Below are 54,078 nucleotides of genomic sequence, written 5' to 3' on the forward strand. Positions count from 1 at the left end.
TTCCAACAGCAGTGAGCGCAGCACCGATGCGCACCGAGATCATCTATCCCTCTTCTCTTTTCAAATCCTTGCGTTCGCAAAAAATATCTTAGCCTCGGCAATCGCCCACCACACACCCACGCCCGGTCGGCATCTGCACGTACGCAACGGATTCGCACTCCGGGTAGCCGCGACCCACGTGCCTCAGTAGGGCGGATCGCTGTTGCTTTCGGCTTCCCGGCGGGCGCGTAGTTCGCGGTTGCGGGCGCGTTCGGCGGTGACGCGGTGCGCACGCTCCTGCGCCCGGGTGCGACGCCTTTTGGGCAGCACCGCGACGCGATTGTCGCCATCGAGCAGTGTGATGTTCCGTTTTCGTGGGACCGGAACGTCAAAGCTCCTGTCGGGGAACAGCATTGACGTACCGGGCGTCTTGCGATACACATGGCCCGTCGGCGCCGTCCAACAGATCGTGCCATCGGGTTCCATGACCGGTGCCCACCCATAGTGGGTCTTCAAAACGTGGTGTTCACGGCACGTTGGGTGCAGGTTGCCCGGATGGGTCGGCCCGGCCGGCCAGGGCTCCACATGATCCAGGTCGCAACGATGCGCGGGCCGGTTACAGCCCGGGAATCCACACCGCAGGTAGCGCATCCGCACGAACGCGGTCAGCACAGCCGAGGGCCGGTACTGCCGCTCGGTGCCCAGATCGGCAACCCCGGCCAGCGGTTTCACCTTGGCGCCGGTGGCCACCAGTTCGGCCAGCATCGCCGCCGGGATGATCCCACCGCCGAGCATCACCCCCGGGCTCGCGGGCCTGGCGAGCTGCGGGCAGAACGCCGAGTCGGGCTCCGGGCTGGGCGACGGCGCGGGGCCCGCGGCAGGGGTGGATGCCGGACCGGGCTCAGCGTCGGGTTCGGGCTCATTCTCAGATTCCGGTGCAGCGTCAGGCGGGGGCTCAGAGCCCGGACCCGGCGGGGTGTCGGGACCTGCAGCAGGCCCGGACTCCGGGCCCGGCTGCGGCGTGGCCCCAGGGCCCGCGTCAGCCCCCGGTATCTGATCCGAGAGCACAAAGATCGCCACCGCAGCCGAGCGTGGATCCTTCACACTGCCGGCACACTCCGGATCTCCACATCGACATGCCAGGCGCTCCAGCTGCGGACCCACCATCCCCAGTGAGGCCAACGCATCGGCCCGACGCTCCCGCACCGGCCGCGGATCCCCACTGCACACCGTGGCCGCCAACGCATCCAGACGTTGCTCCAGGATCTTCTTGTCGGTGACCCGCAACCGCCCCCAGAACGAGGCCACCCCATTCGGATCGTCCTTGTCGTCGAACTCCACAAAGGTGTCCTTGGCGACCGGATCACTGCGGATCACCGCATCCGGATCAAACTTCTCCACCCAGAGATCGACCGCATCCACCAAACCCTTCTCCGACTTGGTGCCGAACCCCGCCGCCTCCGCAGCGATCGCGGTATCGATCAGCACCAACACGTCGGGGTCCTCCACCAACCGGGTGCGCCAGGTGATCGCCTCGATCACCGTCGTCGACACTGCCCCCGACGCGAACACCTCTGCGGTCCGCGGCAAACGGGTGCGCAACGCCATCGCCACCCGCATCTGCTTGGCCGCAGCCATCGGGCCCAGATTGCACGCCGCCGACACCTGCGCCTTGGCGTACACCCACCCGTCGATCAGCTGCAGCGCCGAATCGTCATCCTCATCGACGCACTGGCGCGCGGTCACCTCGCCCACCAGCATCAACCGGTACGCCGCATCCCGCGCCTCGGCCTGAACCGCCGCAGTCACCTCTGAGATGAGCGCCTCGTCACTCAACTTGGCGACCGCGTCGCTATCGAGATGTTCGAACATGTGTTCGATACTACTCACGACCCCCGACATTGATTCTGATAACGCGGGCCGGGGTGAAGATGGACCTGCCCGTTCGCCGCTGGTGATGACTCACAGTCCGACTGACGCCCTGCTGGGTTGTCTTCCACTTGATATGTCTCACCAGCGCCGTGCGGGCAGGCACCACAACAGCCCTGGTAGGGCGGACATGACTTAATCAGGAGCCTGGCAGTTCCCTCTTCAATGTCTTGTCTGCCCGCCCTACCGGGTTGTCATCCACCGCACGAGTCAGTTGCACGGAGAGGACACCACCATCGTGACATCCCCACGTCGAGTCGTCATCGGCGTCGATACCCACCTCGACACCATTCACCTGGCCGCACTCACCGATACCGGTCAACCACTCGGTGATGCCGAGTTTCCCACCACCCCGACCGGCTACTACGTCGCGATCGGATGGGCGCGAAGCTTCGGCGAGGTGTTCACCGCCGGCGTGGAAGGCACCGCCAGCTACGGTGCAGGATTCACACAAGCATTGCACGCCAACGGAATTCACGTTGTCGAGGTCAATCGGCCCGACCGGTCCGCTCGGCGCCGCCAAGGAAAATCCGATCCACTGGATGCCTACAGCGCCGCCCGCGCGGTGCTGGCCGGACACGGCCTGGCCGTCCCCAAAGATCCGAACACCGGTGCCCTCAAAGCACTGCTGGCCGCCCGCCGTGGCGCCATCAAAGCCCGCACCGCAGCCATCCAACAAATCAAGAGTCTGCTCATCACGGCTCCAGTCGAGTTGCGCGAGCACTACCGCCGCTACACCACCAACCTGCGACTGATCGAGGCGCTGGCCCGCAGCCGACCCGTGTCCCATGACGATCCGACCGCCATCGCGGTGCTGACCGCCTGCAAGGCCCTCGCGCACCGCGTCGAATTCCTCGAACGCCAAGACCGAGAACTGACCTCCGCGATCGACACGCTGACCAGCCAGCTCAATCCCGCTCTGCGCGCTGCCTACGGCGTCGGCCCCGATACCGCGGCGCAGCTGCTGATCAGCGCCGGCCTCAACGCACACCGATTGCGTTCTGAAGCCGCATTCGCCCGACTGGCTGGTGCCGCTCCGATCCCGGCGTCCTCCGGGAAAACCACCCGCCATCGGCTCTCCCGCGGCGGCGACCGCGCCGCCAACAACGCCCTGCACCGCATCGCCTTGGTGCGCTGGTCGCACGACCCACGCACCCGCGAATACGTCGCCCGCCAACTCGCCGTCGGCCGATCCAAGAAAGACATCCTGCGACTACTCAAACGTGCCATCGCCCGAGAGATGTTCAAACACCTCACCGCTCCATGCCCCATCGACGACTACAGCGACCTACGGCCCACCCGACAAGCCCACAACATCACCCTGACCGCAGCCGCCGCCCACTTCGGCGTATGGCCCAACACCATCTCCCGCCTCGAACGCGGCCTCAAACGCGACGACACCCTCGCAAACAACTACCGCCAATGGCTAAACACCCAGCTCATCGACGTCGCTTGACCCTTAACGGAAATAGGAGCATCAAGCCCGGAAACATCTCCTGAGCTGCGTAGAAACCCGCCCGTGCACGCGTAGAGCCCGTGCACGCGTAGAGAACGTCGTTGCCTCACCAGAAATGCGCGCCAAGCTCCTTGCCAGGCCTGAACCAAAAAAGGAAGGCCCACCGGCCTTCCCTCTCTCACTTTACAGCCGACCCCGGGGCTTGCGGCAAGACCCGGGTGATGCTGCAGAATCGCTCGCCTGACACATCTCAGGGGGAACGAATGCGCTTTCTGCTCTACACATTTGGCTCGCGCGGCGACATCGAGCCGCTGCTGGCGCTGGCCATCGGACTACGCAAACAGGGCGCAGATGCTGTCTTCTGCGCACCACCGGACTTTGCGGATCTGCTGGCACAGCACGACCTGCCACTGATCCCTACCGGGCCTTCGGTGCACGACCTGGTCCACGTCCGGAAGGCCACACCGAAGGACGCACCCGCGCTGGCCGCGCACTTGGTGGAAACCCAGTTCGGCACCCTGGACACCGCGCGGAACTGCGATGCCATCGTGGCCACCGGTCTGATGCCGGCCGGGATGCGATCGGTCGCCGAACTCGCCGGAATTCCGTACCGGTGCGTGATGTTCACACCACACGTGCTGCCCTCACCACACCACCACCCGCTGCCGAGGCCGGGCAAACCGTTCCCCGAGGGCCTGACCGACAACACGAAACTGTGGGAACTCGACGCCGAAAAGGTGCAGGTCCTCTACGGCCCCGCCCTCAATCAGCACCGACACGACAAAGGCCTCGACCCCGTCGACAACGTCCGCGACCACACCTTCACCACCACCCCGTGGCTGGCCGTCGACCCGGTCATCAGCCCCTGGCCACCCGCGCCCGACATCCACCCCGTCCAGACCGGCGCCTGGATCGTGCCCGACGACCGACCGCTGCCCGACGACCTGGAAGCCTTCCTGCAGGACGGCCCGGAACCGGTATACGCCGGCTTCGGCAGTGTCACCGCACCCGAGGACGCCGCCCGCACAGTCGTCGACGCCATCCGGCAGCACGGCCGACGCATCGTGCTCGGCAGCGGCTGGGCGGGTCTGACCACCGATGCCGACGACTGCTTCGTCGTCGGCGAGGTCAACCAACAGGCGCTGTTTCCGCGGACCGCTGCCGTCATCCACCACGGCGGCGCCGGCACCACGACCACCGCCGCGGCGGCCGGAGTCCCGCAGGTGGTCGTCCCGCAGATCGTCGACCAACCGCATTTCGCGCGCCGCGTCGCCGAGCTCGGGATCGGCGCCGGCCATGACGGCCCCACGCCGACAGCGAAAACACTCTCGGAAGCGCTTAGGCTGGTACTACTCCCGCAGACGCAAGACCGTGCGAGCGAAGTGGCCACCACCATCCGCACCGATGGGGCGCACACCGCCGCAAGAATGCTGCTTAACGCGTGACAGATCAAGATCGAATCAACAAGGGGCACATGACAACCCAGGAGCACCACGCGGAACTGCTCGCCGAACGCGAGTACGTCGCCGCGCTGTATGACCGGCTGGACACCGAGCGCAACCGTGCCGACGAACGCTACCGGGCCGCGTTGCGCGGGGATATCGACAAGCAGGACGGTGCGACGCTGGTGCAACGCGACGCCGACGTGCGCGCGCTCGCCGGCGAGGTCAGCCGACTCGATATCGCCGACAGTGGACTGTGCTTCGGACAACTCGAGAGCACCGAGGGTGAACGGTCCTACATCGGCCGGATCGGCCTGTTCGACAACGAGAACGACTACGAACCGCTGCTGCTGGACTGGCGGGCCCCGGCGGCACGCGCGTTCTACGTCGCCACCGGTGCCAGCCCGGAGGGCATGCGTCGGCGACGTCAGTTCCACACCCGCGGACGCGATGTACTGGATTTCACCGACGAGGTTCTCGGCCGCCCGGGCTCCGATGACGTCCGAGGATCGAGTGACGCCGCCCTGCTGGCGGCGGTGAACGCACCCCGCACCGAGGGCATGAATGACATCGTCGCCACCATCCAGGCCGGTCAGGACGAGATCATCCGACTCGACCACCCCGGCGTGCTGGTGATCGAGGGCGGTCCGGGCACCGGCAAGACGGTCGTCGCACTGCACCGTGTCGCCTACCTGCTCTACACACAGCGCGAACGGATGGAACGGCACGGCGTCCTGGTGATCGGGCCCAGCCCCGCGTTCCTGAATCACGTGGGCCGGGTGCTGCCGTCGCTCGGCGAGACCAACGTGGTGTTCATGACCACCGGCGAACTGTTCCCCGGTGTGCGCACCACGGCCGAGGACACCCCCGAGGCCGCCCGGATCAAGGGATCCCTGGACATCCTCGACACGCTCGAGGCCGCGATCGCGGACCGGCAGCGCACACCCGAGGAACCACTGGAGATCCGGCTCGCCGACGTCACCGTGGCGATCAACGCCGAGACCGCCGAATGGGCCATCCAGGAGGCCCGCGATACCGGTCTGCCGCACAACGACGCGCGCACGACGTTCACCGATGTCATCACCTGGGTGCTCACCGAACGGGCGATCGCCCGGATCGGCAAGGGCTGGTTGACCCGTGACGACAAGCAGGCCTGGGAGCATCTGCGCTCGGAACTGCTCGACGAACTCGACGATCACGAGGGGCTGGCCAAGGCCCTGGACCAGCTGTGGCCGGAGTTGACTCCGCAATCGCTGCTGTCGGGGCTGTACGAGTCGCCTGAGCGGCTGACGGCTGCGGGCGCCGATCAGGCGCTGTACCGGGCCGACGGGGACGCCTGGACCGTCGCCGATGTGCCGCTGCTCGATGAGCTGGTGGATCTGCTGGGCGGGGTGAAGGTCGACCCGAAGGCCGAACGGGAGCGCCAGGAGGAGCAGGCGTACGCGGCCGGTGTGCTGGACCTGATGGTGGCGCGTGAGGACCTGATGGACGACGAGGACCATCTGATCGCCAGTGACCTGATCGACGCGCAGGAACTCGCCGACCGCTTCATCGAACGGGACACCCGCGATCTGGCCGAACGTGCTGCGGCGGACCGGGAGTGGACGTACCGGCATGTGGTGGTCGACGAGGCGCAGGAGCTCTCGGAGATGGACTGGCGGGTGCTGATGCGGCGTTGTCCGGGCCGGTCGTTCACGATCGTCGGCGATCTGGCGCAGCGGCGCAGCGAGGCCGGCGCACAATCCTGGGCGCGGATGCTCAAGCCCTATGCCGCCGACCGCTGGGTCTACCGGCCGTTGACGGTCAACTACCGCACACCCGCCGAGATCATGGCGGTGGCCGCAGCCGTGCTCGCCGAGTTCGATCCCGCTGTGCGGCCGCCGGACTCGGTGCGTTCGTGCGGTGTGCGACCGTGGTCGACAAAGGTAGCCGAGGACCAGATATCCACCGCTATTGCGCAATTCGTCAAAGACGAAGCCGCGCACGAGGGCACCAGCGTGGTGATCGGCCCGCCCGGGATGCCGGGTACGGTGACGGCCGCGCACACCAAGGGTCTGGAATTCGACGCGGTGTTGGTGGTCGAGCCGGAGCGGATCATCGCCGACGGTCCACGCGGGGCGGCCGAACTCTATGTCGCGCTGACCCGCGCCACCCAGCGCCTGGGTATCGTGCACACCGGCGATCTGCCGGCGGCACTGGAAGGACTTGACCTCAAGAACCATTGAGGTTTTACGGTCGGATTCATGACGAAGACGATCGGTTTGGCCAGCAGTCTGCCGTACACCGACGACGCCGACGCGGTGGCCGGCGAGGCCCGCCAGGTCGAACAACTGGGCTACGCGACACTGTGGCGGTCCGGGGTGCTGCCAATGGTGGCGGCAGCGGTCCGGGCCACGACGTCGATTCCCGTCGCCACCGGGATCATCCCGATCGCGCGGGTGCCGGCCGCCGAGGTGATCGCGCTGCACACCGATCTGCAGCGCGACCATCCCGGCCGGTTCCGGGTCGGACTGGGTGGCGCGCCGGGGCCGTCACCGCTGACCGCGATGACCCGCTACCTCGACGAGATCGGCTTCGCGGGGATCGGTGCCGAGACGCTGGCCGCGTTGGGGCCGAACATGTTGGCGCTGGCGCGTGATCGCACCGGCGGCGCGTACGCGTACCTGGTCACCCCGCAACATGTCGCACACGCCCGCAGCATCCTCGGCCACGGAAAACAACTCGCGGTGCTGGTCATGGTCATCCCGTCCACCGACCGCGACACCGTGCGCCGCGCGGCGGCCGGACCGCTGGAATTCCTGGCCGGCGCGCCGGGCGGATACCGGCGAAACCTGTTGCGGCAGGGCTTCTCCGAAGCCGATATCGATTCCGTCAGCGAACGCCTGCTCGACGGCATCACCGTGTGGGGCGACCCGCATCGCATCGCCGACCGGATCGCGCGGTACCACGCTGCCGGCGCCGATCAGGTGGTGTTACGCATCGCCGGCGTCGACGATATCGCCGCCTGGCGCACCGAACTCGCCGAGCTACTGTTGAGCTAGGACAATCCGATCGACAGCAGGGCGATCCAGCCGACCGCGACCCCGACACCGGATCCCAGCACGAACCAGCGTCGCACCGGCACCCGCCGCCAACCCCACACCGTCGGCGCGAGACCGCCGACGGCCACCAGGTTCAGCCCGACCGCCAACAACGGGTGGATGCGGATCAGACCCAGACCGAGTACCACGATGAGCGCACCGACGACGGCCGCGACGAAGGCGGCCACCGTCAGCCCCGTCCCCCACGGAGTGGCGTCGCTCATGGCGCCAATCTAGCGCGCTCGTAGAAGGCGAGCGCGGCGGCGGTCGCGACGTTCAGCGAGTCGGTGCCGCGCGACATCGGGATGCGCACGCGCACATCGGCGGCCCGCATGGTGTGCTCCTTGAGGCCGGGCCCTTCGGCGCCGACCATGATTGCCACCTTCTCCTCGGCCAGATCCGCCATCGCCGACGCCAGCGTCGGAGCCGCCGGGTCCGGCGTCATCGCCAAGATGCGGAACCCGTTGTCGCGCAGTTCTTGTAGATCCTCCGGCCAGAACGGCGCCCACGCGTAGGGCACCAGCAGCGCGTGGCCCATCGACACCCGTACCGCGCGCCGGTACAGCGGGTCGGCGCAGCCGGTACCGAACAGCACACCGTCGACCGCCAGACCCGCGGCATTACGGAAGATCGACCCCAGGTTCTCGTGATCGTTGACGCCCTCCAACACCGCGATGGTGCGGGCACCGGTGATCACGTCATCGGTCCACAGTTCGGTCGGGCGAGGCGCCGCGGCCAGCACGCCGCGGTTGAGGTGAAATCCGATGGCCTCGGCCATCACCTCGGCACTGACCCGGTAGTACGGCGCATCCACCCTGTCCAGATCCGCACCGAGTTCGGTCAGCCGCCGCTCGGTGCCCAACATGGACCGCGGCCGGAAGCGGGAGGCGATCATCCGCCTCACCACCAGCACACCCTCGGCGATCACCAGCCCCTTGCCGGTGGGCAGGTCGGGCCGGCGGTCCACACTGTTCAGATCGCGGAAGTCGTCCAGACGTGGGTCGGCCGGATCTGCGATATCGATGATCTCGGCCAGTTCAGGCACCCTCGTCCACGATTGCGAGCATCAGGTCCGCGGCGGCCAGCAGGATGGCCCGCTCGTCGGCCGTCAGCTCGGCGAGCCGCTGCTGCAACCATTCCCGGCTCGCGCGACGCTCGGCCTCGATCAGATCGGCACCGGACCGTGACACCGAGACCAGCACCTGGCGGCCGTCGTCGGGGTGGGCGGTGCGGTCGACGAAGCCGAGATCGACCAGCGAGGCGATCACCCGCGTCATCGACGGCGGACGGACACGTTCCCGGGCGGCCAGTGCCCCGGGCGTCATCGGGCCCTCCTTGGCGACCGTCGCCAGCGCAGACAGCTGCGACAGCGACACCGGCGAATCGGGGCGACGGAACCGCAACTGGCGGGCCAACCGGATCACGGCCAGCGACAGATCGCTCGGCAGCCGGGCATCGACGTCGTCTGTCACAGGCTTGAACAATACCCAGCGACGATCGGCTAGGTTGTGAACCGATGACCGAGGACAGTGCTCCCGAGCCGCCCGCGCTACCGGCGCGGTTGCTGGACCCGGTGCCGGTGATCGTCGTGATCGCGGTCGGCTGGCTGGTGGCGGTGCTGCTCGCGTTCCTCGTTCCCGGCCTGCACGATTGGCGGCCCATCACGGTTGCCGGGCTGGCCGTCGGCCTGCTCGGCACGTCGATCTTCCTGTTGCAACGCCGCTCAGCCCGGCGCGGTGACCGTGGCGCCCAACAGGGTCTCACCTAGGAAACCAAGGAGATTCATGGGATCCGCGCTGCTGCAAGCCCAGATCGACATCGCCGCACCGCCTTCCACCGTGTGGGCGCTGATCTCCGATCTGGACCGGATGCCGGAATGGAGCCCGCAGACCCGAAAGATGAAGCTGCTGGGCCCGATGCGGGTGGGCACCAAGACGGTGAACTTCAATCGGCGACGGTTGCTCGTCTGGCCGACCACCAGCACCATCACCGCGATCGAGCCAGAACGCAAGCTGGCGTTCCGGGTTGACCTCAACGGCACCGAATGGACCTACGAACTGGAACCGACCGACGGCGGTACCCGGGTTGTCGAGAGCCGCCGGGCGCCCAACGGGGTGAAGAAGATCTCCGAGGTCGCTGTCAACGCGGCGATGGGCGGAGTGCCCAGCTTCGAAAAGGAACTCGTCGACGGCATGAACCAGACGCTGTCGCGTATCAAGGCCGCCGCTGAGAACGGTCTCAGGTGAGGTCGAGCACGCCGTCGTCGTAAGGCACATAGAGCGGCGAACCCGTCCCGGCGGGCACCGGGGTATCGGAATGCGCACCGCAGCCGTAACCGCCCTCGACCACCCGGCCGTCGGCGGACATCTCGTTGCAGCAGACCCCGAACAGGGTGCCCAGCGAACCCGCGAGCTGCACGAAGAAACCGCATTCGCGGCACACCCGACGGGTGGCGCGCGCCATCGCGGACCCGGGGCCGAATTCACCCTCATGCCAGCGTTCGGCCGCGTCGAGCCGGCCTTCCAGGCTCAGGACACGCTTGCGGCCCAGGCCGATCTCACCGGCCAGTTCGTCGAGTTCGGGATCACCACTGGACATGTGGCCGGGGACCAGCCGCGGATCATCGGGCGGCGTGGCCAGCAGATCACCGGGGCTCAGGTCACCGGGCTGGACCCGCTGATCCCAGGGCACCCACTGCGGGGCCAGCAGCGCCGTCGGTCCGGGAACCAGCACGACCTCGCTGATGGTGACGTGGTCGGCGCCCGGGTAGGCGGCCACCACGACCGCCCACTGCCACCCCTGGTAGCCGGGCTGCACGGCCAGGAAGCGATGTGTCGCCGCGGTCTGATCGTCGAAGACCGCGCCGAGGTACTCGCCGACGGCATCGGGGCCGCTGTATTCCTCGATGGCGTCCCGGGCGGCCTGGACGGCGCCGAGCAACAACGCCTCCAGGGCGGGCGGACGCTCGGACGCCACCTCGGTATCTCCGGTGGTGGTCTGCGCTTCGGTCATGCTGTCCATCGGCGTCCATATTGCCTGACCCGGCCCGCCAGAGCCACACCGGTGGCCTGCGCACGGGGTCACGCCGTTTAAGGGACAATCGAGGACGTGTCTTCCCGGGATCCCCGCTACTACCCGCCGCGGCCACCGTCGGGCGATGAGCATCCGGGCATGGCCAACTATCCCAGCGACGGCGAGATGCCCCGGCAACGCCGACAGCAGACCCCCAGCGCCAATCGATGGCTGCCACCTCTCGACGACGAGACACACACCCACCAGCGCCGCACCGATCCGCCGCCGCGCGTGGGGTCGGCCGCCGGCGAACGCATCACCGTCACCCGGGCGGCGGCGCAGCGCAGCCGCGAGATGGGTTCCAAGATGTACGGCCTGGTGCACCGGGCCGCCACCGCCGACGGCGCCGACAAATCCGGCCTGACGGCGCTGACCTGGCCGGTGGTCGCCAACTTCGCGGTCGATGCCGCGATGGCCGTGGCACTGGCGAACACGCTCTTCTTCGCGGCGGCCTCCGGTGAGAGCAAGGGCAAGGTCGCGCTGTACCTGCTCATCACCATCGCCCCGTTCGCGGTGATCGCACCGCTGATCGGGCCGGCGCTGGACCGGCTGCAGCACGGCCGCCGGGTGGCGCTGGCCTGCTCGTTCGTATTGCGCACCGTGCTGGCGGTGGTGCTGATCGCCAATTACGACGGCGGAGGAGGCAGCTTCCCGTCCTGGGTGCTCTACCCGTGTGCGCTGGGAATGATGGTGCTGTCCAAGTCTTTCAGTGTGCTGCGCAGCGCGGTGACACCGCGCGTGCTGCCGCCGACCATCGACCTGGTGCGGGTGAATTCGCGTCTGACGACGTTCGGCCTGATCTTCGGGACCATGGTCGGCGGCGGGATCGCGGCGGGTTCGGAGTACCTGTTCAACATGCTCGAGCTGCCCGGCGCGCTGTATGTGCTGGTGGCGGTGACGATCGGCGGTGCGGCGCTGGCGATGCGCATCCCGAAGTGGGTGGAGGTCACCGAGGGTGAGGTGCCCACCACGCTGAGCTATCACGGCGGCACCGACGCCTTGCGCCGCAAGCCCGAGCGCGGGACGCAACGCCAGCCGTTGGGCCGCAACATCATCACCAATCTGTGGGGCAACTGCACCATCAAGGTGATGGTCGGTTTCCTGTTCCTGTATCCGGCATTCGTCGCGAAGGCACACGGGGCCGGCGGCTGGGAGCAGTTGCGCATTCTGGGCCTGATCGGCGCGGCGGCGGCGATCGGCAACTTCGCCGGGAACTTCACCGCGGCCCGGTTGAAGCTGGGCCGGCCGGCACTGTTGGTCGTCCGCGCGACGACCGCGGTGACACTGGCCGCGCTGGCGGCCGCGGTGACCGGGAACCTGCTGGTGGCCGCGGGCGCGACGTTGATCACCTCCGGTGCGAGCGCCATCGCGAAGGCATCGCTGGACGCGTCTCTGCAGGACGATCTGCCCGAGGAATCGCGGGCGTCCGCGTTCGGCCGGTCCGAGTCGGTGCTACAGCTGGCCTGGGTGCTCGGCGGGGCCACCGGGGTGCTCATCTACACCGAACTGTGGGCGGGGTTCACCACCATCACCGCGATCCTGATCCTCGGGCTGGCGCAAACCCTGGTCAGCTACAACGGCGCATCACTGATCCCGGGCCTGGGCGGTAACCGTCCGGTCCTGGCCGAAACCGAAGGCGGCATCCTGAACTCCCCCGATACCTCGCGGACCCACCGATGAAGCGGGCGTTGGCAATACTGGCCATCGTCGCCCTGCTGTCCACCGCGGGCACCGGCGTGCTCATCTGGCAGCTGTCCAAACAGCCGCACAGTCCGTACCCGCAGATCAGTGCCTACTCACACGGCAAGACCGTGCGGGTGGGTCCGTATTTCTACTGCAACGTGGTGAACCTCGATGATTGCGAAAACCCCGAGACCCGAGGCGAACTCACGATCAACTCGCGAAACCCCGTGCAGTTGGCCGTCGAACCGGGCATCGAGCGGGCACCGTGGTGGCTGGTGCGCACCTACGAGGGTTATGACGGCGCCGTCGCCCAGGAGTTCACCCCGGGCAGCACGTTGGCGGTGACGATCCCGACCGTCGACGCGCTGTACGGGCGACTCACCGGCATCGTCGTCCAGGTGCCGACCCTGGTGCAGGACCCCGAGGGCAACGAGTTCCTGCTACCGCACGCCGAGTGGGCGGTGAGCACCGTCTGGGAGCCGTCCCAGGAGTATCCGGAGTCGGTGTCGGACTACCCGGGTCACTGACCGGCCGAATGCCCGGCGGGCACCCGCTCGGATTCGCGTGTCGGCCCGGGCGGGGTGCCGTCACCGAACGGCCTGCCGCCCAACGCTTCCCGACCGTGCGGGGTCAGCCAGTTCGCCAGCTCGGGCCCCTTGGGGACGACGGTCGTCGGATTGATGTCGGTGTGCACGATGTAGTAGTGCTGCTTGATCTGCACAAAATCGCATGTGTCCCCGAACCCCGGGGTCTGGAACAGGTCGCGGGCGTAGGCCCACAGCACCGGCATCTCGGCGAGCTTGGACCGGTTGCACTTGAAATGCCCGTGGTAGACCGGATCGAAGCGGGCCAGCGTCGTGAACAGCCGGACGTCGGCCTCGGTGATGGTGTCACCCACGAGATACCTTTGCGCCGAGAGCCTTTCGGTCAGCCAGTCCAGCGCGGTGAACAGCCGGTCGTAGGCGGCGTCGTAGGCCTCCTGTGAGCCGGCGAACCCGCACCGGTACACGCCGTTGTTGACCTCGGTATAGATGCGCCGGGCGACCTCGTCGATCTCGGCACGCAGTGCTTCCGGGTAGAGCTGCGGGGCGCCCTCGCGGTGGTACTGGGTCCATTCTGTGGAGAAGTCCAGGGTCATCTGCGCGAAGTCGTTGGTCACCACCGCGCCGCTGGCCACCTCGACGAGTGCCGGAACAGTGACGCCTTTCGGGTAGTCCGGGATGCGCTTGTTGTACGCGTCGCGCAGATAGTGGATGCCCAGCACCGGGTCGACACCGTCGGGATCGAGGTCGAAGGTCCAGCTGCGCTCGTCGTGGGTCGGGCCGCAGAAGCCGATCGACAGCACATCCTCCAGGCCGAGCAGCCGACGCACGATGATCGTCCGATTGGCCCACGGGCAGGCCCGCGCGACCACGAGGCGGTAGCGGCCCGGTTCGACGCGGTAGCCATCGGCACCGTCTGCGGTGATGCGGGTGTCGATGTACTTGGTGTCGCGACTGAACTCGCCCTTGGGGTTCACGTATGCCATGCGGCCAGTGTTCCCAATTCAGCGACACCCCGCGCAGGAACTAGGCGTCGAGCTCCGCGGCAACCGCCTTGACGACCTCGGACACCCGCCGGGCGACCTTGCGATCCGGGTACTTGCCCTTGCGCAGCTCCGGCTGGATGGTGCTCTCCAGCAGGGTGATCAGATCGCCGACCATGCCGTGCAGCTCGTCCGGGGTGTGCTTGTGCTCGACGGTGGCCGACTCGCGGCGCGACTTCGACAGGCTCGGCGGCGGGTCGATCAGCTTGACCTGCAGGGCCTGCGGTCCACGACGCCCGGCGGCGACCCCGAACTCGACCTTCTGACCGGCCTTGAGCCCCTCGACACCCGCGGGCAGCGCCGAGGACCGGACGTAGACGTCCTCGCCATCCTCCTGAGACAGGAAGCCGAAGCCCTTCTCGGAGTCGTACCACTTCACCTTGCCGGTCGGCACCGCAGTCACCCGTTCATCTCGATAGATCACATAATTAATGCGTCCCGCCTGCGCAGGACGCAATGTAGAGAATGGTAACAAGTAGGCTGGGGCGACAGCCTGGAGGAGACCATGCGCCTGATCCTGAACGTCATCTGGTTGATCTTCGGTGGGCTCTGGCTGGCCCTCGGCTACTTCCTGGCCGGGATCATCTGCTTCATCCTGATCATCACCATCCCGTTCGGCTTCGCCGCGTTCCGCATCGGCGTGTACGCGCTGTGGCCGTTCGGCTACAAGGTCGTCGACAAGCCCGGCGTGCGACCGGGCGCGGCGGTCGGCAATGTCATCTGGCTCATCGTGGCCGGCATCTGGCTGGCCATCGGGCACGTGCTCTCGGCCATCGCGTTCGCCATCACGATCATCGGCATCCCGCTGGCCATCGCGACCATCAAGCTGATCCCGGTGTCGCTGATGCCGCTGGGCAAGGAGATCGTCCCCACCGACGAGCCGTTCGCCGGGGTGGCACGTTGACCGTCACCGCCTTGGGTGTGCCGTCGCTGCGCCGGGTGATCGGCGATCCGCCGGCCACCGGCCCGCTCGTCGACACCTACGGCCGGGTCGCCACCGATCTGCGGGTGTCGCTGACCGATCGGTGCAATCTGCGCTGCACCTACTGCATGCCCGCCGAGGGGCTGGACTGGCTGCCAGATGATCAGCTGCTGCAGCACGACGAACTCGCGCGGTTGTTGCGCATCGCGGTGACCCGACTCGGCATCACCAGCATCCGCTTCACCGGCGGCGAACCGTTGGTGGCCAAGAACCTGGAGCGGACGATCGCCGCTGCCGCGGCCCTGGAACCCCGGCCCGAGATCGCCGTGACGACCAACGGCCTCGGCCTGGCCAAGCGCGCCGCACGGCTCAAGAAAGCCGGACTGAACCGCGTCAACGTCTCGCTCGACACCGTCAATGCCGAACACTTCGCGCGCATCACCCGGCGCGACCGGCTGGCCGATGTGCTGGCGGGTCTGGCCGCCGCCCGCGACGCCGGATTGGGTCCGGTCAAGGTCAATGCGGTGCTCGACCCACGATCCGGCCTCGACGACGTCGTGCCACTGCTGCGGTTCTGCCTGGAGCACGGTTACCAGTTGCGGATCATCGAGCAGATGCCGTTGGACGCCGGGCACGAGTGGACACGGGCGAAGACGATCGACGCCGACATCGTGCTGAACACCCTGCGCCGGCATTTCGACCTGCGGCCCGACCCGGCCCCTCGCGGCTCGGCACCGGCCCAACTGTGGCGGGTGAACGGCAGTGCGGCGATCGTCGGCATCATCGCCTCGGTGTCGGAGTCGTTCTGCGGCGCGTGTGATCGCACCCGGCTGACCGCCGACGGCCAGATCCGCAGCTGCCTGTTCTCGACGACCGAGACCGACCTACGTGTCTTGCTGCGCACCGGCGCCGACGATGACGCCCTGGAGGCGGCCTGGCGCTCGGCGATGTGGGCGAAGCCGGCCGGGCACGGCATCAACGATCCGAGCTTCATCCAGCCCGCCCGGCCGATGAGCGCCATCGGCGGTTGAGCATGACCGATCTGGCGATCACCATCAGATATTTCGCCGCCGCGCGGGCCGCTGCCGGAATCGAGACCGAAACGTTGCGTTGTCCCACGGGCACCACTGTTCACACGTTGGTCGACGAATTGTCCGGGCGCGGGCCGGAATTGGCGAAGGTACTCGCACGCTGCTCGTATCTGGTCGACGGCGTCGCGGTGCGAGATAAAAACATCGTGCTTGAAACGCGCGAAACGGTCGATGTCTTACCCCCGTTCGCCGGCGGATAGCGGTGATTTGCGTCACATAACAAAACGGTCACAATGCGGCCACCTGCGGTTTGAGTTGTGAAAACACCTGCGGAAACGCCCGAATTCCCTGCGGCTTTAGAGTCCTCTCAGAGTTCTTAAGCACGGGAAACGCCGATCTGTGGCTGAGATGACGCTCGCAGGTTCACCCGATACCGTCTTGCCTCAAGCGTTCCGATCCCCCTCGGATTGCCTGCCTTGTCCGATTGCGCCGAGCTCCATCCATCGGGCAGGGATCAACACGAACCACTGGATGGAGGCGGGGGACCCAACCGGTCCGCCGAACAAGCAGACCAGGAACCTCGGTTCCTTGGGGTGAAGCCTTCTCTCGAGAAGGCCGGGCAACCTCTCCTGCCCGAACCCGACAGCTGACCTCGTGGGCGCTGACGAGAGGACCTTCTAGCTCCATGAGTGGACGGCACCGTAAGCCCACGACATCTTCCGTTAGCGTCGCCAAGATCGCCTTCACCGGTGCGGTCATCGGCGGTGGCAGCATCGCGCTGGCCGGTCAGGCCGGCGCCGCGACCGATGCCGAATGGGACACCGTCGCCAGCTGTGAATCCAGCGGCAACTGGGCCATCAACACCGGCAACGGCTACCACGGGGGCCTGCAGTTCTCCCCCAGCACCTGGTCCGGCCACGGCGGTGGCGAGTACGCCCCGACCGCCTACCTGGCCACCAAAGAGGAGCAGATCGCCGTGGCCGAGCGCGTGCTCGCCAGCCAGGGCAAGGGTGCCTGGCCCACCTGCGGCCGTGGCCTGTCCGGCCCGACCCCGCGCAATGTGGTCGCCGAACCCGCTCCGCTCGACAATCCGCTTCTGAACCCGCAGTTGCCGCCGCCGCCCGTCCCGGGCGCCCCGCTGCCCCCGCCGCCGCCGTTCGATGCGCTGGCCGCTCCCGCACCGCTGCCCCCGGCACCGCTGCCCCCGGCCCCCGAGGCCCCGCTGCCGCCGGCTCCGATCGACGCCGTGCCGATGGGTGCCCCGGCACCGCTGCCGCCCGCTCCGATCGACGCCATGCCGCTCGGCGCTCCCGCACCGCTGCCCCCGGCCCCCGAGGCCCCGCTGCCGCCGGCTCCCATCGACGCCGTCGCGCTCGCCGCCCCGGCCCCGCTGCCGCCGGCCCCGATCGACCCGGCCGCCCCGCTGCCACCCGCCCCGATCGACGCCATGCCGCTGGCCGCTCCCGCTCCGGTGCCGCCGGCACCGGAAGCTCCGCTACCACCCGCCCCGATCGACGCCGTGGCCCTGTCCGCTCCTGCCCCGGCTCCGCTGGCTCCGGTTGATCCGGCCGCGCCACTGCCGGGCGCCCCGGTGGATGCGCTTCCGCTCGACGCCCCGCTACCGCCGGCGCCGATCGTGGACGCCGCCAACTGGGACACCGTCGACGCTCCCGCCGAACAGCCACAGCTGTGGTCGCTGGAGGCACCGTTCCCGATGGAGCCCGCGCCGGTCCTACCGCCGGTTCCCGCGCCGGCCCCTGCCCCCGCACCGGTTCCCGCTCCTGCGCCCGCCGCCCTGGCGGCACCGGCCCCGGCTCCCGCCGCCGCTCCGGCGCCCGGCGTGGTCCCCGGCGAGGTCCTCGCGGCACCCGCAGCGGCCCCGGCCGATGGCATCCCGCACCTGATCAGCCCCGAGAACCTGGCTCCGGGCACCACCATGGATCCGGGTGTCATGCCTGACGAGAGCGCCAACGTCAGCTACCTGCGCCAGATCTGGCAGGCCGTGCAGTCGCAGCAGATCAGCGGCCGCGATGCACTGCTTGCCATGGCCACGCAGCGCTCGCTGACCGGTACCGCTCCGACGGCGCCCCCCGGAGCGGTCATCGCACCGCCAGGGGCACTGCCGCCCGCACCCGGCGCACCGCTGCCCCCGGCACCGCTGCCGCCGGCCCCCGGCGCCCCGCTGCCGGTCCCGCCGCCGCTGCCGTAATCACGAAACGACGAAGCCGCATTCCTCGAAAGGAATGCGGCTTTGCTCGTTCCGGGTCGTTTACGGCCGACTAGGCCGAGTTCACCCATTCGTCGGTACCGTCACCGAAGTGCTGGTGTTTCCACACCGGCAGCCGCTCCTTGACGGTGTCGACCATCAGCGCACAGGTCGCGAACGCCGCCCCGCGGTGATCGGCGGCCACCGCGACCACCAGGGCCGCGTCCCCGATCCGCAGATCGCCGATCCGGTGGCTCACCGCCACGGCGCGCACCCCCTCCGCGGCGGCCGCCACTTCGTGCACCACCTCGGTCAAAGTCTGCAGCGCCGATGGATGCGCCGAGTACTCCAGTCGGGTCACCGCGCGCCCGCCGTCGTGATCGCGCACGACGCCGGAGAACCCGACCACGGCCCCGGCTGCCTCGTGGGCGACCAGATCCTCGTGTTCGGTCAGCGAGATCGGTTCCTCGGACAGCCCGACCAGGACGACTTCAGCTCCGATGATCGCCTCCTGCAAGTTGATCCAGCGCATGTTCCAGCACATCGGCCAGCACACCCAGACCGTCGCGCACCCCGCCCGTCGAGCCGGGCAGGTTGATCACGAGTGTGCGACCGCTGACCCCGCAGACACCGCGGGAGAGCACCGAGGTCGGCACCTTGGGCAGGCCGGAGCGGCGGATGGCGTCGGCCAGGCCGGGAATTTGATAGTCCACGAGTGCCGCGGTGATATCGGCGGTGCGGTCGGTGGGTGAGATACCGGTACCGCCGGAGGTGATGATCAACCCCACCCCCTCGTCCAGGGCGGCCCGCAGCGCCTGCTCGACGTCGGAGCCGTCGGCCACCACGATCGGTGCCGGGACGTCGAAGCCGCGCTCACCGAGCCAGGAGACGATGATGGGTCCGGTGCGGTCGTCGTAGACGCCGGCAGCGGCCCGGGTGGAGGCGATGATCACCCGAGCGGAGGTCACGGCGCGGTCCAGCTACCGGTCTTGCCGCCCTCTTTGCGCACCACGTGCACACCGTCGATGCGGGCGGCCGGGTCGACGGCCTTGATCATGTCGTACACCGTCAGCGCCGCCACGCTCACCGCGGTCAACGCCTCCATCTCGACCCCGGTGCGGTCGGTGGTGCGCACGGTCGCGGTGATGGTCACTTCGGTTGTCCCGACGGCGAATTCGACGTCCACACCGGTGAGCGCCAACTGATGGCACAGCGGGATCAGGTCGCTGGTGCGTTTGGCCGCCATGATCCCGGCGACCCGGGCGGTCGGCAGCGCATCACCCTTGGGCAACCCGCCCGAGGCGATCAACTCGACGACGTCGGCGCGGGTGTGCACCACACCGACAGCGACGGCGGTGCGCTTGGTTGCGGCCTTCGCCGTGACATCGACCATGTGGGCCGCGCCCGACTCGTCCAGATGGGAGAGGCCGCTCACCGCTACTTGTTGACGACGGTGACCGGGTGGACGTACGGCAGGTCCTCGGCCGGCAGCGGGAAGGTCACGTCACCGAACGGGGACAGTGAACCGGTCCGGTCGCTGACGAGCTCGCTGACCGCGTGATCGCCATCGGCCACCTCGGGCCAGCCATTGTCGACGTACTGATTCTTCTTGTCTGCCACGCCTGACATTGTGGCAGGTACTACGAGCGGTGGCGAGAGCGGGACGCTGCTTTACGCTGGTCAGCAATGACCCAGGGATTTAAGAGCATGCCCCTCGGCGTCTGGTTGGCCGACCTGCCCGACGAACGCCTGGTGCGGCTGCTCGAACTGCGACCCGACCTGACCCAGCCGCCGCCGAGCACCATCGCCGCACTGGCCGCCCGAGCCCAGGCTCGCCAGTCGGTGAAGGCCGCCACCGACGGGCTGACCTACCTGCATCTGGCCGTGCTCGACGCGCTGCTGGTGCTCAACGCCGAGGCCGCCCCGGTGCCCCGCGACGCCGTCACCGAGTTCATCGGGACCCGCGCCGATGCCGACGCGGTCAAGGCGGCCCTGGAGGATCTGACCGACCGGGCGCTGGTCTGGGGCGATGAGACGCTGCGCGTCGTCGCCGAGGTGGCCGCCGGGCTGCCGTGGTACCCGGGGCAGGCCGTGCACGACGGGCCCACACTGACCGCCGCCCAGATCCGCGAGCTGCTCGATGCCGCCGACGAAGCCCAGACCGAGCTGCTGACCCGGCTGGTCGAGGGCTCCCCCGTCGGCCGCACCCGCGACGCCATCCCCGGCACCGATCCGCAGCGTCCCGTGCAGCGCCTGCTCACCGACGGGCTGCTGCATCGCATCCCTTCCGACAGCGGGGACACCGTGATCCTGCCGCGCGCCGTCGCCCAGGTGCTGCGCGGCGACCTGCCGGGTCCGACCGGTCTGCACCGGCCCGACCCCACCGTGGCGACCACCACCCAGGCCGATATCGACTCGGTGGCCGCCGGTGCGGCGATCGACCTGCTGCGCGAGATCGACGTGGTGATCCAGGTGTTGTCCGACGGCCCCGTCTCGGAGCTGCGTGCGGGCGGACTCGGCGTCCGAGACGTCAAGAAGCTGACCAAGCTGACCGGTATCGACGAGCAGCGGCTCGGTCTGATCCTGGAGCTGTCAGCCGCGGCCGGCCTGCTGGCCCCGGGCACCCCCGACCCGGAACCACCCGCGGGTAACTCGCCGTACTGGGCGCCCACCGTCGGCGCCGACCGATTCGTCGAGACCTCGACGGCGGCACGCTGGCACCTGATCGCTTGGACCTGGCTGCATCTGCCGGCCCGGCCCAGCCTGGTCGGGCACCGCGGGCCGGACGGCAAACCGTACGGAGTGCTCTCGGATGCGCTGTACTCCACGGCCGCCCCGCTGGATCGCCGGCTGCTGTTGACGGTGCTCGACGAGCTGCCGGCCGGGGCCGGTGTCGACGCCGAGTCGGCGGCGCTGGCGATGATGTGGCAGCGGCCGCGCTGGGCGGCGCGGCTGCAGCTGGAGCCGGTGACCGATCTGCTGCGCGAGGCGCACGCGGTCGGGCTGGTCGGCCGCGGCGCCATCGCGTCCCCGGCCCGTGCGCTGCTGGCCCAGGGTGACGAGGACGAGGCCGAGACCACCGTCGCCGCGATGGCCAAGGTGCTGCCCGCCCCGCTGGATCACTTCCTGCTGCAGGGCGACCTGACGGTGGTGGTGCCGGGCCCGCTGATCCGTGAGCTCGCCGAACAGCTGGACGCCGTGGCCACCGTCGAATCGGCGGGCGCGGCGATGGTCTACCGGATCAGCGAGCCGTCGATCCGCCGCGCGCTGGACGCCGGTCGCACGGCCGGCGGTCTGCACGCGTTCTTCGAGAAGCACTCCAAAACACCGGTGCCACAGGGGCTCACCTATCTGATCGACGACGTCGCGCGCCGGCACGGCCAGCTACGGGTCGGCATGGCGTCCTCGTTCGTGCGCTGTGAGGATCCCGCGCTGCTGGCCCAGGCGGTGGCGACCCCGGCCGCCGAGATGCTGGAGTTGCGGATCCTGGCGCCGACGGTGGCGGTGTCACAGGCCTCGATCGGTGATGTGCTGGCCGCGCTGCGTGCCGGCGGTTTTGTCCCGGCTGCCGAGGATTCGACCGGAGCGGTACTCGATATCCGCGCCCGCGGGGCGCGGGTGCCGACGCTGAGCCGACGGCGGGTGTTCCGTCCGCTGGCCGCACCCAACGCGCAGACCCTCGGCGCCATCATCGCCGTGATGCGCAGCGTCGCGGCCAGCCCCGGACCGGGTCAGCGACTGGACCCGGCGGTGCTGATCGCGTTGTTGCAGCAGGCTGCGGTGGAGCAGACCTCGGTGGTGATGGGTTATGTGGACCCGGCCGGGGTGGCCACCCAGCGCGTGGTGGCGCCGATCAACATCCGCGGCGGCCAGTTGACAGCCTTCGACCCGGCCTCCGGGCGGGTGCGCGAGTTCGCGATCCATCGCGTGACCTCCGTGGTGTCGGCCGACTCTGGATAATGGATGGGATGAGCACCGAGGGCCCTTTGATCGTGCAGTCCGACAAGACTGTGCTGCTCGAGACCGATCACGAACTCGCCGGCGCCGCGCGCGCCGCGATCGCGCCGTTCGCCGAGCTGGAACGCGCTCCCGAACACATCCACACCTACCGGATCACCCCGCTGGCGCTCTGGAACGCCCGCGCCGCCGGCCATGATGCCGAGCAGGTGGTCGACGCCCTGGTCAGCTTCTCCCGCTACGCGGTGCCGCAGCCGCTGCTGGTCGACATCGTCGACACCATGGCCCGCTACGGTCGGCTGCAGCTGATCAAGCACCCGGCCCACGGGCTGACACTGGTCAGCCTGGATCGCGCGGTGCTCGAAGAGGTGCTGCGTAACAAGAAGATCGCGCCGATGCTGGGCGCGCGCATCGACGACGACACCGTCATCGTGCACGGCAGTGAGCGCGGCCGGGTCAAGCAGATGCTGCTCAAGATCGGATGGCCGGCCGAGGACCTGGCCGGCTACGTCGACGGCGAGGCCCATCCGATCACGCTGGAACAGGACGGCTGGGAGCTGCGCGACTACCAGGAGATGGCCGCCGAGTCGTTCTGGGCCGGCGGGTCCGGGGTGGTGGTGCTGCCCTGTGGTGCGGGCAAGACGCTGGTCGGTGCGGCCGCCATGGCCAAGGCCGGGGCGACGACGTTGATCCTGGTCACCAATACCGTGGCCGGTCGGCAGTGGAAGCGTGAGCTGATCGCGCGGACCTCGCTGACCGAGGACGAGATCGGTGAGTACTCCGGGGAACGCAAGGAGATCCGGCCGGTCACCATCGCGACGTATCAGGTGATCACCCGCCGGACCAAGGGTGAGTACAAGCATCTGGAGCTGTTCGACAGCCGCGACTGGGGCCTGATCGTCTACGACGAGGTGCACCTGCTGCCGGCGCCGGTGTTCCGGATGACCGCCGATCTGCAGTCCCGCCGGCGCCTCGGGCTGACCGCGACGCTGATCCGGGAAGACGGCCGCGAGGGCGACGTGTTCAGCCTGATCGGGCCCAAGCGCTACGACGCCCCGTGGAAGGACATCGAGGCGCAGGGCTGGATCGCGCCGGCCGAGTGCATCGAGGTCCGGGTGACCATGACGGACAACGAGCGGATGACGTACGCGACCGCCGAGCCCGAGGAGCGCTACAAGCTCTGCTCGACGGCACACACCAAGATCGCGGTGGTGAAGTCGATCCTGGACAAGCACCCGAATGAGCCGACGCTGGTGATCGGCGCCTACCTGGACCAGCTCGACGAGCTCGGCCAGGAATTGAACGCACCCGTCATCCAGGGCTCGACCAAGAACGCCGAGCGCGAGGAGCTCTTCGACCAGTTCCGGCGCGGTGACATCCGCACCCTGGTGGTGTCCAAGGTCGCCAACTTCTCCATCGACCTACCGGAAGCATCTGTGGCGGTGCAGGTTTCGGGGACGTTCGGATCACGCCAGGAGGAGGCGCAGCGGCTGGGCCGGTTGCTGCGACCCAAGGCCGACGGTGGCGGCGCGGTGTTCTACTCGGTGGTCTCCCGCGACAGCCTGGATGCCGAATATGCCGCGCACCGGCAGCGGTTCCTGGCCGAACAGGGCTACGGGTACATCATCAAGGATGCCGACGACCTGCTGGGCCCGGCGATTTAATCCAGCGCGCCGGCGGCCACCGCGGCCAGGTTGATCCGGCTCAGCACGTCGTGCAGTTTCTCCAGCTCGGCCATGTCCACCCCGAGCCGGGCGACGACCGCGGGTGGGATCTCCAGGGCCTTGCGCCGCAGTGCGGCACCGCCCTTGGTCAGGTTGATCAGCGTGGTGCGCTCATCGGACACGCTGCGGGTGCGGCTGATCAGGCCGAGTGCCTCGAGGCGTTTGAGCATCGGCGAGACGGTGGCCGAGTCCATCTGCAGCAGACCGGCGATCTGCTTGACCGACAACGCATCCAGGCCGGCCTTGTCGTTGTCCCACAACGCCAGCATCACCAGATACTGCGGGTGGGTCAGCCCCAGCGGTTCGAGCAGCGGCCGGTACACCGCGAGAACGGCACGGTTGGTGACCGCCAGCGCAAAGCAGACCTGGCGTTCCAGCGCCAACGGGTCAGCCTCGGCGTCACGGTCTTCGGTCACAGCGGCCATCGTCACAGCGTACTACCCGCCTCGCCCGCTAATAGTTAGGGTACTATCTAATTTATGGCCGCCACCCAGCCCACCGCACTGCAGCGTCTCGCCTACGCCTACGGCAAGCGGCTGCCCGACTCCATGCGGGACTGGGTCGTCGCGGACCTCACCGGTCCCGGCGCGATCCGCAGGCACATGTTGCGTTACGCGATCCCGCCGGCACTCATCCTGGCGCCGCTGTGGCTGCTGCCCGCCTCGCTGTACGTGCACCTGGAGATGACGGTGCCGATCTACACCTGGGCGCTGGTGATGGCCTTCGTGCTCAACAAGGTCTGGCGCCGGCACCGGTTGGCCCAGCACGGGCTGGACCCCAAGCTGGTCGACAACGTCAACCGCGCGAAGAACGCCCGCCTGCACGAGGACTACGCCCGCCGCTACGGCGCGCGCCCCGAAGAGGCGCAGTGGCAGTCCAATCCGAGCCCGTTCTAGACATGCGGCCCAACGGGTTTGGCGACGGTCAGCAGCACCACCGCATCCTCGACGGCGGCCAACGCGTGCCGCACCGGCGGCACCACCAGCAGATCGCCGGGCGCGCCATCCCAGCCCGCATCGGCGGTCGTCAGTCGCACCCGGCCCTGTAGCACCTGCAGCGTGGCCTCGCCGGGGCTCTCGTGATCGTCGAGACCGTGGCCTTCGGTGAGTGCCAGCACGGTCTGGCGCAGGGTGTGTTCATGCCCGCCGTACACGGTGTGTGCGCTGCGCCCGCTGCCGGCGGTGCGGGCCTTGGCCAGTTCCTGACGGGCCAGCGCGGTCAGCGAGATCTTCTCCATATCGCCACTATCGCACCTCGGACAGACCCGCCTTGGCCGCTCGGGACAACTCGTCGGCGAGGACCTCCGGCGCTCCGGCGGGCAGCCCGCCGACGACCAGTCGCGCCACCATGGCGGGGTCGGATTTCTGGTCCGCCGGAATGTAACTGACCATATCGGTGTCCATGTAGCCCACGTGTAGCGCCGCGCGACGTGGGAGGTTGCGGCTCGCAGCTGGGAGCATCCGGATCGTGGTGGCGGCCGGGCAGCGTGCCGACGATGAGGTGATGCAGCAATCCACCCGATGGCCGGTGGTCCGGACCGCGGCGGCACTTGGGGCCCTCGCCGCCGCGGCCCGCCCACGGCTGGCCCGTTCGGGCGGCGTCTGTCGGGCCGCACTGGTCGCGGTGACACTCAGTCTGCTGGCGATGCCGCTCACCACCGCGGTGCCGGTGCGGCTGGTGTTACCCGGCGTCGCGGGGCTCGGCAGCGCGCTGGCATTTGTCATCGCGGCGAACACTCTGCTGGATCTCGAACCCAGGCACGTCGGTTGGGGGTTCAGCGTTGTGGGCGTGGGGATCTCGCTGTCGGCCGCGCTGGTGTTGGTCTTGCCCGGCCCCGGCCTCTGCGGCGGCCCACCGGGTGCGACGCGGACGGTTCGGGTTGCTGTTCGGCGGCTACACGTTGGAGGGCATCGGCTACATCGTCGCAGGCACCTTCCTGGTCGCCGCCCTGGCGCAACAGTCCCCCGGACGGCTGGGTGGCGCGGCCTGGCTGGTGGTCGGGCTGGCGGTGATCCCGTCGGCGGCGACCTGGGACCGGGCCACCGCGGCCTGGTCGCGGCCCGCGCTGCTGACCGTCGCGCTGCTGTTACAGGCGGTCGGTATCGCGCCGGCCTGTACCGGCAGTACCGCCGCGGCCCTGCTGGGCGCGATCCTGTTCGGCGGCACCTTCATCGGGGTCAGCACGCTCGCGCTGGCCGAGGGTCGTATGCTCGGCCTACCGGGTGCGGTGGCGGTGCTGACCGCGGGCTATTCGGTGGGCCAGATCATCGGACCGATGATGGTAATACCGTTGCTGCACATCGGTTTTCGATCTGCACTGGCCGCCGGCGCGGTGACGGTGCTACTGGCTGCCGTGGCCTGCGCGGCGATATGGGTCCTCGACCGGCAGCCACACCCCGGCCGCGTCGACACCCAGGTTGCCGATATCGCGGGTGAAGGCCTCGACTACCGCCAGCACCGATTCCCGGTATCACCGGGGTGAACCTGCGCGGGTTCTTCGAACTGACCCGCGCCGCGATCGGGGCCATGGGCGAGGGCGGCCACGTGGTGAACGTGTCGACCAGCCTGGTCGACCAGGCCAACAAGGCCGCCCCCTCGGTGCTCGCGTCGCTGACCAAGGGCGGTCTGAATGCGGCCACCAAGTCGCTGGCCGTCGAGTACGCCGACCGCGGTATCCGGGTGAACGCCGTGGCGCTGGGCGTCATCCGCACCCCGATGCACTCCGATGACGACTACGCCCGGCTGTCCCAGCTGAACCCGCAGAAGCGGATCGGTGAGGTCGAAGAGGTCACCGAGGCGGTGTTGTTTCTGGAGAACGCCGGCTTTGTGACCGGCGAGATCCTGCACGTCGACGGAGGCCAGCATGCCGGGTATTGATCAGGACAGTAGAGCAATTCTGACCGCCGTCCTCGACGAGTGGAAGGCCGGGATCGACGACCACGATCCCGGCCGGGCCGCCGCGGTGTTCAGCGCCGATGCGGTGTTCCAGGGGCTCAAGCCCTACAGCGTCGGCCGCGACGGGGTATTCGCCTATTACGCCGGGCAGCCGGCCGGGTTGACGGTCGACTACACCTTCCTGGAGACCCGGCGGGCCGCCGACACCGTGGTGCTGGGATACCTGCGCGCGGACTTCACCTTCGCCGACGGCTCGGGTGTCGCCCTGAACCTGGGCATGACCGCCGTCGACACCGCCGAAGGGTGGCGCATCGCGCAGTATCAGGTCAGCCCAGTGCCGGGATGACCTCGCGCTCGAACAGTTCGATGCCGGAGCGGTCGTAGGCCGCCTCGGGGAAGTAGATGATGGCGTACTCGCAGCCCAGGTCGCGCAGCTTGGTCAGCCGCTCGATGACCTGCTCGGGGGTGCCGGTGGCCGAGTCCGGTGAGGCGACGTTGGCGAGCATGGCGTCGACAGCTGCCTCGCCGGCCTTGTCCACCTGGCGGGCCCGGATCTGGTCCAGCCGCTCGGTGACCTCGGCCTCTGAGGCGGCGATGACGGAGTTGAAGTTGGCCGACCGTGTGATGGCGTCGAAGTCGGTGCCGACGGTGCGGCAGTGCCCGGCCAGCACCTCGGACTTGTGCTGGAAGTCGGCAGGCACACAGCTGAAGTTGGTGTACTGGGCGTACTTGGCCGCGATTTTCAGGGTGACCTTCTCGCCGCCGCCGGCGATCCACAGCGGGGGCCCACCTGCCTGTAGCGGCTTGGGCGCCACGATGGCGTCGTTCACCTGGTAATACTTGCCGTCGAGGGTCACCCGGCCGTCGCGCCAGGCGTCCCGCATGATCTGCACACCCTCGTCGAGGCGGCCCAGCCGCTCCCCCGCGGACGGGAAGCCGTACCCATAGGCACGCCACTCGTGCTCGTACCAGCCGCCGCCGATTCCCATCTGGGTGCGCCCGGCCGAGATGACGTCGACGGTTGCTGCGACTTTTGCCAGGTAGGCCGGATTCCGGTAGCTCATGGCGGTACACATCTGACCCAATTTGACGCGTTCGGTCACCGCCGCGAAGGCCGACATCAGCGACCAGGCCTCATGGGTGGCCTCATCGGTAGGGACCGGGACGGTGTGGAAGTGGTCGTATACCCAGACCGAGTCCCACGTGCTGTTATCGGCGTAGCGGGCCAGTTCGCTCATCACTGACCAGTGGTTTTCGGTGGGAATGCCGACGAGGTCGAGTCGCCAACCCTGCGGAATGAACAGTCCGAAGCGCATAGCCTCCGACTCTAGGCCCGCCCGGCCCATTGTTAAATCGTCTACACTCACAGAAGTTTGTTCGCTACATCCATTCGGTGAGGATCCGGCCATGACTGCCACCCGACGTCGCTTTGCGGCTGCCATCGCGGCGGCCGTCATGCCCCTGACCGCTGTTGCAGTCGCCACGGCGGCCCCGAGCGGTGCCGAGACCACCTGCAACCCAGGTCAGGTCAACTACAACGGCAGCTGCGTGGACAACTGCAAGAGCTCCGAGGTCCGCAACGCCGGCACCGGCGAGTGCCAGACGCTGCTTGCCGCCGCGCTGGACAAGGCCGAGACCCCGGCTGTGGCCAAGCTCACGCCCGAGCAGATGGGTGGCGCGTGGCAGCTGGCGAACAACCTGCGCGTGCTGCCGCAGGCCAATCAGGTGTGGGGTTCGGTGGTCAACACCGTCGACACCGTGGTCGGTTGGCCGGCACTGATCGCCGCTGCATCGGCCGATACCGCCGCGACGCTGGCGTTCTTCGGGCTGCTGCCGGGTGTCGGCACCACTGGCACCGGCATTCTCAACGCCTCCCAGGTGACCGGCCAGACCTTCGCGGCCGCCTCCGATGTGGCCCGGGTGGCCACCTCGATGCCGTCGCTGCAGCTGCCCAAGCTGCCCCAGTTCCAGCTGCCCCAGGCCCCGCCGATCGGGCTGCCCGAGCTGCCGCCGCCGCCCCCGATCGGGCTGCCGGAGATCGGCCCGCCGAAGATGCCGAAGATCGGCATGCCGCGTATCGGCCCGCCCAAGCTTGGCGCCTCCGGCATCTGCGGTCCGAAGCTGCTGTTCTTCCGTCCCTGCCTCTGAGCCATGGCGCTCTCCCGGGAAGATCGCGAAGCATTCCTGGCGGAGCCGCATGTCGCAGCGCTCTCGATCGCGGCCGGACCCAACCGGGGTCCGCTCACGCTGCCGATCTGGTATCAGTACACCCCCGGTGGTCAGCCGTGGGTGTTGACCGGCGTCGGGTCGCGTAAGCACCGACTGCTCGAGGCGGCCGGGCACTTCTCACTGATGGTCGACCGGCTCGTGCCCACGGTCCGCTATGTGAGCGTCGACGGTGCGGTGGCCCGCATCGAGGAGGGCACCGACGAGCAGCTGGTCGAGATGACCAGGCGGTATCTGCCCGCGGAGGCCGTCGAGCCGTATCTGGAAATGGCCCGGCGCGAGCACGGCCCCAGCGTCGCGGTCTACCTGCGGCCCCAGCACTGGTTCTCCGCCGACCTGGGCGGAACCTAGACCCCGAGCGTGGACCGCGCCGCCGCCACCGCGATGCTGCGCAGCTCCTGGACCGGGGTGTCCGGGAAGGACATACAGCAGTCCTGCAGGCCACCCAGCGCGACCACCGTGCGCACCGACTGATCCAGCGTCGGCTGCGGCCCGAACATCACCCGGCACAACCGTTCCCGCCAGGCCAGCATGCTGTCGATCAGCCCGAGGTCGGCGATGGTGCTCAGTTCGGAGATCACCGTGACCAGATCGGCGCGGTAGGCGTAGAAGTAGTCGAAGTACCCCTCCAGCAACCGGGTGGGCGTCATGTCGGCGGCGCGTTCGCAGGCCGCGACGTACTCCTCGCCCCCGTCGATCAACGGCGCAACGATGCTGCGCACCAGGTCTTCTCGTGACCGGAAGTGGTAGTACAGCGCGGGTTTGGTGATACCCAACCGGGCGGCGATGTCCTGCAGGCTGGTGCGCTGGACACCTTTCTCGGCGAACAGTTCGCGGGCCACGTCCTGGATTCGCTGCCGGGTGTCCTGCCGTGGTGCACTCACGTACCCACCCTAACTGACCGATCGTTAAGTAAGCTGACGATATCCACTTACCGACCGTTAAGTAAGGAGCGAGTCATGCGGGTTCTCATCTCGGGCGCGAGCATCGCCGGACCGGTGCTTGGGCACTGGCTGATCAGGCGTGGTTTCGAGGTGACCGTGGTCGAGCGGGCGCCGCAGCTGCGTAAGACCGGCGGACATGCGATCGACCTGTTCGGTCCGGCCATGGACATCGCCGAACAGATGGGTGTGCAGGACCGGGTGCTGGCCCATGCCACCGGGACCGACCGGATCGTCTTCCGCCGGCCGGGATCGCGCCGTGCCACCCAGATCGACTACGGCAAGCTGTCCTCGGCGATATCGTCGCGCCACGTCGAGATCATGCGCGACGACCTGAGCCAGATCTTCTACGACGCCGGCCGCGACGATATCGAGTACCTGTTCGGCGATCAGATCACCGCCATCGACGAGGAGGGCCGGGTCGAGTTCGCACGCGGCGGGCCGCGCCGCTTCGATCTGGTGGTCGGTGCCGACGGATTGCATTCAGGCGTGCGGCAGCTGGTGTTCGGCCCGGACAGTGGGCACGAGGAGTTCCTGGGCGCCTACCTGTCGGTGGTGTCGCTGCCGAAATCGCTTGTGCCGGCCGGTGAAATGACCGGTTTCATCGATATCGACCGGACCGTGATGATCTACACCGCCGACCACCTCGACGATGCGCGTGCGGTGTTCCTGTTCCGGCCGACGGGCGACTTCACCTACGACCATCGCGATACCGCTGCCCAGCAGCGCCAGCTGCACACGAGGTTCGCCGGGATTAGCCCCGAGGTGGACCGCTGGCTCGACGGGGTGGACCGCACGCCGGCGTTCTATTTCGACGCGATCACCCAGCTGCAGCTGACCAGCTGGTCCCGCGGCCGGGTCACACTGGTCGGCGACGCCGGATACTGCCCCGGCCCGGCCGTCGGCGGCAGCACCAGCCTGGCCGTGATCGGCGCCTACGTGCTGGCCGGTGAGTTGGAACGCGCCGGTGGCGATCACACCGTCGCTTACCCCGCCTACGAGGACGTCATGCGCGAACCCGTGCTCGGCGCCCGGGCGCTGGCCAAGGGCATGTCCCGGGGCATCCTGCCGTCGTCGCAGTGGGGTGTGCGGACGTTTGTGCTCGGGATGCAGGCGGTATCGGTGCTGCCCAGACCCGTCACCAACGTTCTGGCCCGGCTGAATGGCCGGGGCATCCGGCACTACGACTCGATCAAGGTGCCCGAGTACAGCTCGGCGACCGCAGGCACGCTCACCTTGAGCGACGGCGTGCGTGGTAACTCGTCGACCACCAACACCGAGACCGGAACATGATGCGCCGGTAGCTGATTGCGTACCAGGTCTTTGAGCTCGGATTCGGTGACGGTCTTGCCCGGTCTGAGCTCGACGGCCGCGAACGGAACCTCACCGAGTCGGTGGTCGGGCACTCCGACCACGCCGGCGTCACGGACTGCTGGATGTGAGATGAGCACGGCGCGTACGGTTTCCGGCAGGATCTTGAATCCGCCGCGGTTGATCGCGCCGTCGGCCCGTCCGTGCAGGGTGACAAAACCGTCCTCGTCGATCGAGGCGAGGTCGGTGGTCCGCACCCAGTCCGGGCCGAGCAGCGCGATCTTGGCGGTCAGGATGCCTCGCTCACCGACCGGGACCTGCTCCCCCGATTCGGCATCGATGATGCGGACCTCGACCCCGGGCAGCACCCGGCCAGAGCTGGCGCGTTTGCCGGCTCCGAATTCGCGGTACAGATCCGGGGTCCAGCTGCACACCGACCCGGCGAACTCGGTGGCGCCGTAGGCCGTCAGCACCTGGATGCCGTAGCGCTGTTCGAAGGCATCCCGGGTCGCAACATCCAGCGGACCCGAGGCGCTCATCACATACCGCAGCGACGCCAGATCGACAGGATCCAGATCGGCGTCCAGCAGCATACGCACCACCGCCGGCTGCACCCCGACCCGTTGCAGGCCATGGGTTCTCACGGCTGCCACCCAAGCCGGCAGGTCGAAGCGTTCGTGCAGCACCATGCGCTTGCCGACGTAGATGCCGGTGATCAGTTGGCAGACGCCACCGATCCCGCCCAATGGCCAGTACACCAGCTCGGGTGGCTCGCCGGGAGCGGCTTGGCCGCCGGTGACGCTGAACACCGTGTGTTGCAGCACGTCGGCACGGACGGTGAAACGCTTTGGCGGGCCGGTGGTTCCGCTGGTCAGGATGGCCAGCGCGCCATCGAGCGGTGGCCGTTCCTGCTGTAGCCCGGGATCGGCAAGCACCGGGGTGTCGGGGTCCAGGACGATTTGCGCGGCGCCGATGCGCTGCGCGGCGGCCGTCACGGGTGCGATCCAGTCCTGCGGGTCGGCCAGCACGGCGGCCGGGTTGACCCGCTCGATATCGGTGGCAATCGCGTCGGGTGACTGGAAGGAGTAGATCATCACGACCGGGCGGCCGATCGCGAGCGCACCGATGACCGCCGCCGCGTGCGGGTAGCGGTTGCGCACCACCAGCGCGACGGGATCGCTGCCGGGCAGCTGCTCGACGATCCGCCTGCCGTAGGTCGCGACCTCGTCGCCGGTGTACCAGCGGCCCGCGAACTCGATACACGGCCGGTCGCCGTAGCTCGCCAGCCCTGCCGCAAACCTTTCGGTAAAGCCTTCGGTCACCGTTCCATTGTGCACACCTACCCGGCGAAGCAGCTCCGGTACTCGCTCGGCGTGGTGTGCATCTGCCGCACGAAGTGGTGCCGGAAGGTGACCGGCGATTCGAACCCGACCCGGGTGGCGATCTGTTCGACGGAAAACCCGTCGGACTCCAGGAGACCGAGACTGGCCTGGATGCGTTGTTCGATGAGCCACTTGATCGGCGTTGTGCCGGTGGCCTTGGCGAACTGGCGCAGATAGCTGCGGCGGGACATCCCGGACTGCTCGGCCAACTCGTCGAGCGTGATCGGCCGGTCCAGATGCTCCATGGCCCAAGCCATTCCGGTGGCAATTCGCCCGTCGGCGGCCGGCTCGGGGACCGGGGTGTCGATGTACTGCGCTTGCCCTCCGGCCCGGTGTGGCGCGATGACCAGGCGCCGGGCGACGTCGTTGGCGACGTGTGCGCCGTGATCGGTGCGCACGATGTGCAGGCACAGATCCAGCCCGGCGGCGCAGCCCGCGCTGCTGAGCACCCGGCCGTTGTCGACATAGAGCGGTGCCGGGTCGACCTGCACCGCGGGGAACCGGTCGCGCAGCAGGTCGGCGTAGATCCAGTGGGTCGTCGCCGACCGTCCGTCGAGCACCCCGGCGGCCGCGAGCGCGAAGGCACCCGAGCAGATGGACACCAACCGGGCGCCGCGCTCGTCGGCGGCCCGGATGGCGTCCAGCAGATCGTCCGAGGGCGGTTGGCGGACATCGCGCACGCTGGGAATCACCACGGTGTCCGCGGCGGCCAGATCGGCCAGGCCGTAGGCGGTGCGCACGGTGGCGCCGCCGAGCATCCGCAACTCCTCGACCTCCGAGCACAGCTGCACGGTGTACCAGGGGCGTTTGATGCCGGCGGAGAACATCTCCGGCAGTTCGGTCAGCCCGAAGATCTCGGCCGCGAGGCCCGATTCGAAACCGGACATGCCGTCATATGCGAGGATCGCGACTGTATGCATGTCACTATCTTATCGATGTGCGGCACCAGTGCCACTGTGCCTGCCCGGCGGCTTTTGGCACGGTGGGGTCATGACGAACAACCGCAAGCGTTTTCGCACCTTGATCGCCTTTTTCGCGGGAATCCACGCAGCCAATGGCCTGGCCCACGGCGTGCGGCCGGCCAAGGACTCGGCGGCGTTAGTCTCGGACACATGGGCTCTCGACGATTGCTCTTCCGGACGCTGTACCGACTCGGGTTCACACCCTGGGACGGACACCCACTTGCGGACAGCCTGACCCGGCTGGTCGCCGACACCCCACCGACCACCGCGCTGGACCTTGGCTGCGGCACCGGTGACAACGCCATCTACCTGGCCGACCACGGCTGGCAGGTCACCGGTGTCGACTACATCGACAAGCCACTGGGCAAGGCCCGCACCAAGGCGGGTGATCGGCCGATCCGGTTCCTGCGGGCCGATGTCACCGAGCTCCGGGCCGCGGGCGTCGCCGGCCCCTTCCACCTGGTGATCGACAGCGGATGTCTGCACGGCATGAACGACGCCGACCGCGACGGATATGTCCGCGAGGTCACCGCCGTGACCAACTCCGGCGGGCGGCTGCTCATCGTGGCGTTTGTGCCGGGCAGCTCCTACGGCGTCCCCGGCATCACGCCCGAGGAGGTGCGGCGGCGGTTCGCCGACGGCTGGGCGCTGCAGGCCTCCGGCGACGAACCGCAGATGGACCACAACGGCAAGAACCCGGCCCGGTTCTACCTTTTCCACCGCCACTGACTCTGCGGTGACGGCGCACCCTTCTCGCACTTTCGCGCCCTGGACGCAGCGTCAATGCCGAACACAAGAAACCCCCGGCCTTCGAGGGACCGAGGGCTTCTTGGGTCTGGCTGGCTAGGCCTCCAGCGAGGCCGGCGGGTTGAAGCGCTCGCCGTACTTGGCGGCCAGCTCCTTGGCGCGGGCCACGAAGGCCGCCTTGCCGACGCCACCGGGGCCCTCGTAGCCGACGATGTACTGCGCCGAGCCACCGGTGTACGGCGGGAAGCCGATACCCATGATGGACCCGATGTTCGCGTCGGCGGTCGAGGTCAGCACACCCTCGTCGAGGCACTTCTGGGTCTCCAGCGCCTCGGCGAACAGCATGCGGTCGATGGCGTCCTGCAGCGGGATGGTCGCGCTGCCGGAGTTGAAGGTCTCCTTCAGCCCCGGCCACAGGCCGGTCCGCTTGCCGTCGACGTACTCGTAGAAGCCGGCGCCGGAAAGCCGTGAGGGACGGCCGATCTCGATCATCTTCTCCACGACGGCCTCGGCCGGGTGCGGGGTGTGCGTGCCACCGGCGTCCTCGATGCCCTTGCGGGTCGCAACGGCGATCTTGTGCATAAGCTCCAAGTTGAGCTCATCGGAGAGCTGCAGCGGTGCCGCCGGGTAGCCGGCCTGCGCCCCGGCCTGCTCGATGGTGGCGGGCTCGATGCCCTCACCCAGCATGGCCAGCGCCTCGTTGACGAAGGTGCCGATGACGCGGCTGGTGAAGAAGCCGCGGCTGTCGTTGACGACGATCGGGGTCTTCTTGATGGCCAGCGTGTAGTCGAACACCCGGGCCAGCGCCTCATCAGAGGTCTTCTCGCCCTTGATGATCTCGACCAGCGGCATCTTGTCGACCGGGGAGAAGAAGTGGATACCGATGAAGTCTTCCTGGCGCTTCACCCCACTGGCCAGACCGGTGATCGGCAGCGTCGAGGTGTTCGAACCGAGGATGGCGTTGGGCTCGACGATGTCCTCGATCTCGCCGAACACCTTGTGCTTGAGTTCCTGGGACTCGAAGACGGCCTCGATGACGAAGTCGACACCGGCCAGGTCGGCCGGATCGGCGGTCGGGGTGATCTTGGCCAGCAGCGCGTCGGACTTCTCCTGGGTGGTCTTGCCCCGCTTGAGCGCCTTGGCCTCCAGACCCTCGGAGTAGGCCTTGCCCTTCTGGGCGGCCTCGATGCTGACGTCCTTGAGCACGACGTCGTAGCCGGCCTTGGCCGACACGTAGGCGATACCGGCGCCCATCATGCCCGCACCCAGCACGCCGATCTTGCGGATCTCCACCGGCGCAATGCCTTCGGGACGCGAGGCGCCACCGTTGATGGCCTGCAGGTCCAGGAAGAACGCCTGGATCATGTTCTTGGCCACCTGGCCGGTGACCAGCTGGGTGAAGTAGCGGCTCTCGATGCGGGTGGCGGTGTCGAAGTCGACCTGCGCACCCTCGACCGCGGCGTTCAGGATCGCACGCGGGGCAGGCATCGGGGCGCCCTTGAGCTGCTTCTTGAGCAGCGCCGGGAAGGACGGCAGGATGCCGGCCAGGCCCGGGCTGGACGGGGTGCCGCCGGGCATCTTGTAGCCCTTGACATCCCAGGGCTGCACGCCACCCTCGGGGTTGGCCTTGATCCACGCCTTGGCAGCGGGAATCAGCTCGTCGACGCTGCCGACGAGCTCGTCGACCAGACCGATCTCCTTGGCCTTGGCCGGGTTGAACCGGGTGCCCTGGCTCAGGACCTCCATGAAGGCCTTCTGGATGCCGAACATGCGTACGGTGCGGGCGACGCCGCCGCCACCGGGCAGCAGACCCAGGGTGACCTCGGGCAGGCCGATGACCACGCCACGGCCGTCGAGGGCGATGCGGTGGTGGGTGGCCAGCGCGATCTCCAGGCCACCGCCCAGGGCGGCACCGTTGATGGCGGTGACGACGGGCTTGCCGAGGGTCTCCAGCTTGCGCAGGTCGGCCTTGATGAATTCAACCTCGTCGAACGCCTGCTGGGCGTCATCGGGGCCGATGTTGATCATGCCCTTGAGGTCACCGCCGGCGAAGAAGGTCTTCTTCGCACTGGCAATCACCACGCCGGTGATCGAATCCTTCTCGGCAACAAGGCGTTCCACGGCGTTGCGCATGGATTCCTTGTAGTGCTCGTTCATCACGTTGGCCGAACCGGTCGGGTCGTCCAGCGTCAGGGTGACGATGCCGTCGGCATCCTTGTCCCACTGAATCGTGTTCTCAGCCATGTTGTTTCAGTCCCCTCAGACGCGCTCGATGATGGTGGCCACGCCCATGCCGCCGCCGACACACAGCGTGATCAGCGCACGCTTGGCGCCGCGACGCTCGAGCTCGTCGACCATGGTTCCGGTGATCATGGCGCCGGTGGCGCCCAGCGGGTGGCCCATCGCGATGGCGCCACCGTTGACGTTGAGCTTCTCGTCCGGGATCTTCAGATCCTTCTGGAACTTCAGCACCACCGAGGCGAACGCCTCGTTCAGCTCGAACAGGTCGATGTCGTCGACGGTCAGCCCGGCGCGGTCGAGCACCTTCTGGGTGGCCGGGGTGGGGCCGGTGAGCATGATGACCGGGTCGGCGCCGCTGGTCGCGGTGGCCACGATGCGGGCGCGCGGGGTCAGACCCTGCGACGTGCCGGCTTTCTCGGAACCGATCAGCAGCAGGGCGGCGCCGTCGACGATGCCCGAGCTGTTACCACCGGTGTGGACGTGGTTGATCTTCTCGACCCAGTGGTACTTCTGCAGCGCCACGTCGTCGAAGCCGCCCATGGCACCCAGGCCCTCGAAGGCCGACTTGAGCTTGCCGAGGCTCTCCACGGTGGAGCCGGGACGCACGTGCTCGTCGTGATCGAGCACGACCAGGCCGTTCTGATCCTTGACCGGCACGACCGACTTGGCGAAGTAACCGCCGGACCAGGCCGCCGCCGCGCGCTCCTGCGAGCGGGCTGCGTAGGCGTCCACGTCCTCGCGGGAAAAGCCCTCGATGGTCGCGATCAGGTCGGCGCCGATGCCCTGCGGGACGAAGCCGATGCGGTAGTTGGTGTCCGGGTCGGAAGCCCAGGCGCCGCCGTCGGCACCCATCGGGACGCGGCTCATCGATTCGACACCGCCGGCGAGCACCAGGTCGTCCCAGCCGGAGGCGACCTTCTGGGCGCCCAGGTTGACGGCCTCCAGACCGGAGGCGCAGAACCGGTTGAGCTGGAAGCCACCGGTGGTCTCGGGCAGTCCGGCCACCAGGCCGGCGGTACGGGCGATGTCGCCGCCCTGGTCGCCGACCGGGGATACGACGCCGAGGATCAGGTCGCTGATCAGGTTCTCGTCCAGGTCGGGGAAGCGGGTACGGATCTCGTCGATGAGGCCGACGACAAGGTTGACCGGCTTGATCTCGTTGAGCGATCCGCCACGCTGCTTACCGCGCGGGGTGCGGATGGCCTCATAGATGAAGGCACCTTCGGACATGTGTGATCCCTTTCGGGTCGGTGACAGGGGTCGTCCATCGGGACGGTAGTCCACTGAGACCGCAGCCTAACAGTGCCGCCCAACCTGTTGGTTGGGCGGCCCTGTCACCAGCACATCAGGCCGATTTGGGTTCGAGCTCGGCGAGCGTCGGGTAGTCGATATAGCCCTCCGGACCGGAGGCATAGAAGGTGCTGACATCGGGTTCGTTGAGTTCCGCGCCGAGCAGCAGCCGGTCGATCAGGTCCGGATTGGCCAGGAAGGTGCGTCCGACCGCGACGGCGCTGGCCGCACCCCAGTCGGCCAGGCTTTCCAGCTGGCAGAAGTCGGTGCCGGTATCGCGGCCGGTGTTGAGGACCAGGGTGCCGGGCCAGATCGCCCGCAGCGCGCCGAAGGTCTGCGTGGTCGGGTCGATCAGCACGTGCAGGTAGGCCAGGCCGAGCGGCGCGATGCGCTTCAGCAGGGCCTCATAAGCGCTCAGGACATCGTTTTCATGCATGTCGCCGGCGGCATTCCCCGGGGAGATGCGCAGACCCACCCGGTCGGCGCCGATCTCGTCGGCCACCGCCTCGACCACCTCGGCGGTCAACCGCGCGCGATTCTCCGCCGATCCGCCGTAGGCGTCGGTACGCAGGTTCACGACATCGGAGAGGAACTCGTGCAGCAGATAGCCGTTGGCGGAGTGGATCTCCACCCCGTCCATCCCGGCGTCGATGGCCCGACGGGCCGAGGTGCGGAACTGGCCGACGATGGTCGCGATCTCGTCGACGGTCAGCTCGCGCGGCACCGGCAACGGCTGCTTGCCGGACGGAGTGTGCGTGGTCAGGTTGGCGGCGACGGGCGAGGGCCCGACGACGTCGAACCCGCTGATCTCCGGGTGCGCCATCCGTCCGACATGCCACAGCTGGACGAACATCTTGCCGCCGGCGGCGTGCACCGCGGTGGCGATATCCGCCCAGGCCGCCTGATGCCGGTCGGTGTAGAGACCCGGTGTGTTCATATACGCGCCGTTGGCCTGTTCACAGACGGCGGTGGCCTCGCTGATGATCAGGCCGGCGCCGGCCCGCTGCGCGTAGTACAACGCAGCCAGGTCGGACGGAGTCGCATCGGACTGTGCCCGCGAACGGGTCAGCGGAGCCATGAAGATGCGGTTGGCGACGTCGGTGGCGCCGACCTGCCGCGGCTTGAGCAGCGTGGCCCCGGGGGCGAGGGTGAAGGTCATGACTGCCTTCAGCGCCGCAGGGCGGTCAATCATTCCCGCGTCAGTCGATGACGGCGCTCACCTCGGCCTCGACCAGGAAGTCCGGGCTCCACAGGGCGCTCACGCCGATCACGGTGGCCGGCGGTGTGTGGTCCCCGAACTCGTCGGCCGCCCGCTGCAGCCCCGCCATGAAGGCATCGGCCTTGTCGGGTGTCCAGTTCGCGACATACCAGGTGATGCGGACGATGTCGGCCAGCGTGGCACCGACTGCCTGCAGCGAGGTCTGCACATTGCGGAACACCTGCACGATCTGCCCGGTGAGATCGCCCGGCGCCACGGTCACGCCGTCCGCGTCCCAGGACACCTGGCCGGCCAGGTAGATCTGCTGCGACCCCGACGCGACCGCGACGTGATGATACGCGGGGACCCGAATGTGGTTGTCGGGGTTGATCATTCGGTGAGTCATCTCAGCCACCCACCGACAGGGCAACCTTGCCCGCCACCCGGCGGCCCAGCAGGGCGTCGATCGCGGGCACCAGGTTGTCCCAGGTGTCGCGCAGACCGATCTGCGGATCGAGTTGCCCCTGGGCCACCAGGTCGACGACGTAGCTCAGATCCGCACCCACTGGCCAGCGCACCATGAACGGTTCGATCCGCTTGCGTTTCATCGACACTCGCGCCGCCTCGAAATCGATCACACTGGGCTGGCCGGAAGCCGCTCCGGTGGCGATGACGATGCCGCCGTCGTCGAGCAGGGTCACCGCGTCGGCCAGCATGTCACCCCCGACATGCTCCAGCACGCCGAACACCGGCTCCAGGTCCTTGATCCCGACAACCACCTCGGCGGCGCCGAGTTCGCGCAGTCCCTCGCCGCGTTCGGGGCTGCCGACGGCCGCGATGACATGCGCCCCGGCCCGGGAGGCGAGTTGCACCGCGACCCGGCCCACACCGCCGGAGGCCCCGGTGACCAGGACCCGCCGCCCCACCACCGAACCGAGTCGGCGGATTGTCTGCACCGCGGTGACACCGGCGACGGGTAGCGCCGCCGCGGTCTGGAAATCCACCGAATCAGGCAGCACTGCAATATTTTCCGACTTCAGCACCCGCTGCTGGGCCCAGGCCTGCGACCAACCGGCCCCGACCACCCGTGCCCCGACCGGCGGCCCGGAGCCGTCGGCCGCCGCGGTGACGACAACACCGGCACTGTCCCAGCCGGGGATATCCCCGGGCCGTTCGGCGTTGTCCACGGAGTACACCTCACCGAAGTTCAGCGAGATGGCCTTGACGTCGATCAGCATTTCGTCCGGGGCACCCGGCACCGGGTCGGGGGCATCGGCGAACGAGAAGTGCCGCGGTGCATCGGGATCGTAGACAACCGCACGCATCAGGCACCCACGATCGCGGTCACGCGGATCTCGATACGCATATTGGGCGCCGCCAACGCGGCGACACCGGTTTCGGTCCAGATCGGCGCGCGGTCGCCCAATCGTTTGTCGAACTCGGCGACCACGATGGCGTTGTGCGCCTCGAAGTCCTGCTCCGGTGTCAGCACGTGATAGGTGTTCACGTGCACCACATCACGCCAGGAGGCGCCGGCGGTGGCCAGGGTGCGCTCGACATTGTCGAAGGCAGCCACGATCTCGCGCTCCAGGGATTCCGGGAAGTTCAGATCGTCATCCCAGCCGCCCTGGCCGGAGATCTCCACCCGGTCGCCGATCCGCACGGCCTGGCTGTAGTGACGCGTTTCCCGGAACATCTCGCCGTAGCCGGGGGTGACGAAGAACTCGACGTCGGACATCATCTTCCTCTCGTTATGACTTCATGTTTGAACTCACGATACATGCAATGACTTCACGCGTGAAGTTATTCCGGTGGGCTAGAGTGCGTTCATGACACGGGATGAGGAGCCGGAATGGCTCTCACAGTCCGAGAAGGAGACGTGGACGGGCCTGGCGGCCCTGATGCTGCTACTTCCCGGCAAGCTGGATACCGCCCTGCGCCCGGTCGACCTCACGCTGTTCGAGTACCTGACGCTCAGCCACATCTCCGAGGCGCCCGACCGTCGAATACGCATGAGCGAGTTGGCCTTCCTGGCCAACGGATCACTGTCCCGGCTGTCCAACGTCGTCAAGCGCTTCGAACAACGCGGCTGGGTGACCCGCTCCCCCGATCCCGATGACGGCCGCTACACCCTCGCGCAGCTCACCGAGGCCGGCTTCCGCCTGGTGGTCGAAGCGGCACCGATCCACGTTCGTTCGGTGCGTGAGCTGGTCTTGGACCGGCTGACCGCCACCGACCAGAGGGCACTGACCCGGATCGCCGACAAGCTGCGGGTGGTGCACCCCAGCATGGGTTAAGCGGGCCGCCGCACCGCCGCCGGATTCAGATCCAGCAGCACCCGGCCCGATACCAGGCCCCACGCCACCGCCTGCGACACGCAGGATGCCCGGTTGCTCGCCCCGAGTTTGACGATCGCGTTCTCCAGGTGGTGCCCGGCGGTGCGGGCACTGATGAACAGCCGCGCGGCAATCTGATTGTTGGTCAGCCCGCACGCGGCCAGCGTCAGCGCATCCAGTTCCCGCGGGGTGATCCCGAACGGCAACGGGTCGCGGGTGATCAGCACCACCCCGTTGAGGCTGTCCTGCGAGAACCGGGACGCGGTGTTGATATGCCGCGCGTGCAACCAGTCCGCACCGTCGCACCATCGTGTCACCTCGGGGCGGAACGCCAGGCCCGGCGCGCGGGCCGCCAACGTCATCTCCGCGACGAGCGCCCGATCCAGCGGGCCCTCGAAAGTGTCCCCGTGGATCAGCAGGTGGGACTGCCCGTCACCGTCGACCGCCCAGGCCTGGGCCTCGGGCGCCATCAGCTCGGCAACCATGCGGGGACGCATCGTGAAGTCGAGCTGCTCGGCCATCTGGGCGCGCAGCGCATTGATCTCGGCCACATCGTCATCACTCGGGTAACGGGCGTCGTCACAGTTGACGTGGATGGTGCCCGCGTAGCTGCCGTCGGCGGTGACCAGTCGCGCGGACAACCCTTCGTCGAAACCGGCGGGCACGAACACGCCCTGCACCGAATAGGTCTCGCGGTACTCGGGGAAATCCCGCCAGCGCAGCGCACCCAGTCCACGCACCCGCATCTTCTCGAACAGCGGATCGTGATCGATGAACCAGGTGTTCAGGTGCTCCATGACCTGGTCGGGATAGCCGTGGTTGGCCACCGCCACGTGCCGGCGCCGGATCGGGTCCCACAGGCAGATGGCCGAGGCCGACGATGTCGCACGCCGACCGAGACGGTCGAGCATCTCATGTGCCCGCGTCTCGATACTCGCCGTGCTGCCGAGCACCTCTCCGTATGCGCCTGCCATCTCTCACCTACCGCTTCGACTGCCCCGCAAAGCATCATCGGCAGGACATGTTTCGCGGATGTTTCGGTGTTGCGGCGCCCGCGCTACGACCCGCACGAAAATGGGAGATTCCTCCCATAGCCCGCTGAACTGCAGATTCCTACGCTTGGCGGCAATCCCACCGACAAGAACGGGTCATTTCGACATGAAAACCTCAGTCCGCGTTGTTGCCGCCCTGCTGGCATCCACCACCGTGCTCGCCGCCTGCGGCAGCCGCGCCGGCGATGACGCCGCCGCCACCGAGGGGTGTGCCGACACCTCCGGCTCAGAGGTCACAATCGGCGCGATCAACTCCCTGTCCGGCGGCCTCGCGGTCAGCGAATCCGTGATCCACGACGCCATCGCGATGGCTGTCGAGGAGATCAACGCCGATGGCGGCGTGCTCGGCAAGCAGCTCGACCTGCTGTCCGAGGACGGCGCCTCGGACCCGACGGTCTTTGCGGAGAAGGCCAATAAGCTGGTCAACAGCGACTGTGTCGCAGCGGTTTTCGGCGGCTACACCTCGGCCAGCCGCAAGGCGATGCTGCCGGTGTTCGAGGATTCCAACGCGCTGCTGTACTACGGCCAGCAGTACGAGGGCCTGGAATCCTCGCCGAACATCTTCTACTCCGGCGCCACCACGAATCAGCAGATCATCCCCGCCCTGGACTACCTCAAGGAACAGGGGGTGACATCGCTGTACCTGGTCGGCAGCGACTACGTGTTCCCCCGCACGTCCAACGCGATCGTCAAGGCCTACGCCGCCGCCAACGGTATCGAGATCAAGGGCGAAGACTATGTGCCGCTGGACAGTACGAACTTCGCGACCATCGTCAACAAGATCCGCACCGCCGGCGCGGACGCCATCTTCAACGTCGTCGTCGGCGGGTCACTGACCGCCTTCTTCCGCGAGTACAACAGCGCCGGCCTGAACGCCGAGACGATGCCGGTGATGTCGATGTGCGTCGGCGAGGAAGAGGTCAAGAGCATCGGCGCCGACACCCTGGTCGGCCAGTTGTCCTCGTGGAACTACTACGAGACCCTCGACACCCCGGCCAACCAGGCCTTCGTCGCGGACTTCAAGGCCAAGTACGGCCCCGACCGGGTGACCTCTGATCCGATGGAGTCCGCCTACACCGCGGTGTATCTGTGGAAAGCCAGTGTGGAGAAGGCCGATTCGTTCGCGGTCGCCGATATCCAGGCCGCAGCCGACGGTGTCACCGTCGACGCCCCGGAGGGCACCGTGACCATCGACGGCGAGAACCACCACGTCACCAAGACGGCCCGGATCGGCAAGGTCGCCCCCAGCGGTCTGATCGACCAGGTCTGGGAGTCCCCCGCCCCCATCACCCCCGACCCCTACCTCAAGGATTACCCCTGGGCCGAGGGAATCACGGGCTGATCATGCATCTGACCCCCAAGGACGAGGACCGCCTGCTGCTGTTCCTGGCCGCCGAACTGGCCCGTAAGCACCGCGGCGCCGGGCTGCCACTGACCTACGCCGAGGCGCGCGCCCTGATCGCCGACGAGGTGATCGAGGCGGCCCGCTCCGGTGCCGGCGTCGCCGAGGCCGCGGCGTTCGGCGCGAGCATCCTCACCGATGACGATGTCCTGCCCGGGGTGCGGACGCTGCTCGGTTCGGTGCAGGTGGAAGCGTTCTTCGCCGATGGCCAGAAGCTGGTCACCGTGCACGACGCCATCGCGCCCGGCACCCGGCCCGCCGACGAGATCGATTTCTTACCAGGAGAAGTCCTGGCCGCCGAGGGTGAGCTGGAACTCAACGCGGGCCGGCCGACGACGACCGTCAGCGTGCAGAACACCGGCGACCGGCCCATCCAGGTCGGCTCGCATTTCCACTTCTTCGAGGCCAACCGGGCGCTGCGATTCGACCGCCGATCGGCCTTCGGGATGCGACTGGACATCCCCTCGGGTCTGGCGGTGCGCTTTGAACCCGGTGAAACGCAGGTGGTCTCGCTGACCAGCTACGGCGGCGAGCGCACCGTGATCGGGCAGAACGATGTCACCAACCGTGCCACCGATGAACCGGCCAGCGAGGAACTGATGGCGCAGATGCATGCCCGCGGCTTCCTGGATGCGGGGAGCTGAGATGGCCTACCGCATCAGCCGGGCCCGCTACGCCGAACTGTACGGACCCACCACCGGGGACCGGGTGCGGCTGGCCGACACCGAACTGCTGGCACGCGTCGAACACGACGCCACCGTCTACGGCGACGAGGCCGTCTTCGGTGGCGGCAAGACCATGCGCGAGGGCATGGCCGTGCACGGCGACCTCACCAACACCGACGGTGCGCTGGACTTCGTCATCACCAACGCGCTGATCATCGATGCGGTGCTGGGAATCCGTAAGGCCGACATCGGAATCCGCGACGGCCGCATCGTCGGTGTCGGCAAGGCCGGCAACCCCCGCACGATGGACGGTGTCGACCCCGAGCTGATCATCGGAGCCGGTACCGATATCCGCTCCGGCGAGGGCATGATCGCCACCGCCGGCGCCATCGACGTGCACGTGCACTTCGACAGTGCCGGTCTGGTCGAGGAGGCCATCTCCAGCGGTATCACCACCATGATCGGCGGCGGGCTCGGCCCGGTGACCGTCGGCATCACCTCCTCGGGTCCCACCAACCTGGCCCGGATGTTGCGCGCCGCGGAGGCCTTCCCGATGAACTTCGGTTTCATCGGCAATGGCAGCGCCTCGAGCACCGCACCGTTGATCGAACAGGGTCTGGCCGGGGCGATCGGCTACAAGATCCACGAGGACTGGGGTGCCACACCGGCGGCCATCCGGGCCTCGCTGGATGCCGGTGACGAACTCGACCTGCAGGTGCAGATCCACACCGACACCCTCAACGAGTCGGGTTTCTACGAGGACACCATGGCCGCGATCGGTGGCCGCCCCATCCACACCTATCACGCCGAGGGCGCCGGCGGCGGCCACGCACCCGACATCATGCAGGTGGTCGGCGAGCCGTTTTGTCTACCGTCGTCGACGAATCCGACGAACCCGTACACGCTCAACACCTTCGACGAGCACCTGGACATGGTGATGGTGTGCCATCACCTGAACCCGCGTATCCCGGAAGATGTCGCCTTCGCCGAATCCCGGATCCGGCGCGAGACGATCGCCGCCGAGGATGTCCTGCACGATCTGGGCGCGATCTCGGCGATGGGGTCCGATTCCCAGGGCATGGGCCGGATCGGTGAAACCATCGCGCGGACCTGGCAATTGGCCTCGCACATGCGGGCCACCCGTGGTCCGCTGGCCGCCGACGAGGGCACCGGCGCGGACAACGCCCGGATCCTGCGCTACGTCGCCAAGCTGACCATCAACCCGGCAAGGCTGTTCGGTATCGACCACGAGGTCGGCTCGCTGGAACCGGGCAAGCTCGCCGATATCGTGCTGTGGGAACCGAAGTTCTTCGGCATCCGACCCGAGCTGGTGTTCAAGGGTGGCTTCCCGGCCTGGTCGGTGATGGGTGAGGCCAACGCCTCGCTGATGACCTGCGAACCGTTGAAGTACCGGCCGCAGTGGGCCGCGTTCGGCCAGACCCCGGCGGATGTGTCGGTGAACTTCGTAGCGGGCGCCGCAATCGAGGCCGGGCTCGGTGGTCGGCTGGGCCTTCAGACCCGGCTGGTGGGCTGCCGCGGCGCGCGGGCACTGACGAAAGCCGACCTGCTGCACAACGATTACCTACCCGATATCCGCATCGAACCCGACACCTATCGGGTGATCGTCGATGGCCAGCTGTGCCAGAGCACACCGATGACCTCGGTACCGCTGGGCCGGCGCTACACACTGAAATAGCCAGGGGAACATCATGAAGGAAGTCATCCGCATCGGTATCGGCGGGCCGGTCGGCTCCGGCAAGACCCGTCTGGTGGAGATGCTCGTCCCCGAGCTCATCCGGATGGGCCTCGGTGTCGCGGTGATCACCAACGATCTGGTCACCGACGAGGACGCGCAGCGGGTCCGGCGCAGCGGTGTCATCGATCCGCGCCGGGTGCTGGCCGTGGAGACCGGGGCCTGCCCGCACACCGCGATCCGCGAGGATCCCTCGGCGAACCTGGCCGCGGCCCGTCGGCTGGCCGGCGAGTTCGACGATCTGGATCTGATCCTGATCGAGTCGGGCGGGGACAACCTGGCCGCGACGTTCACCTCCGATCTGGTCGACTACTGGATCTTCGTCATCGACACCGCCGGCGGCGACGATATCCCCCGCAAGAAGGGGATCGGACTGCTACAGGCAGACCTGTTGGTGGTCAACAAGATCGACCTCGCCGACCTGGTGGGTGCCGACCTGGACCGGATGCGCCGCGACTGCACCGTGGCCCGGCCGGTGAAACCGACTGTGTTCACCGATCTGCGGTCCGGACACGGTCTCGACACCCTCGCCGACACGCTGCTGCACGGTGCCATGCTCTCACCCCGGCTCACCGCGGGTCGCCCGTGACGGCACCGGCGATCGCGCCCGGTGAGCTGACGGTGACGATGGTCGCCGATGCCACCGGGCGCAGCCGGCCGGCGGTATTGCGACAGCGCTATCCGCAACGGGTCACCGCCGCATTGCATTCGGATCCTGACCACCCGAATGCCGCGGTGTTGTGTGTGCAGAGCCCGAGCGGCGGCACCTTCTCCGACGACGACCTACTGACCACCGTGCAGACCACCACCGGGTCACACCTGGTGCTCACCACCCAGGCCGCCACCCAGGTGTTCGCCGGTGCAGGTTCCGGTGCCCGGCACCGGTTGGACTTCACCGTGCGATCCGGATCGACACTGGAGTACCTACCGAAAACGCTGATACCGCAGGAAGATTCTCTGTTGACGCAGAGCCTGGAGTTGGACATCGAGCCCGGCGGCAACTACCTGGGCTGGGACGCGGTGGCGGCCGGCCGGATCGCCTACGGAGAGCGATTCCGCTACGCGGGTGTCGACAACAGTTTCACCGTGCGATGTGATGGCCGCGTCATCGCACGAGATCGCCAGCGATTCGGACGCGGCGGAAACCCGCTGCTCGACGGGGACTATGTCGCCACCCTGCTGGCGCTCACCCCGGGCAGGCCGGTGGCTGCGATGCTGGCCGCGGTCCGCGCGGTGCTGCCGGCACTGCCGGACATCCGGGTCGGAGCCAGTGAGCTCCCCGGTGGGTGTGGCGTGTTCGCCCGGTTGATCGCGGCGGACGCACCCGCCGTGGCGCACGCCCAGACGACATTGCGCACCGCCGTACGTCCGTTCGTTGCGTCCAATCCAGCCCAGATCACAAGGAGCGCATGACATGTATGCCGAAACCGTGCTCGGTGCCGTCGACGAACCGCGGTTCGCCGACCGCACCCTGCATCACGTCGACATCGGGTGGGGTGATGCCGCCAAGCACCGCCAGTTGGTCACCAGCGATACCGGGGTCGAGGTCCGGATCACGCTGCCCCGCGGCACCTTTCTACGCCATGGCATGGTCCTCGCCGATGACGGTGCCAACATCGTCGTGGTACGCCGCCCGCCGGAACCCGCGATCCGGGTGCGGTTCGCCGACAACTCCGGGCGCAGCCTGTTGCTGCTCGGCCATCTGCTCGGCAATCAGCACGCCCCCGTCGACGTCGACGACGAGGGGCTGAGCGCACCGCTGTTCACCAGCGCCGAGGCGGCGCGGGCGATGCTGGCCGAGCTCGGAGTCGCCGGTGAGATCACCGACGCCGCCATGGCGCCGCGCGGTTGGGCGGCCACCTCGGCGGATCATCATGCCGGTCACCACCACTGAGGCGGCCGCGCTCGCGCTGTGGCAGCAGCTGCACGACAGCGCATTCCCTTCCGGTCGACTGGTGCACAGCAACGGGCTCGAGGACTGGCTGTCGAACCGGCCCGCGGCCGGCGCCACCGATATCGAGGCAGCGGTCTGCGCATACACCGAACACGGTTTCGCGACGCTGGACGCCACCGTCACCGCGCACTCCTGGCGGGCCGCAGACTCCGTGCACGAGCTCATCGAACTGGACGAGCTGACCTCCACCTACAAGCTGTACGACAACACCCGCACCGCATCGGTTTCCGCGGGCCGCCAGCTCGCTGCGACGGCGGAGGCGGTCGGGATGGCCGGCGAACACAAGTACCTGCTCGCGGTGCTCGACGGCGGTTGCCCCGGACACGCCGCGGTGGTCGACGGGGTACTGCAGGCGGTGCTCGGTGTTCCCCAGCGGCTGGCGGTGCTGGGAGTGCTACGCGCGATGATGGCGTCCATGCTGAGCGCGGCCGTGCGGCTGGGCAGGTTGGGGCCGTTGCAGAGCCAGCGCATCCAGCTGAACGCGGTGGCCGAGCTGGTACGGCTGGCCGACGACGCGTGTGCCCGTCCGCTGTCCGAGTTGTCGGGAACCGCGCCGGCGCTGGAGATCAGCGGGATGCGGCACGAGGAGCGCACGTCCAGGCTGTTCGCCAGCTGAGACTACGCTGAACCGGTGACCGGACATTTCGCGGTACTCGGAGCAACAGGTGCGCAGGGCGGCGCGGTGGTCAGGGCACTGCTGGAGCGCGGCGCCACGGTACGTGGAATCACCCGGCGCACCGACTCTCCCGCCGCCCAGCGCCTGGCGTCCGCCGGAGTCGAGGTGGTCGCCGCGGATCTCAGCGACGAGGCCGCCGTGGCGCGTGCCTTCGCCGGTGTCACCGGCGCCTACGCACTGACCACACCGTTCGAGGACGGGCCGGATGCCGAGGTGGCGCAGGGCCGGACCATTCTGGATGCCGCTCTCGCAGCGCAGGTGCCGCACCTGGTGTTCTCCTCGGTCGCCGACGCCGACCAACACACCGGCATACCGCATTTCGACAGCAAGGCCGAGGTGGAAGCGGCGTTGGCCGCATCCGGGCTGTCATACACCATCGTCGGCCCGACGTACTTCTACGACAACATGCTCGGCGGCCTCGACGACATCAAGGCCGGCGTCTTCGACCTGCCGTTACCCGCCGATGTGGCGCTGCAACAGCTGTCCCGACGCGATCTCGGCCGGTTTGTCGCCGCCGTGCTGACCGATCCCGACCCGGTGCGCGGCGCACGTATCGACATCGCTTCCGATCAGCCCACCGGCCAGCAGATGGCCGCCGTGCTGTCCGAGGCGCTGGGCCGTCCCGTAGAGCTGGCGACCCACGACCCCGCCCTGATCGCATCCGACGATATGCGAGCCATGTTCACCTTCCTGGCCCACGGCGGGTACACCGTCGACATCGCCGTACTGCATGCCGCGTACCCCGACATCGGCTGGCAGAGTTTCACGGATTGGGTGCAGAACGACCTGCGTCCGCTGCTCGCTTAAATCAGGATCGTCAACGGGTTCTCGATCCGCCGCACGAAGGCGGCCATCCACTGTGCCGCGACCGCGCCGTCGATCACCCGGTGATCGGCCGACAACGTCACCTTCATGACGGTGCCGATGGTCAATTCATTCTCTACCACAACGGGTTTGCGGATCGCGCCGCCGACGGCCAGGATGCCGGAGTGCGGCGGGTTGAGGATGGCCGAGAACTCGCTCACCCCGTACATGCCGAGGTTGGACACCGAGAAACTGCCGCCTTCCAGCTCGGCCTGTTTGATCTTGCCGGCCCGGGCCCGGCCGGCCAGATCTGCGATCAGCGTGGCGATCGCCGAGATCGGCAACCGGTCCACACCCCGCAACACCGGGGTCAACAGTCCGCCCTCGACGGCGACGGCAACGGCGATATCGGCACTGTCGTAGCGCCGGATCGAGTCGTCGTTCCAGATCGAATTCGCCTCCGGTACTTCCACCAGCGCACCGGCGACCGCCTTCAGCACAAAATCGTTGACCGACACCTTCACTGTGCCCGCGGCATTGACGGTGCTGCGCAGATCCAGCAGCGCGTCCACCCGGCAGTCCGCGGTGACGTAGAAATGCGGCACCGTGGTCTTGCTCTCGGTGAGCCGGCGCGCGATCGCCCTGCGCATCCCGGTCAGCGGGATATCGGTGAAGCCGGTCGGCTCGGCCACCTGGGCAGCCGGTGCCGTGACCGGGGCGGGGGCCGCCACCGGCGCGGGTAGCCGGTCCAGGTCGCGCCGGACGATCCGCCCGCCGGGACCGGTGCCTTTCACCGTGGCGAGGTCGATTCCCTTCTCCTTGGCGATCTTTCGGACCAACGGGGTGGCGAACAGTCGGCTGCCGTTCGATTGCGGTGGCGCGGCCACCACCGGTGCCGCGGCCTGCGGTTCCGGTTCGGGCGCCGGCACCTCGACGGTATCGGCACTTTCCCCGGGGGCGGTCACCACGGCGATCGGTTCGCCGACGGCGATGGTGGTGCCCGGCTCGGCGATCAGTTGCGCAAGAATGCCCTCGACCTCGGCCGCGTACTCGACAACCGCCTTCTCCGTTTCGATCTCGGCGATCGGGTCGCCGATCGCGATCTCCTGCCCGACGGTCACCAACCAGGTTTGGATGATCGCCTCACCGGTGTTGGCCAGCACCTCCGGCATCCGCACGACGGTGGGCATCAGGCGTCTCCCATCGCTGCGCGAATCTTCTCCAGGCCCGCCACGATCTCCTCGGTGCCGGCGATGGCGGCCCGCTCCAGCACCCGGGAGATGCTGGGCGAGGCCTCTTCTCCGGACACCCGTTCCACGGGTTGGTCCAGCCAGTCGAACAACCGGCGTTGTATCTCGTCGGCCAGCCAACCACCATAGGAACTGCCCCGGGCGCCCTGCTCGACGATCAGGACCGCGTTCGTCTTGCGGACACTGGCCTCGATGGTGTCCCAGTCGATGGAGGCACGGTCCAGCCAGCGCAGGTCGATCAGTTCGGCATCGATGCCGGTCTGTTCGATCGCCTCGCCACAGCGTGCGACCATCGACAGGTAGCTGATGACGGTGACGTCATTGCCGGCGCGCCGCACCGCCGCGGTTCCGGGCGCGATGATGTAGTCCAGTTCGGTATCGGGCAACTGGTCGGCGGTGCCGTACAGGTCGACATGCTCGATCACCAGGACCGGATCCTGCAGGGCCAGTGCGGCATTCATCAGACCCACATAGTCGGCGGCGGTCGACGGCGCCACGATGCGCCAGCCCGGGCTGGTGGCGAAGATGCCCGCTGGGTCCATCAGATGCTGCGACCCGTAGCCGGATCCCATTGCAACCTTGGTGCGCAGCACGAACGGCACCGGGTTGTCCCCGCCGAACATGTGCCGCGCCTTGCCGATCTGGTTGAACACCTGATCGGCGGCCACCCACATGAAGTCCGGGTACATGAACTCGACGACCGGTCGGAATCGGCCGTCGAGGGCCAGTCCGCCGCCGAGGCCGGTGAAGGCGTTCTCACTGATCGGGGTCCCGATCAGTCGGTTCTCGCCGTACTTGGCCAGACCTTTGGTGGCGCCATTGGTGCCGCCGTTGAGTCGGTGGACGTCCTCCCCGAAGATGACGATGCGATCGTCGGTGGCCATCCGCCGGTCCATCACGGCGGCCACCGCCTCGACGAACTTGGTCTTGCGCCACGGGCCGTCGTACGACGTCGGCTCCAGCACGTCGAGTGTTTCCAGTTCCGCTGCGTCACCGCGCACCCCGACGTTGACGAATCCGGGATCCGGCCACAGTTCGGGCCGGATCCGACGCTTTCCCTTGCTGTCCGGATCGTCCTCGAGCAGCTGTGCCACGGCATCGGTCATGGCCTGCTGAGACTGGCGGCGCAGTTCGACCACGCCGGCCTCGTCGATCAGACCCAACTCGATCATCTTGGTGGCGGTGAGTTCCAGCGGATCACGGGTGCGCCACTGCGCCTCCTCCTCCTTGTGCCGGTACCCGAAGGCGCTGCCCGGGTACGGGCCGTTCTGGTGGAAGAAGCGGTACACCTCGACCTCGATGACCGCGGGCCCGTTGCCGGCACGCATCCGCTCGGCGGCCTGCTCGGTGGCCAGATGCACTGCCAGAGGGTCCATTCCGTCAACCCGCCAGCTCGGGATACCGAAGCCCTGACCACGCACCGAGAGCCGCGGGTCGGCGGTGATCTCGTCGACCCGGGTGGACACGGCGTAGAGGTTGTTCTCGATGAAGAAGCAGAAGGGCAGCTTCCAGGCGGCGGCCAGATTCATCGATTCCAGCACCGAGCCGATCTGGCTGGAACCGTCCCCGAAGTAGCTGATGGTCAGATCATCGGTGCCGCTGTGCTTCTGGGCCCAGGCATTGCCCGCTCCCATCGGCACACCGCCGCCGACGATCGCGTTGGTGCCCAGCGCGCCGGCCTCGAACCACTGCAGATGCATCGAGCCGCCGCGGCCGCGGCAGTAACCCTGTGCCAGGCCGAGGATCTCGGCGAGAGTGCGTTGCAGCACCCGCGTGATCTTCGGTGTGATCGCCGCGGCCGGGTCGATCACCCCGCCGGACACATGGGTCAATGCCTTGGCGAGGAACTGGTGGTGGCCACGGTGCGAACCGTTGACGGCATCGGTGGAGCGCAACCCGACGATCGATCCGACCGCGCCGCCTTCCTGCCCGATGCTGGAGTGTGCGGGCCCGTGTACCAACCCTTCCCCGGCCAGTTCCAGCACCGTCTCCTCGAAGGCCCGGATGAGGTGCAGCTCAGCGAGCATCGTGCCCAGCAGGGCAGGGTCGGCGGCCCGCCAGTCGTCGTCGGTGGTCGACAGCGCGATCCATGGTTGGCCGGTTTCCAGGCGTTCTTCGGTAGGCATATCCCTCATCTCCAGCGACGGGCGTGGCGTCCACGGCGGGTGTACAGCCCATGTGACGCAGATCCCAGGATACGTCGATTGGATACACTTTGGCCAGATCTATTCCAAAATCCACACGCGCAGGGCTAGAGTTCACATCATTGGATCCATTTCAGAAAGGGTTGATCGGCATGCCCCTCCCCGGCCTGGTCGGCACCGACCACATCGGATTCACCGTGCCCGACCTGTCCCAAGCCCACGATTTCTTCGTCCGGGTGCTGGGTTGCACACACGTCTACACCCTCGGCCCGTACGCGCACGACGACGATTGGATGCAAACTCACCTCAACGTGCACCCGCGGACCGTCATGCGCGAGTTGCGCTTCTACCGTTGCGGCACCGGCGCCAATTTCGAGGTGTTCCAGTACGAGGCCGCCGACGGGCAGGCGGGTCCGCCGCGCAACAGCGATATCGGTGGGCATCACCTGGCGTTCTATGTCGACGATATGGACACCGCGGTGGACTATCTGCGTGCCGAGGGTATCGAGGTGCTCGGTGAGCCGACATCGAGCCGCAACGCCTCGGAGGGTCAGCGCTGGGTGTACTTTCTGAGCCCGTGGGGCATGCAGTTCGAACTCGTCAGTTTTCCTGGTGGGAAGGCCTACGAAGCCGGCGCGGAGGTGTTGTTGTGGAATCCGAATCATCCGGCGGACTGAGCAATTCATGACCCAACCGCAGATCCGCGATGGCGTCACCGGAGCCCGGGTGGCCGATGAGTTGCGCGCCGAGATCCTGCGGGGTGCCTACCCGCCGGGTACCCGG

Annotated in this window: 60 protein-coding genes, 1 pseudogene and 1 riboswitch (2 of these 62 only partly in view); of the genes and pseudogenes, 33 read left to right on the top strand and 28 right to left on the bottom strand. The window is 68.0% G+C overall.

What is annotated here, in order from left to right; genetic code table 11:
* A protein-coding gene (locus ACLBYA_RS18230; protein ID WP_447710831.1) for a hypothetical protein crosses the window boundary here: on the bottom strand, positions 1–80 show its start. 400 nt of this gene lie to the left of the window's left edge; only the first 80 of its 480 coding nucleotides appear in the window; the start codon lies at positions 78–80; the stop codon falls past the left edge of the window.
* 103 nt (positions 81–183) lie between these two features.
* Entirely contained in the window at positions 184–1,851 is a 1,668-nt protein-coding gene (locus tag ACLBYA_RS18235) for a DUF222 domain-containing protein (RefSeq protein WP_447710832.1), read from the bottom strand.
* 295 nt (positions 1,852–2,146) lie between these two features.
* Between ACLBYA_RS18235 and ACLBYA_RS18240 the strand changes: the two genes are divergently transcribed.
* From ACLBYA_RS18240 to ACLBYA_RS18255, 4 genes are all read left to right on the top strand, one after another.
* Complete coding sequence (locus tag ACLBYA_RS18240) at positions 2,147–3,364, top strand: IS110 family transposase (RefSeq protein WP_447710833.1); 1,218 nt, start codon at positions 2,147–2,149, stop codon at positions 3,362–3,364.
* Positions 3,365–3,627: 263 nt separating this feature from the next.
* Entirely contained in the window at positions 3,628–4,809 is a 1,182-nt protein-coding gene (locus tag ACLBYA_RS18245; RefSeq protein WP_447710834.1) for a glycosyltransferase, read from the top strand.
* Between the two features lie 29 nt (positions 4,810–4,838).
* Positions 4,839–7,031: an RNA polymerase recycling motor ATPase HelR gene (gene helR / locus ACLBYA_RS18250; protein ID WP_447710835.1), complete on the top strand. Its 2,193-nt coding sequence runs from the start codon at positions 4,839–4,841 to the stop codon at positions 7,029–7,031.
* An 18-nt stretch (positions 7,032–7,049) separates the two neighbouring features.
* Entirely contained in the window at positions 7,050–7,847 is a 798-nt protein-coding gene (locus ACLBYA_RS18255) for a TIGR03620 family F420-dependent LLM class oxidoreductase (RefSeq protein WP_447710836.1), read from the top strand.
* Here ACLBYA_RS18255 and ACLBYA_RS18260 read toward each other — a convergent pair.
* The 3 genes from ACLBYA_RS18260 to ACLBYA_RS18270 are packed head-to-tail and all read right to left on the bottom strand — an operon-like array spanning position 7,844 to position 9,358.
* The gene (locus ACLBYA_RS18260) at positions 7,844–8,110 is read right to left on the bottom strand and encodes a DUF2537 domain-containing protein (protein WP_447710837.1); all 267 of its coding nucleotides are present in this window, start codon (positions 8,108–8,110) and stop codon (positions 7,844–7,846) included. The two genes, ACLBYA_RS18255 and ACLBYA_RS18260, sit on opposite strands and share 4 nt — an antisense overlap.
* Positions 8,107–8,931 carry a TrmH family RNA methyltransferase gene (locus ACLBYA_RS18265; protein WP_447710838.1) on the bottom strand — a complete coding sequence of 275 codons (825 nt, stop codon included), beginning with the start codon at positions 8,929–8,931 and terminating at the stop codon, positions 8,107–8,109. Before ACLBYA_RS18265 ends, ACLBYA_RS18260 begins: the two co-directional genes overlap by 4 nt.
* Positions 8,924–9,358, bottom strand: coding sequence for an Rv0880 family HTH-type transcriptional regulator (locus ACLBYA_RS18270; protein ID WP_447710839.1), 435 nt, complete (start codon positions 9,356–9,358; stop codon positions 8,924–8,926). Before ACLBYA_RS18270 ends, ACLBYA_RS18265 begins: the two co-directional genes overlap by 8 nt.
* 44 nt (positions 9,359–9,402) lie before the next feature.
* Here ACLBYA_RS18270 and ACLBYA_RS18275 point away from each other — a divergent pair, with 44 nt between their 5' ends.
* Both ACLBYA_RS18275 and ACLBYA_RS18280 read left to right on the top strand, forming a co-directional pair.
* Positions 9,403–9,654, top strand: a complete 252-nt coding sequence (locus ACLBYA_RS18275; protein WP_447710840.1) for a DUF2530 domain-containing protein — start codon at positions 9,403–9,405, stop codon at positions 9,652–9,654.
* 16 nt (positions 9,655–9,670) lie between these two features.
* Complete coding sequence (locus ACLBYA_RS18280) at positions 9,671–10,132, top strand: SRPBCC family protein (protein WP_447710841.1); 462 nt, start codon at positions 9,671–9,673, stop codon at positions 10,130–10,132.
* On the opposite strand, the gene ACLBYA_RS18285 is transcribed toward ACLBYA_RS18280, so the two are convergent.
* Complete coding sequence (locus ACLBYA_RS18285; RefSeq protein WP_447710842.1) at positions 10,125–10,907, bottom strand: DUF3027 domain-containing protein; 783 nt, start codon at positions 10,905–10,907, stop codon at positions 10,125–10,127. The genes ACLBYA_RS18280 and ACLBYA_RS18285 overlap by 8 nt on opposite strands.
* 150 nt (positions 10,908–11,057) lie before the next feature.
* Between ACLBYA_RS18285 and ACLBYA_RS18290 the strand changes: the two genes are divergently transcribed.
* Positions 11,058–12,638 carry an MFS transporter gene (locus ACLBYA_RS18290; protein ID WP_447710898.1) on the top strand — a complete coding sequence of 527 codons (1,581 nt, stop codon included), beginning with the start codon at positions 11,058–11,060 and terminating at the stop codon, positions 12,636–12,638.
* Positions 12,635–13,168, top strand: coding sequence for a DUF2771 domain-containing protein (locus tag ACLBYA_RS18295; protein ID WP_447710843.1), 534 nt, complete (start codon positions 12,635–12,637; stop codon positions 13,166–13,168). Before ACLBYA_RS18290 ends, ACLBYA_RS18295 begins: the two co-directional genes overlap by 4 nt.
* Here ACLBYA_RS18295 and ACLBYA_RS18300 read toward each other — a convergent pair.
* Both ACLBYA_RS18300 and ACLBYA_RS18305 read right to left on the bottom strand, forming a co-directional pair.
* The gene (locus tag ACLBYA_RS18300; RefSeq protein ID WP_447710844.1) at positions 13,162–14,169 is read right to left on the bottom strand and encodes a glutathione S-transferase family protein; all 1,008 of its coding nucleotides are present in this window, start codon (positions 14,167–14,169) and stop codon (positions 13,162–13,164) included. The two genes, ACLBYA_RS18295 and ACLBYA_RS18300, sit on opposite strands and share 7 nt — an antisense overlap.
* A 40-nt stretch (positions 14,170–14,209) precedes the next feature.
* On the bottom strand, positions 14,210–14,620 hold the full coding sequence (locus ACLBYA_RS18305; RefSeq protein ID WP_447710899.1) for a cold-shock protein: 411 nt from the start codon (positions 14,618–14,620) through the stop codon (positions 14,210–14,212).
* A 111-nt stretch (positions 14,621–14,731) separates the two neighbouring features.
* On the opposite strand from ACLBYA_RS18305, the gene ACLBYA_RS18310 reads away from it, so the two are divergent.
* The 4 genes from ACLBYA_RS18310 to ACLBYA_RS18325 all read left to right on the top strand — a co-directional run bounded on the left by ACLBYA_RS18310 (position 14,732) and on the right by ACLBYA_RS18325 (position 18,388).
* Entirely contained in the window at positions 14,732–15,130 is a 399-nt protein-coding gene (locus tag ACLBYA_RS18310; RefSeq protein WP_083058255.1) for a YccF domain-containing protein, read from the top strand.
* Positions 15,127–16,179, top strand: coding sequence for a GTP 3',8-cyclase MoaA (moaA, locus tag ACLBYA_RS18315; protein WP_447710845.1), 1,053 nt, complete (start codon positions 15,127–15,129; stop codon positions 16,177–16,179). The genes ACLBYA_RS18310 and moaA overlap by 4 nt, the downstream gene beginning before the upstream one ends.
* A 2-nt stretch (positions 16,180–16,181) precedes the next feature.
* Positions 16,182–16,439 (top strand): MoaD/ThiS family protein, encoded by a 258-nt coding sequence (locus ACLBYA_RS18320; protein WP_447710846.1) that lies wholly within the window; start codon positions 16,182–16,184, stop codon positions 16,437–16,439.
* Between the two features lie 248 nt (positions 16,440–16,687).
* Positions 16,688–16,855, top strand: a riboswitch (cyclic di-AMP (ydaO/yuaA leader).
* 9 nt (positions 16,856–16,864) lie between these two features.
* Entirely contained in the window at positions 16,865–18,388 is a 1,524-nt protein-coding gene (locus ACLBYA_RS18325; protein WP_447710847.1) for a transglycosylase family protein, read from the top strand.
* Positions 18,389–18,458: 70 nt separating this feature from the next.
* On the opposite strand, the gene ACLBYA_RS18330 is transcribed toward ACLBYA_RS18325, so the two are convergent.
* The 4 genes from ACLBYA_RS18330 to ACLBYA_RS18345 are packed head-to-tail and all read right to left on the bottom strand — an operon-like array spanning position 18,459 to position 20,014.
* Entirely contained in the window at positions 18,459–18,917 is a 459-nt protein-coding gene (locus ACLBYA_RS18330; protein ID WP_447710848.1) for a molybdenum cofactor biosynthesis protein MoaE, read from the bottom strand.
* Entirely contained in the window at positions 18,877–19,353 is a 477-nt protein-coding gene (locus ACLBYA_RS18335) for a MogA/MoaB family molybdenum cofactor biosynthesis protein (protein WP_447710849.1), read from the bottom strand. Before ACLBYA_RS18335 ends, ACLBYA_RS18330 begins: the two co-directional genes overlap by 41 nt.
* On the bottom strand, positions 19,350–19,820 hold the full coding sequence (gene moaC, locus ACLBYA_RS18340; RefSeq protein WP_447710850.1) for a cyclic pyranopterin monophosphate synthase MoaC: 471 nt from the start codon (positions 19,818–19,820) through the stop codon (positions 19,350–19,352). The genes ACLBYA_RS18335 and moaC overlap by 4 nt, the downstream gene beginning before the upstream one ends.
* A gap of 2 nt (positions 19,821–19,822) precedes the next feature.
* Positions 19,823–20,014: a hypothetical protein gene (locus tag ACLBYA_RS18345; RefSeq protein ID WP_447710851.1), complete on the bottom strand. Its 192-nt coding sequence runs from the start codon at positions 20,012–20,014 to the stop codon at positions 19,823–19,825.
* Between the two features lie 57 nt (positions 20,015–20,071).
* Between ACLBYA_RS18345 and ACLBYA_RS18350 the strand changes: the two genes are divergently transcribed.
* Both ACLBYA_RS18350 and ACLBYA_RS18355 read left to right on the top strand, forming a co-directional pair.
* Positions 20,072–22,345 carry a helicase-associated domain-containing protein gene (locus tag ACLBYA_RS18350; protein ID WP_447710852.1) on the top strand — a complete coding sequence of 758 codons (2,274 nt, stop codon included), beginning with the start codon at positions 20,072–20,074 and terminating at the stop codon, positions 22,343–22,345.
* Between the two features lie 8 nt (positions 22,346–22,353).
* The gene (locus tag ACLBYA_RS18355; protein ID WP_447710853.1) at positions 22,354–24,006 is read left to right on the top strand and encodes a DNA repair helicase XPB; all 1,653 of its coding nucleotides are present in this window, start codon (positions 22,354–22,356) and stop codon (positions 24,004–24,006) included.
* Here ACLBYA_RS18355 and ACLBYA_RS18360 read toward each other — a convergent pair.
* Positions 24,003–24,491: a MarR family winged helix-turn-helix transcriptional regulator gene (locus tag ACLBYA_RS18360; RefSeq protein WP_447710854.1), complete on the bottom strand. Its 489-nt coding sequence runs from the start codon at positions 24,489–24,491 to the stop codon at positions 24,003–24,005. The genes ACLBYA_RS18355 and ACLBYA_RS18360 overlap by 4 nt on opposite strands.
* A gap of 54 nt (positions 24,492–24,545) precedes the next feature.
* Here ACLBYA_RS18360 and ACLBYA_RS18365 point away from each other — a divergent pair, with 54 nt between their 5' ends.
* Positions 24,546–24,962: a DUF5313 domain-containing protein gene (locus tag ACLBYA_RS18365; RefSeq protein WP_447710855.1), complete on the top strand. Its 417-nt coding sequence runs from the start codon at positions 24,546–24,548 to the stop codon at positions 24,960–24,962.
* Here the strand turns inward: ACLBYA_RS18365 and ACLBYA_RS18370 are convergent.
* Complete coding sequence (locus ACLBYA_RS18370) at positions 24,959–25,303, bottom strand: cupin domain-containing protein (protein ID WP_447710856.1); 345 nt, start codon at positions 25,301–25,303, stop codon at positions 24,959–24,961. The two genes, ACLBYA_RS18365 and ACLBYA_RS18370, sit on opposite strands and share 4 nt — an antisense overlap.
* A 7-nt stretch (positions 25,304–25,310) precedes the next feature.
* A pseudogene (locus ACLBYA_RS18375) lies at positions 25,311–25,490 on the bottom strand (short-chain dehydrogenase); the annotation flags it as partial.
* Positions 25,491–25,924: 434 nt separating this feature from the next.
* Here ACLBYA_RS18375 and ACLBYA_RS18380 point away from each other — a divergent pair.
* Genes ACLBYA_RS18380 through ACLBYA_RS18390 form a run of 3 tightly spaced genes read left to right on the top strand, consistent with a single transcriptional unit; the run spans position 25,925 to position 27,307 of the window.
* Positions 25,925–26,548 carry a YbfB/YjiJ family MFS transporter gene (locus tag ACLBYA_RS18380; RefSeq protein ID WP_447710857.1) on the top strand — a complete coding sequence of 208 codons (624 nt, stop codon included), beginning with the start codon at positions 25,925–25,927 and terminating at the stop codon, positions 26,546–26,548.
* Positions 26,545–26,943 carry an SDR family oxidoreductase gene (locus tag ACLBYA_RS18385; RefSeq protein ID WP_447710858.1) on the top strand — a complete coding sequence of 133 codons (399 nt, stop codon included), beginning with the start codon at positions 26,545–26,547 and terminating at the stop codon, positions 26,941–26,943. Before ACLBYA_RS18380 ends, ACLBYA_RS18385 begins: the two co-directional genes overlap by 4 nt.
* The gene (locus tag ACLBYA_RS18390; RefSeq protein WP_447710859.1) at positions 26,930–27,307 is read left to right on the top strand and encodes a YybH family protein; all 378 of its coding nucleotides are present in this window, start codon (positions 26,930–26,932) and stop codon (positions 27,305–27,307) included. The genes ACLBYA_RS18385 and ACLBYA_RS18390 overlap by 14 nt, the downstream gene beginning before the upstream one ends.
* Here ACLBYA_RS18390 and ACLBYA_RS18395 read toward each other — a convergent pair.
* Positions 27,288–28,277: an LLM class F420-dependent oxidoreductase gene (locus ACLBYA_RS18395; RefSeq protein ID WP_447710860.1), complete on the bottom strand. Its 990-nt coding sequence runs from the start codon at positions 28,275–28,277 to the stop codon at positions 27,288–27,290. The genes ACLBYA_RS18390 and ACLBYA_RS18395 overlap by 20 nt on opposite strands.
* Positions 28,278–28,368: 91 nt before the next feature.
* On the opposite strand from ACLBYA_RS18395, the gene ACLBYA_RS18400 reads away from it, so the two are divergent.
* Positions 28,369–29,109, top strand: a complete 741-nt coding sequence (locus ACLBYA_RS18400; protein ID WP_447710861.1) for a hypothetical protein — start codon at positions 28,369–28,371, stop codon at positions 29,107–29,109.
* Between the two features lie 3 nt (positions 29,110–29,112).
* Entirely contained in the window at positions 29,113–29,538 is a 426-nt protein-coding gene (locus ACLBYA_RS18405) for a pyridoxamine 5'-phosphate oxidase family protein (protein WP_447710862.1), read from the top strand.
* Here ACLBYA_RS18405 and ACLBYA_RS18410 read toward each other — a convergent pair.
* Positions 29,535–30,071, bottom strand: a complete 537-nt coding sequence (locus tag ACLBYA_RS18410) for a TetR/AcrR family transcriptional regulator (RefSeq protein WP_447710863.1) — start codon at positions 30,069–30,071, stop codon at positions 29,535–29,537. The two genes, ACLBYA_RS18405 and ACLBYA_RS18410, sit on opposite strands and share 4 nt — an antisense overlap.
* A gap of 75 nt (positions 30,072–30,146) precedes the next feature.
* On the opposite strand from ACLBYA_RS18410, the gene ACLBYA_RS18415 reads away from it, so the two are divergent.
* Positions 30,147–31,421: an FAD-dependent monooxygenase gene (locus ACLBYA_RS18415; RefSeq protein WP_447710864.1), complete on the top strand. Its 1,275-nt coding sequence runs from the start codon at positions 30,147–30,149 to the stop codon at positions 31,419–31,421.
* Here ACLBYA_RS18415 and ACLBYA_RS18420 read toward each other — a convergent pair.
* Positions 31,310–32,761, bottom strand: coding sequence for a class I adenylate-forming enzyme family protein (locus ACLBYA_RS18420; protein WP_447710865.1), 1,452 nt, complete (start codon positions 32,759–32,761; stop codon positions 31,310–31,312). The genes ACLBYA_RS18415 and ACLBYA_RS18420 overlap by 112 nt on opposite strands.
* 17 nt (positions 32,762–32,778) lie before the next feature.
* The gene (locus tag ACLBYA_RS18425) at positions 32,779–33,741 is read right to left on the bottom strand and encodes a helix-turn-helix domain-containing protein (RefSeq protein ID WP_447710866.1); all 963 of its coding nucleotides are present in this window, start codon (positions 33,739–33,741) and stop codon (positions 32,779–32,781) included.
* A 192-nt stretch (positions 33,742–33,933) separates the two neighbouring features.
* Here ACLBYA_RS18425 and ACLBYA_RS18430 point away from each other — a divergent pair, with 192 nt between their 5' ends.
* Positions 33,934–34,512, top strand: a complete 579-nt coding sequence (locus ACLBYA_RS18430; RefSeq protein ID WP_447710867.1) for a class I SAM-dependent methyltransferase — start codon at positions 33,934–33,936, stop codon at positions 34,510–34,512.
* Positions 34,513–34,626: 114 nt separating this feature from the next.
* Here ACLBYA_RS18430 and ACLBYA_RS18435 read toward each other — a convergent pair whose 3' ends face one another.
* The 6 genes from ACLBYA_RS18435 to ACLBYA_RS18460 form a co-directional block, all read right to left on the bottom strand.
* A complete protein-coding gene (locus tag ACLBYA_RS18435) occupies positions 34,627–36,774 on the bottom strand; it encodes a 3-hydroxyacyl-CoA dehydrogenase NAD-binding domain-containing protein (RefSeq protein ID WP_447710868.1) in 2,148 nt (715 codons plus the stop codon).
* A 15-nt stretch (positions 36,775–36,789) separates the two neighbouring features.
* Complete coding sequence (locus ACLBYA_RS18440) at positions 36,790–38,001, bottom strand: acetyl-CoA C-acetyltransferase (RefSeq protein WP_447710869.1); 1,212 nt, start codon at positions 37,999–38,001, stop codon at positions 36,790–36,792.
* A gap of 115 nt (positions 38,002–38,116) precedes the next feature.
* A complete protein-coding gene (locus ACLBYA_RS18445) occupies positions 38,117–39,220 on the bottom strand; it encodes an alkene reductase (RefSeq protein ID WP_447710870.1) in 1,104 nt (367 codons plus the stop codon).
* A gap of 40 nt (positions 39,221–39,260) precedes the next feature.
* Positions 39,261–39,665, bottom strand: a complete 405-nt coding sequence (locus ACLBYA_RS18450; RefSeq protein ID WP_447710871.1) for a RidA family protein — start codon at positions 39,663–39,665, stop codon at positions 39,261–39,263.
* Between the two features lies 1 nt (position 39,666).
* A complete protein-coding gene (locus tag ACLBYA_RS18455) occupies positions 39,667–40,584 on the bottom strand; it encodes a zinc-binding dehydrogenase (protein WP_447710872.1) in 918 nt (305 codons plus the stop codon).
* Entirely contained in the window at positions 40,584–40,997 is a 414-nt protein-coding gene (locus tag ACLBYA_RS18460) for a Rid family hydrolase (RefSeq protein ID WP_447710900.1), read from the bottom strand. The genes ACLBYA_RS18455 and ACLBYA_RS18460 overlap by 1 nt, the downstream gene beginning before the upstream one ends.
* Before the next feature lie 91 nt (positions 40,998–41,088).
* Between ACLBYA_RS18460 and ACLBYA_RS18465 the strand changes: the two genes are divergently transcribed.
* Positions 41,089–41,556 (top strand): MarR family winged helix-turn-helix transcriptional regulator, encoded by a 468-nt coding sequence (locus ACLBYA_RS18465; protein ID WP_447710873.1) that lies wholly within the window; start codon positions 41,089–41,091, stop codon positions 41,554–41,556.
* On the opposite strand, the gene ACLBYA_RS18470 is transcribed toward ACLBYA_RS18465, so the two are convergent.
* Complete coding sequence (locus ACLBYA_RS18470; RefSeq protein WP_447710874.1) at positions 41,553–42,569, bottom strand: LuxR C-terminal-related transcriptional regulator; 1,017 nt, start codon at positions 42,567–42,569, stop codon at positions 41,553–41,555. The genes ACLBYA_RS18465 and ACLBYA_RS18470 overlap by 4 nt on opposite strands.
* 184 nt (positions 42,570–42,753) lie before the next feature.
* On the opposite strand from ACLBYA_RS18470, the gene urtA reads away from it, so the two are divergent.
* The 8 genes from urtA to ACLBYA_RS18510 are packed head-to-tail and all read left to right on the top strand — an operon-like array spanning position 42,754 to position 49,904.
* Positions 42,754–43,989, top strand: a complete 1,236-nt coding sequence (urtA, locus tag ACLBYA_RS18475) for an urea ABC transporter substrate-binding protein (RefSeq protein WP_447710875.1) — start codon at positions 42,754–42,756, stop codon at positions 43,987–43,989.
* A gap of 2 nt (positions 43,990–43,991) precedes the next feature.
* Positions 43,992–44,693: an urease subunit beta gene (locus ACLBYA_RS18480; RefSeq protein WP_447710876.1), complete on the top strand. Its 702-nt coding sequence runs from the start codon at positions 43,992–43,994 to the stop codon at positions 44,691–44,693.
* A 1-nt stretch (position 44,694) separates the two neighbouring features.
* Complete coding sequence (gene ureC / locus ACLBYA_RS18485) at positions 44,695–46,410, top strand: urease subunit alpha (protein ID WP_447710877.1); 1,716 nt, start codon at positions 44,695–44,697, stop codon at positions 46,408–46,410.
* A 13-nt stretch (positions 46,411–46,423) separates the two neighbouring features.
* Positions 46,424–47,056, top strand: a complete 633-nt coding sequence (ureG, locus tag ACLBYA_RS18490; protein ID WP_447710878.1) for an urease accessory protein UreG — start codon at positions 46,424–46,426, stop codon at positions 47,054–47,056.
* A complete protein-coding gene (locus tag ACLBYA_RS18495; RefSeq protein WP_447710879.1) occupies positions 47,053–47,880 on the top strand; it encodes an urease accessory protein UreD in 828 nt (275 codons plus the stop codon). Before ureG ends, ACLBYA_RS18495 begins: the two co-directional genes overlap by 4 nt.
* A 1-nt stretch (position 47,881) precedes the next feature.
* Complete coding sequence (locus tag ACLBYA_RS18500; RefSeq protein ID WP_447710880.1) at positions 47,882–48,361, top strand: urease accessory protein UreE; 480 nt, start codon at positions 47,882–47,884, stop codon at positions 48,359–48,361.
* Positions 48,342–49,037, top strand: coding sequence for an urease accessory protein UreF (locus tag ACLBYA_RS18505; RefSeq protein ID WP_447710881.1), 696 nt, complete (start codon positions 48,342–48,344; stop codon positions 49,035–49,037). Before ACLBYA_RS18500 ends, ACLBYA_RS18505 begins: the two co-directional genes overlap by 20 nt.
* 15 nt (positions 49,038–49,052) lie before the next feature.
* Entirely contained in the window at positions 49,053–49,904 is an 852-nt protein-coding gene (locus tag ACLBYA_RS18510; RefSeq protein WP_447710882.1) for an NmrA/HSCARG family protein, read from the top strand.
* Here ACLBYA_RS18510 and ACLBYA_RS18515 read toward each other — a convergent pair.
* Positions 49,901–51,091, bottom strand: coding sequence for a dihydrolipoamide acetyltransferase family protein (locus tag ACLBYA_RS18515; RefSeq protein ID WP_447710883.1), 1,191 nt, complete (start codon positions 51,089–51,091; stop codon positions 49,901–49,903). The genes ACLBYA_RS18510 and ACLBYA_RS18515 overlap by 4 nt on opposite strands.
* A complete protein-coding gene (locus tag ACLBYA_RS18520; protein ID WP_447710884.1) occupies positions 51,091–53,277 on the bottom strand; it encodes an alpha-ketoacid dehydrogenase subunit alpha/beta in 2,187 nt (728 codons plus the stop codon). The genes ACLBYA_RS18515 and ACLBYA_RS18520 overlap by 1 nt, the downstream gene beginning before the upstream one ends.
* A 170-nt stretch (positions 53,278–53,447) precedes the next feature.
* Here ACLBYA_RS18520 and ACLBYA_RS18525 point away from each other — a divergent pair, with 170 nt between their 5' ends.
* Entirely contained in the window at positions 53,448–53,972 is a 525-nt protein-coding gene (locus tag ACLBYA_RS18525) for a VOC family protein (RefSeq protein ID WP_447710885.1), read from the top strand.
* Positions 53,973–53,979: 7 nt separating this feature from the next.
* Positions 53,980–54,078, top strand: partial view of a GntR family transcriptional regulator gene (locus ACLBYA_RS18530; RefSeq protein ID WP_447710886.1) — the beginning only. It continues 561 nt past the right edge of the window; only the first 99 of its 660 coding nucleotides appear in the window; it begins with the start codon at positions 53,980–53,982; its stop codon lies beyond the right edge, outside the window.

The sequence above is a fragment of the Mycobacterium sp. C31M genome (assembly GCF_053345865.1).

Bases quoted from the DNA above. Each gene is read 5' to 3' on its own strand.
- ACLBYA_RS18425 (WP_447710866.1), bottom strand. From the start codon at position 33,741: ATGCATACAGTCGCGATCCTCGCATATGACGGCATGTCCGGTTTCGAA.
- ACLBYA_RS18310 (WP_083058255.1), top strand. From the start codon at position 14,732: ATGCGCCTGATCCTGAACGTCATCTGGTTGATCTTCGGTGGGCTCTGG.
- ACLBYA_RS18255 (WP_447710836.1), top strand. From the start codon at position 7,050: ATGACGAAGACGATCGGTTTGGCCAGCAGTCTGCCGTACACCGACGAC.
- ACLBYA_RS18330 (WP_447710848.1), bottom strand. From the start codon at position 18,917: ATGCGCTGGATCAACTTGCAGGAGGCGATCATCGGAGCTGAAGTCGTC.
- ACLBYA_RS18320 (WP_447710846.1), top strand. From the start codon at position 16,182: ATGACCGATCTGGCGATCACCATCAGATATTTCGCCGCCGCGCGGGCC.
- ACLBYA_RS18450 (WP_447710871.1), bottom strand. From the start codon at position 39,665: ATGACTCACCGAATGATCAACCCCGACAACCACATTCGGGTCCCCGCG.
- ACLBYA_RS18280 (WP_447710841.1), top strand. From the start codon at position 9,671: ATGGGATCCGCGCTGCTGCAAGCCCAGATCGACATCGCCGCACCGCCT.
- ACLBYA_RS18470 (WP_447710874.1), bottom strand. From the start codon at position 42,569: ATGGCAGGCGCATACGGAGAGGTGCTCGGCAGCACGGCGAGTATCGAG.
- ACLBYA_RS18390 (WP_447710859.1), top strand. From the start codon at position 26,930: ATGCCGGGTATTGATCAGGACAGTAGAGCAATTCTGACCGCCGTCCTC.
- ACLBYA_RS18345 (WP_447710851.1), bottom strand. From the start codon at position 20,014: ATGTCAGGCGTGGCAGACAAGAAGAATCAGTACGTCGACAATGGCTGG.
- ACLBYA_RS18245 (WP_447710834.1), top strand. From the start codon at position 3,628: ATGCGCTTTCTGCTCTACACATTTGGCTCGCGCGGCGACATCGAGCCG.
- ACLBYA_RS18440 (WP_447710869.1), bottom strand. From the start codon at position 38,001: ATGTCCGAAGGTGCCTTCATCTATGAGGCCATCCGCACCCCGCGCGGT.
- urtA (WP_447710875.1), top strand. From the start codon at position 42,754: ATGAAAACCTCAGTCCGCGTTGTTGCCGCCCTGCTGGCATCCACCACC.
- ACLBYA_RS18275 (WP_447710840.1), top strand. From the start codon at position 9,403: ATGACCGAGGACAGTGCTCCCGAGCCGCCCGCGCTACCGGCGCGGTTG.
- ACLBYA_RS18465 (WP_447710873.1), top strand. From the start codon at position 41,089: ATGACACGGGATGAGGAGCCGGAATGGCTCTCACAGTCCGAGAAGGAG.
- ACLBYA_RS18435 (WP_447710868.1), bottom strand. From the start codon at position 36,774: ATGGCTGAGAACACGATTCAGTGGGACAAGGATGCCGACGGCATCGTC.
- ACLBYA_RS18350 (WP_447710852.1), top strand. From the start codon at position 20,072: ATGACCCAGGGATTTAAGAGCATGCCCCTCGGCGTCTGGTTGGCCGAC.
- ACLBYA_RS18505 (WP_447710881.1), top strand. From the start codon at position 48,342: ATGCCGGTCACCACCACTGAGGCGGCCGCGCTCGCGCTGTGGCAGCAG.
- ACLBYA_RS18285 (WP_447710842.1), bottom strand. From the start codon at position 10,907: ATGGACAGCATGACCGAAGCGCAGACCACCACCGGAGATACCGAGGTG.
- ACLBYA_RS18405 (WP_447710862.1), top strand. From the start codon at position 29,113: ATGGCGCTCTCCCGGGAAGATCGCGAAGCATTCCTGGCGGAGCCGCAT.
- ACLBYA_RS18290 (WP_447710898.1), top strand. From the start codon at position 11,058: ATGGCCAACTATCCCAGCGACGGCGAGATGCCCCGGCAACGCCGACAG.
- ACLBYA_RS18400 (WP_447710861.1), top strand. From the start codon at position 28,369: ATGACTGCCACCCGACGTCGCTTTGCGGCTGCCATCGCGGCGGCCGTC.
- ACLBYA_RS18515 (WP_447710883.1), bottom strand. From the start codon at position 51,091: ATGCCCACCGTCGTGCGGATGCCGGAGGTGCTGGCCAACACCGGTGAG.
- ACLBYA_RS18455 (WP_447710872.1), bottom strand. From the start codon at position 40,584: ATGCGTGCGGTTGTCTACGATCCCGATGCACCGCGGCACTTCTCGTTC.
- ACLBYA_RS18295 (WP_447710843.1), top strand. From the start codon at position 12,635: ATGAAGCGGGCGTTGGCAATACTGGCCATCGTCGCCCTGCTGTCCACC.
- ACLBYA_RS18445 (WP_447710870.1), bottom strand. From the start codon at position 39,220: ATGACCTTCACCCTCGCCCCCGGGGCCACGCTGCTCAAGCCGCGGCAG.
- ACLBYA_RS18460 (WP_447710900.1), bottom strand. From the start codon at position 40,997: ATGTCCGACGTCGAGTTCTTCGTCACCCCCGGCTACGGCGAGATGTTC.
- ACLBYA_RS18325 (WP_447710847.1), top strand. From the start codon at position 16,865: ATGAGTGGACGGCACCGTAAGCCCACGACATCTTCCGTTAGCGTCGCC.
- ACLBYA_RS18300 (WP_447710844.1), bottom strand. From the start codon at position 14,169: ATGGCATACGTGAACCCCAAGGGCGAGTTCAGTCGCGACACCAAGTAC.
- ACLBYA_RS18235 (WP_447710832.1), bottom strand. From the start codon at position 1,851: ATGTTCGAACATCTCGATAGCGACGCGGTCGCCAAGTTGAGTGACGAG.
- ACLBYA_RS18525 (WP_447710885.1), top strand. From the start codon at position 53,448: ATGCCCCTCCCCGGCCTGGTCGGCACCGACCACATCGGATTCACCGTG.
- ACLBYA_RS18355 (WP_447710853.1), top strand. From the start codon at position 22,354: ATGAGCACCGAGGGCCCTTTGATCGTGCAGTCCGACAAGACTGTGCTG.
- ACLBYA_RS18260 (WP_447710837.1), bottom strand. From the start codon at position 8,110: ATGAGCGACGCCACTCCGTGGGGGACGGGGCTGACGGTGGCCGCCTTC.
- helR (WP_447710835.1), top strand. From the start codon at position 4,839: ATGACAACCCAGGAGCACCACGCGGAACTGCTCGCCGAACGCGAGTAC.
- ACLBYA_RS18500 (WP_447710880.1), top strand. From the start codon at position 47,882: ATGTATGCCGAAACCGTGCTCGGTGCCGTCGACGAACCGCGGTTCGCC.
- ACLBYA_RS18480 (WP_447710876.1), top strand. From the start codon at position 43,992: ATGCATCTGACCCCCAAGGACGAGGACCGCCTGCTGCTGTTCCTGGCC.
- ACLBYA_RS18360 (WP_447710854.1), bottom strand. From the start codon at position 24,491: ATGGCCGCTGTGACCGAAGACCGTGACGCCGAGGCTGACCCGTTGGCG.
- ACLBYA_RS18415 (WP_447710864.1), top strand. From the start codon at position 30,147: ATGCGGGTTCTCATCTCGGGCGCGAGCATCGCCGGACCGGTGCTTGGG.
- ACLBYA_RS18430 (WP_447710867.1), top strand. From the start codon at position 33,934: ATGGGCTCTCGACGATTGCTCTTCCGGACGCTGTACCGACTCGGGTTC.
- ACLBYA_RS18370 (WP_447710856.1), bottom strand. From the start codon at position 25,303: ATGGAGAAGATCTCGCTGACCGCGCTGGCCCGTCAGGAACTGGCCAAG.
- ureG (WP_447710878.1), top strand. From the start codon at position 46,424: ATGAAGGAAGTCATCCGCATCGGTATCGGCGGGCCGGTCGGCTCCGGC.
- ACLBYA_RS18365 (WP_447710855.1), top strand. From the start codon at position 24,546: ATGGCCGCCACCCAGCCCACCGCACTGCAGCGTCTCGCCTACGCCTAC.
- ureC (WP_447710877.1), top strand. From the start codon at position 44,695: ATGGCCTACCGCATCAGCCGGGCCCGCTACGCCGAACTGTACGGACCC.
- ACLBYA_RS18520 (WP_447710884.1), bottom strand. From the start codon at position 53,277: ATGCCTACCGAAGAACGCCTGGAAACCGGCCAACCATGGATCGCGCTG.
- ACLBYA_RS18395 (WP_447710860.1), bottom strand. From the start codon at position 28,277: ATGCGCTTCGGACTGTTCATTCCGCAGGGTTGGCGACTCGACCTCGTC.